We start from the raw sequence: 57,671 nt of genomic DNA, 5'->3' as shown, positions 1-57,671 counted from the left end.
GGCGCCCGCACATACTGCACGCCGAGCAGCCAACCCAACAGCACCAGATTGGCCAGCGCCGCCGGGGCACTCAGCCAGCGGATTTCAAGAAAACGCCGCGCCTGTTCCAGCACCTCGCCATCGCCACCGACGATCCGCAGCGCCAGTTCGATCAGCGGATAGCGCAGCAGGACGATCGCCCCCCCGGCGAGCAGCGCCAGCACCAGCGGTTGCATAAAGGCGCGCGCCAGCGCCTGCGGGTTCTGTGCCCCCAGCGCCTGCGCCGCCAGGCCGGTGGTGCTCATGCGCAGGAACAACAGCAGCATGAACAGGAAGCTGGTCGCCACCGCGCCGATCGCGACGCCCCCCAGGTAGATCGGGCTGTCGAGGTGGCCGATCACCGCGGTGTCCACCAACCCGAGCAGCGGTACGGTGATATTGGAGAAAATCATCGGCAGAGCCAGGCGCCACAGGGCTTTATCGGTGTCGCTGGTGAAGGCGGAAATCAAGCGCATGATGAGACGTTCCCGTAGCAGTGGCGAAGGGCAAAATCAGAAACAAAAACGCCCCAGAACAGGGGCGATTGATACAAGAGGCGGCACTGAGGGGGCGGCGATTAAATCCAGTCGCCGTTGCGGATCACGCCGACCGCCAGCCCTTCGATAGTGAAATTCTGCTGACGCAGATCGACCACGATCGGTTGGAATTCGTTGTTCTCCGGCAGTAGCTCGACCACGTTGCCGTGTTTTTTCAGGCGCTTGACCGTCACTTCGTCTTCGATGCGCGCCACCACGACCTGGCCGTTGCGCACGTCTTGCGTTTTGTGCACCGCCAGCAGATCGCCGTCCAGAATGCCGATGTCGCGCATCGACATGCCGTTCACCCGCAGCAGGAAATCGGCACTCGGTTTAAACAGGGAAGGATCCACCTGGTAGTGCCCTTCGATGTGCTGCTGCGCCAACAACGGCTCGCCGGCGGCGACGCGGCCGATCAGCGGCAGCCCTTCTTCTTCTTCCATCAACAGACGGATACCGCGCGAGGCACCGGAGACGATTTCGATCACGCCTTTGCGTGCCAGCGCCTTCAGGTGTTCTTCGGCGGCGTTAGGCGAGCGGAACCCCAGACGCATCGCGATCTCGGCACGCGTTGGCGGCATGCCCGTTTGCGAAATATGATCGCGAATCAGATCGTAGACCTCTTGCTGTCTGGTAGTTAGTGCTTTCATTCCGCCCCCTGTTTGTTTATACAGTCTTGCTGTGAGTATATACAGGTAAGCGCGGATTGGGAACCGAAGAATAAATAAAAATCAGTCAGTAGGCGCCTTTCGTCAGCCAAAATGCTGCCATAAGACCGTGCCCCAAACGAACAGCGCCAGCACGATCGCCAGCGACACCGCCGCCGATCCCATGTCCTTGGCCCGGCCGGACAGTTCGTGATGTTCGCTGCCGATGCGATCCACCACCGCCTCGATCGCGCTGTTCAGGATCTCGACGATCATCACCAGCGCTACCGATCCGATCAATAAAATGCGCGCTATCGCACCCACATCCAGCCAGACAGCCAGTATGATAGCCAGCAGGGTGACCACCAGTTCCTGGCGGAAAGCCGCTTCGTGCTGCCAGGCGGCGGAAAGCCCTTTATAGGAATAGCCGGCGGCCTTGATGATGCGGGTCAGTCCGGTTGCTTGGTTTGCCATGTTTTCGTGCCTTTCTCAGAGGTCGGTCATAATAAAAAGAGTCTAGAACAGTCCGCGCTGACGGCTCTCGGTTTTCGAACACCACAGATCTGCTACCCGGTTTCTGGTATGCTTGCGGCGCATTGCTAACAAGAGGCTTCACGTTGTTTATGTCAGGTTGGCGTAAAATTTATTATAAAATATTGAATTTACCACTTAAATTGTTGGTAAGAAGTAAGGTCATCCCTTCAGATCCGGTTACCGAGCTAGGGTTGGATCCCTCACGGCCGATTTTGTATGTTTTACCTTACAATTCCAAGGCGGATTTGCTGACGCTGCGCACCCAGTGCCTGGCGCAGGATCTGCCCGATCCGCTCAACTCGCTGGAGATCGACGGCACCGTGCTGCCGAGCTACGTGTTCATTCACGACGGCCCGCGCGTGTTCCGCTACTACACCCCGAAAGAAGAGTCGGTAAAGCTGTTTCACGACTATCTCGATCTGCACCGCAGCAACCCGGATCTCGACATTCAGATGCTGCCGGTTTCGGTGATGTTCGGCCGCTCGCCGGGCCGCGAAGGCCACGGCACGCCGCACCTGCGTCTGTTGAACGGCGTGCAGAAATTCTTCGCCGTACTGTGGCTCGGCCGCGACAGCTTCGTGCGTTTCTCCAACACCGTTTCGCTGCGCCGCATGGCCACCGAGCACGGCACGGATAAAACCATCGCGCAGAAACTGGCGCGCGTGGCGCGCATGCACTTCTCGCGTCAGCGCCTGGCCGCGGTAGGCCCGAGCCTGCCGGCCCGCCAGGATCTGTTCAACAAGCTGTTGGCGTCCAAAGCGATCGAAAAAGCGGTCGAGGACGAAGCGCGCAGCAAGAAGATCTCGCACGAGAAAGCCCAGCAGAACGCCATCGCGCTGATGGAAGAGATCGCCGCCGATTTCTCCTACGAAACCGTGCGCCTGTCCGACCGCGTGCTGAGCTGGACCTGGAACCGGCTGTATCAGGGCATCAACGTCACCAACGCCGAGCGCGTGCGCCAGCTGGCGCAGGACGGCCACGAGATCGTCTACGTGCCCTGCCACCGCAGCCACATGGACTACCTGCTGTTGTCCTACGTGCTGTATCACCAGGGCCTGGTGCCGCCGCACATCGCCGCCGGCATCAACCTCAACTTCTGGCCGGCCGGCCCGATCTTCCGCCGCCTGGGCGCGTTCTTTATCCGCCGCACCTTCAAGGGCAACAAGCTGTACTCGACGGTGTTCCGCGAATACCTCGGCGAGCTGTTCACCCGCGGCTACTCGGTAGAATACTTTGTGGAAGGCGGCCGTTCCCGCACCGGGCGTCTGCTGGAGCCGAAGACCGGCACCCTGTCGATGACCATCCAGGCGATGCTGCGCGGCGGCACCCGTCCGATCACGCTGGTGCCGATTTACATCGGTTACGAGCACGTGATGGAAGTGGGCACCTACGCCAAAGAGCTGCGCGGCGCCACCAAGGAAAAAGAGAGCCTGCCGCAGATGCTGCGCGGCCTGCGCAAGCTGCGCAATCTGGGCCAGGGTTATGTCAACTTCGGCGAGCCGCTGCCGTTGACCGCTTACCTCAACCAGCACGTGCCGCAGTGGCGCGAGTCTATCGATCCGATCGAAGCCCAGCGCCCAAGCTGGCTGACGCCGACGGTCAACGATCTGGCCGGCCAGATCATGGTGCGCATCAACAACGCCGCCGCGGCCAACGCCATGAACCTGTGTTCCACCGCGCTGCTGGCTTCGCGCCAGCGTTCGCTAACCCGCGAACAGCTGGTCGAACAGCTCGAGTGCTACCTGCAGCTGATGCGCAACGCGCCTTACGCGCATGACGTCACCGTGCCGACGCAAACGCCGGACGAGCTGCTGGATCACGCGCTGAACATGAACAAGTTCGAGGTGGAGAAGGACAACATCGGCGACATCATCATCCTGCCGCGCGAGCAGGCGGTGCTGATGACCTATTACCGCAACAACATCCACCACCTGCTGGTGTTGCCGTCGCTGATCGCCAGCATCGTGATGCATCATCGCCGGGTGTCGCGCACCGAGCTGCTGCGTCAAATCGGCATGATCTACCCGATGCTGAAAGCCGAACTGTTCCTGCATAACGACAAGGAACAGCTGCCGGAGGTGCTGCAGCCAGTGATCGACGAGCTGATCCGCCAACAGCTAATCTGCGACAAAGGCGACGAGCTGGTGCTGAACCCGGCGCGCATTCGCCCGCTGCAGCTGCTGGCCGCCGGGGTGCGCGAAACCCTGCAGCGCTACGCCATCACCATGTCGATCCTCAGCGCCAACCCGAGCATCAACCGCGGCGCGCTGGAGAAAGAGAGCCGCATCATGGCGCAGCGTCTGTCGGTACTGCACGGCATCAACGCGCCGGAGTTCTTCGACAAGGCGGTGTTCTCCACCCTGGTGGCGACGCTGCGCGAAGAAGGCTATATCAACGACAGCGGCGATGCGATCCGCGAGCACACCCTCGAGGTGTACAACATGCTGAGCGATCTGATCACGCCGGAAATCAAGCTGACCATCGAAAGCGTCAACATGCCGGAAGAGACCAACGCCCTGCCGCAAGCCGACACGGAAGAAGAGCAGGACGAGTGATTTCGTCCGGCACAGAAACACAAAAGGCACCCCCTGGGGTGCCTTTTTTCTTGCTCTGGAGAACCGTTACGCCGGCAGATAGCTCAGCGCGATGCCGATAAATACCACCAACCCGACATAGTTGTTCTGCAGGAAGGCCTTGAAGCAGGCTTCGCGCTCGCGGCCGGCGATCTGTTTCTGCTGGTGAATGAACAGCGCGCCCGCCAGCAGCAGCGACCAGTAAAACGCCCCGCCGAGCTGCGCCAGATAACCGACCCACACCAGCAGCAGCAGCGTCGCGAACTGCAGCAGCCCGACGATCAGCTTGTCATAACGGCCGAACAGGATAGCGGTGGATTTGATGCCGATCTTCAAGTCATCGTCGCGATCGACCATCGCATACAGCGTGTCGTAGGCCACCGTCCAGCAGATGTTGGCCAGCAGCAGCAGCCAGCAGCTGAGCGGCAGCGATTCGCTGACCGCCGCATACCCCATCGGAATGCCCCAGCCGAACGCGGCGCCCAGCACGAACTGCGGCAGGTTGGTCACCCGCTTCATGAACGGATACACCCAGGCCAGCGTCAGCGCCGCCAGCGACAGCCAGATGGTCATCGCATTGAGCGTCAACACCAGGCAGAACGAGATCAGCACCAGCACCGCAAACAGCACCTTGGCCTCTTTCGCGCTCACCCGACCGCTCGGCATCGGCCGCCCGGCGGTGCGTTTCACGTAGCCGTCCACCGCGCGATCGGCGTAGTCATTCACCACGCAGCCGGCAGCGCGCATCAGGAACACGCCGAGCACGAACACCAGCAAAATCGACAGCGGCGGCACGCCTTTCCCGGCCAGCCACAGCGCCCACAGCGTCGGCCACAGCAGCAACAGCGTGCCGATCGGTTTATCAATGCGCATCAAATGGCTGTAAGCCCGCCATTTACTTTGAGTCACGCTTCCCTCCAAGGTCTTGCTCTCCTCTCTTATGCAGGAACCGCTGAATACAGCGGCGAAGCCGGTAAAAACAATTCGGTCAGCAACAGCGGTTTGCCCGCCAGCCGCAGCCGTGAACGGCGCGCCCACAGCGCATCCTGTCGGCCGATATGAATATAGTCGCGGGTCAGATCGCCGCTGCTGAACAGGTAGCGCCCCAGCGGCAGCGTGCCCAGATCCACCAGCGCCTGGTCGGGGCCGGTCAGCGTATTTTCCGGGATCACCGTGCGCCCCAGCAGCCAGGGCTGGTCGTCGCCCAGCAGCACCACTTCGCGCAGCCAGTAGCGCGGGCTGTCGGGCAGGTGGTTCGCCTCGTCGCCCAGCGCCTCGCGCGTGACGAAGCATTCGCGCTGCGGTTCGACGCGCACCTGGGCGCAATGGCGTTCAAATCGGCGGGTCATGGAGCCTAACTCCATCAGCCAGTCGCTGACGGCGGCGGGCGCCGGAGGATCCTGTTCGGACAACCACTCCAGCGGCGGCAGGATGGAATCCCTGATGCCAGACATTGCTTTACTCCTCGCCTGAACCGCGGCCGGTACGGCGCGCCAGACGATACAAACTGTTAACAGGCCCCCATTGTAGCGCAGAAATACGAAAGCGGCAGGCTGATTCGTGGCGAAAACGGCGGTGGCTTCCGCCGGAAAAACCGGGTTCCTGTCATCTTTTTGCCATCCGCGTTCTCTATCTTCGTTCCCCGGCACGATGACGATTCTGTGATCGCCTGCAAAGTTTCATCTTTGTCGCGTTGTTTTATCTACGCGCGTAGATACTCTGACACCGCAGCGTTGAATCGCCATGCGTCCGACATCATTGGTCGGCACACCTTTGTTGCCGGCACCAGGGAAACCATCTTTAACCGCGCCCCTCCAGGTGCAGAACAAAAGAGGATAGCACTGCCATGAGCGAAACAACGCTTGCCCCTTCACAGACCGCCGACGCCGCGCTGGCGGCCGATGAACGCCTGGCGACCAAAGAGGGGCGCAGCCAATTTTGGCGCGCCACCTTCTCCTGCTGGCTCGGCACCGCCATGGAATACGTCGATTTCGCGCTGTACGGCCTGGCGGCCGGCATGGTGTTCGGCGACGTGTTCTTCCCCGAGGCCACGCCGCTGGTCGCCCTGCTGGCCAGCTTCGCCACCTACTCCGTCGGCTTCGTCGCACGGCCGATCGGTGCGCTGGTGTTCGGCTGGATCGGTGACCGCAAAGGCCGCCGCGTGGTGCTGATCACCACCGTGGCGCTGATGGGCCTCTCCACCACGCTGATCGGCCTGATCCCGTCCTATGCGCAAATCGGCGTTTGGGCGCCCACCTGCCTGGTGATCCTGCGCTTCGCGCAGGGGTTCGGCGGCGGCGCGGTGATGCTGGCGGAATACGCGCCGGCCAAGCGGCGCGGGCTGGTGGCGTCGATCATCGCCATCGGCTCCAACAGCGGCACTCTGCTGGCGTCGCTGGTGTGGCTGCTGGTGTTGCAGCTCGACAAGGAAGACCTGATGAGCTGGGGCTGGCGCATTCCGTTCCTCGCCAGCATTCTGATCGCCGGCGTGGCGCTGTACCTGCGCCGCCACGTGCGGGAAACGCCGGTCTTCGAGCGCGAGCTGCAGCAAAACCACCAGCGCATGCTGGACGCCGCCCAGGCCGCACCGGATACGCGCAGCTACCTGCAGCGCACCAAGGCGTTCTGGGTGATGCTCGGCCTACGCATCGGCGAGAACGGCCCCTCCTACCTGTGCCAGGGCTTTATCGTCGGCTACGTCGCCAAGGTGCTGATGGTCGATAAATCGGTGCCGGCGCTGGCGGTGCTGATCGCCTCGCTGTGCGGTTTTCTGGTGATCCCGTTGGCCGGCTGGCTGTCCGATCGCTTCGGCCGCCGCGTCACCTACCGGTGGTTCTGCCTGCTGCTGGTGCTGTACGCCTTCCCGGCGTTCTGGCTGCTCGACAGCCGTGAACCGGCGATCGTCATCTCGGTGATCGTGGTCGGCATGTGCATCGCGTCGCTGGGGATTTTCGGCGTACAGGCGGCCTACGGCGTCGAACTGTTCGGCGTGAAGAACCGCTACTCCAAAATGGCGTTCGCCAAGGAGCTCGGTTCAATCCTCTCCGGCGGTACTGCGCCGCTGATCGCCACCGCACTGCTGTCCGGTTTCGGTCACTGGTGGCCTGTCGCCGCCTATTTTGTTGTAATGGCGGGCATCGGCTTAATCACCACCTTCTTTGCTCCCGAAACCCGCGGCCGCGATCTCAACCTGCCGCAGGATGCCGCGTAGCGAGAAGGCGAACAGGATCCCAATTTGGATAATCACTCCGCGCGACGCGTTACCCGCGCCGACGTGGCCCGCGTAGCGGGCACCTCCGTCGCCGTGGTCAGCTATGTGATCAACAACGGCCCGCGCCCGGTGGCGGAAGCCACCCGGCTGCGCGTGCTGGCGGCGATCGAGCAGACCGGCTACCGGCCGAATGACATCGCGCGGGCGCTGGCCTCCGGCAGCACGCAAACCTACGGGCTGGTGGTGCCGGATATTTCCAACCCGTTCTTCGCCACCCTGGCGCGAGCGCTGCAGCAGGAAGCCTTCAGCCGCGGCCGTGTGCTGCTGCTGGGCGACGCCGGCGACGATCGTCAGCGCGAGTATGAGCTTATCAACAACCTGCTGCGCCGCCAGGTCGACGGCCTGCTGTACACCAGCGTCGATCGCCACCCGTGGTTTGATCTGATCCGCGCCTCCGGCACGCCCTGCGTAATGATAGACACCATCGACAGCCAGGCCGGCGTCTGCGCCATTCGCGTCGACGAGCGCGACGCCGCCTGCCAGGCAACCCGCCATCTGCTGCAACACGGCTACCGCGACATCGGCATTTTTATCGGCCCGCTGACCATGCTCAACGCGCAGGATCGCCTGAACGGCTGGCGCGATGCGCTGCTGGAGGCGGGTATCGCGCCGCGCGACGAGTGGATTTTCGAGGTGCCCTACACCCGCCAGGGCGGTTACCAGGCCACCCAGCGTCTGGTGCAGGGCCCGCGCCCGCGCGCCGTTTTCACCTCTAACGAGCAGCAGGCGCTCGGCTGCCTGTCGGCGTTGGCGGAGCATGGGCTGCGCGCGCCGGACGATCTGGCGCTGATCTGTTTTAACGGCACGCAGCAATCCGAATTCAGCGTGCCGCCGCTCAGCGCGGTCGAGCAGCCGATCGACGCCATGGCCAAGCGGGCCATCGCCATGCTGGCCACCGGTGCCGCGCCCGCCGAGCTGCATGAATTCGCTTTTCAACTGCGCATCCGCCGTTCGTGCGGCTGTTAGCGGTTTTTCAGGACACCTTAATATATGCGTTTAATCATTGATTGCGATCCCGGCAACGGCGTTCCCGGCGCCAACGTCGACGACGGCCTGGCGCTGGCCCTGGCGCTGGCGGCCAAACCGCAGCTGCAGCTGGAGCTGATCAGCATCGTGGCCGGCAACACCCCGCGAGAAGTGGGCTTCGCCGTCGCCACCGATCTGCTGGCGCAGAGCGGCTATCAGGTTCCTGTCGCCCTTGGCGCGGCGCGCGCCCTGAGCGAGCCGCCGGAGCCGTGGCGCGCACATCTGGACCGCCCGATCGCCGATCCGAAGCTGGCGGCGCTGTGGCGTGACCTGCCCGCGCCCTCGCTGGCCAACGCGCCCGCACCGGACGCCGCCATCGCCATCGGCGAACTGATCTGCCGACATCCCGGCGAGATCACGCTGGCGGCGATCGGCCCGCTGACCAACGTTGCGCACGCCATGCAGCTTTACCCGCAGATGGCGCAGGCGGTGAAAGAGATTGTGATCATGGGCGGCGTGTTCAACGTCGACGGGTACATCAAGGACACCAATTTCGGTTTGGATCCGGAAGCGGCGCGGCTGGTGTTGAACAGCGGCGCCGCCATCACGCTGGCGCCGCTGGATGTCACCACTCAGACCATGCTGACCCAGGCGGATCTGGCCGCATTGACCCAGCCGGATACCCCGCTGTGCCGCTATTTACGCGCCACGACGCGGCCGTGGATCGACTATTCACGCCATACGCGGCACCTGCCGGGCTGCTGGATCCATGATGCGTTAGTGATCGCCTGGCTGCTGGCGCCGCAGCTGGTCACCACCGAGATGTTCCATGTGGATGTGGCGCTGGAAGGGGCGTTGACGCGCGGCAGCTCACGCCGCTGGCGGCCGGACAGCCTGCGCCTGACGGTCGGCATGCCGCCGCCGCAGGGCAGGCCGGTGCGTGTCATGCAGCAGGTAGACAACGCCCGTCTGTTGGCGTTGATCGGCGCAACGCTGGCCCGCGGATGAAAAAAGGTGCGCCAAAGCGCACCAATCATCGAGCCAGCATCGGCAGCGCCGGGTGTTACCCCTTGCCTTTAACGCTGCTGATAAACGTTTTACGCGCGGTGGTCGAGCCCAGTTTCTCGGCCTCATTCATCAGTTTCAGCGCCTTATCGATATCGCCCGCCTTCACCGCCTGTTTGATGCCGTTATTAAAGTAGCTTTCGGTATCGTTGAGCATCGGCTCCGCCGGTTTCTCCGACGCCGGTGCCGGTGCAGCCACGGCGGCAGGGGCGGTCGAGCCCACCACCACCGGCGCCACGGTCGGCGCAGGCTGCAGCATGCCGATCATCACGTTGCCGGTGCCCTGTTCTGCGGTGACCTTAAGCTTCAGCGTGCCGGTCGTCGCGTGGCCGGCGATCGGATCCGGGATATCCGGCACCGCGTTGCCCACGCCCTGCGCATAGGCCTTGGCCGGGTTAGTCAGCTGCGTGGTTTTCGCCAAGTCCTGACGAGTGGTGTACACCAACAGGTAAATCTGTTTTTGACCGAGCGCCGGCGTCAGCTTCAGCGTGCCTTCGAGGCGATCGGAGGACATCGCCCCCGGCGGCTGGTAAGGGAAGTAGCTGCTCGGGTAATACGCCGCCGGGCGCAGATGCTCGTCCAGCACCAGCACGCTCGGCGCATAAAGCGAATTATTTTTCGCAAGGCTGCTCAGCGTCACTTCCAGCGAACCGCGATCGGCCGGCAGCGTATAGGCGGCGATCGCCCCCTGAATCTCGCCCTGATTGAGCTGCGGGCTGACGGCGTCGAGCTTCACCTCTTGCGACACCGGTGGCTGCAGCGGCTGCCACGGCAGGCTTTGCAGCGTGGCGGCGCTGATGGCCGGCGCGACGGAAACGTTGGCCGGCGTCTCGGCGTTGGCCGCCAAAGGCGCGCCGACGGTCAGCGCCAGCGACAGGCAGAGTGACAGCAGATTCTTTTTCATCGTTATATCCTCTTTCAGCGCTGCGGCGGATCAGGCAAGAGATCCGGCCGCGGCGAATGCGGTTGGGGGAGAGCCGCTGGCCCTCCCCGCCCTGTCGTCGTTACCACCAAATTTCCATCTGGGCGCCGAAGGTGACTTCGTCATCCTTGCCGCGGCTGAAGGTATGCATGCTGGTGTCGTTGTAAGCGGTGCCGGCGTTATACCCGGTGTCGTCACCGGTGGCGTAGCCCCATTTCTCATCCCACTTGGCGTAGGTGGCGAACAGGCGGATGGCCGGGCGCGACCAGATGCTGTTGCCCGCCTGCCACTGCTGCGCCAGGGTCACTTTATACTGGCCGTTGCGATCGCCGGTGCGCTGGGATTTGACGTTGTCATAGCCGGCTTCCAGCAGAGTGCTCATGATCGGCGTCCACTTGTACATCGGGCGCACACCCACGGTGTACCAGGTGGTGCCGTTGTTGTTGTCGCGGTCGATGTCCTGGAACATGGCGACATACATCAGCGCCCATTGATCGTTGAAGTCGATGGCGCCGTGATCCAGCACGCGGATCATCTTGCCGTTGTTATCGATGGTGGCGCCTTCGTTGCGGCCGTTGTTCTGCGAGGTCATCGAGTCGGTGGCGTACTGCAGCACGAACTTGTTGTAACCGTTCAGGATGCTCTGCGTGTGTTCCGCGGTGAACATCCAGCCGTCTTTGCTGGCGCCGTCGGCCAGGCGATAGTTATCCTGCGCATTGGCGCGGCCGTAGTCCACGCCCAGCTCCAGGGTGCCGCCCGGGTTCAGCTCCAGGCCGGCCAGACGCAGGTCGAAAGTGTCGTTGACGGTCGGACGCTGTTTCCATTCGTTATCCAGGTAGCCGTAAGAACCACCGGATTCGGAGTTGCGGGTCACGGCGGCGGACAGCTTGCCGAAGCCCAGATCGATGTTTTCCAGACCGGCGCCCGGGCCGGAGATATCCCAGTAGTAGAAGTCGATCATGTGAACGTCATGACGCTGATAGAAGCGCTTACCGGCCCACAGCGTGGAGCCCGGCAGCCAGTCGATCAGGTTTTTACCCTGCACGTTGACTTCGCGGAAGCCCGGGGTCACATCTTCCCAGTCGGAACGTTGCGAGACCGAATAGGCCAGGTTGGTGTCGAAATAGAAGCTCTTGTCGCCTTCTTTCCACACTTCCTGCCCCAGCTTCAGCTCGGCATAGGTTTCGCATTCGTTGCCGAGACGGTATTTGCTCGCGGCGCCGGTGGCCTTGAAGCACTGTTGCTCACCGCCGCTACCGGTCCAGCCGATGCCGGAACGGGCATAACCGTGAAAATCCACGGCCAGCGCCTGAGTAGAGAGAACACCGGCGGCGACAGCCAGTGCCAGAGGAAGTTTGCGCAGAGTAGTCATCATTATTCTCCTGTTATACCGACTTTGATGCTTTAAACGCCCGGCTCCTGGTGCAGCCGTTTACATGCCGTACCGTCTTCACGGAACAGGTGGCAGCGGTGAGGCGGCAGGCCGATGGCGAATGTGGCACCTTCTTCTACCAGCACCACGTCATTCTGGCGGTACACCAGGTTTTGACGGATGGCCGGGATTTGGATGTGGATTTGCGTCTCGTTACCGAGCTGCTCCACCACCTGTACGTCGCCGGTAAGCCGCACTTCTGAGGCTTCGCCGGGCAGCAGATGTTCAGGGCGAATGCCCAGGGACAGATTGGCGCCGGGTTGAACGCCCGCGCCTTCCACCGGCAGCCAGACCAGCTGGCGGTTGGGCAGTTCGACCTGCACCTGTTGCGGCTGCGCTGCGGTCACCTTGACCGGCAGGAAATTCATCTTCGGCGAGCCGATAAACCCGGCGACGAAGCGGTTGGCCGGGTAGTGGTATAATTCCAGCGGCTTGCCGACCTGCGCCACGCGACCGGCGTCGAGCACCACGATCTTGTCGGCCAGCGTCATCGCTTCGACCTGATCGTGGGTGACGTAAATCATGGTGCGCTGCAGGCGCTTGTGCAGACGGGAGATCTCGATGCGCATCTGCACCCGCAGCGCGGCGTCGAGGTTGGACAGCGGTTCGTCGAGCAGGAACACGTCCGGCTCAGCCACCAGCGTGCGGCCGATCGCAACGCGCTGACGCTGCCCGCCGGACAGCGCCTTCGGCCGCCGATCGAGCAGGTGTGCCAGCTGCAGCACCTCGGAGACCTGGTTCACCCGTTGATTGATCTCTGCTTTCCTGGCGCCGGCCAGCTTCAGGCCGAACGACATGTTGTCCGCCACCGACAGGTGCGGATACAGCGCATAGGATTGGAACACCATGCCGATGCCGCGCTCGGAAGGCGGCACCTCATTCATACGTTTCTCGCCGATCAGCAGCTCGCCGGAGGTGATGTCCTCCAGCCCGGCGATCATGCGCAGCAGCGTCGATTTACCGCAGCCCGACGGCCCGACAAACACCACAAATTCGCCGTCTTCGATGGTCAGATTGACGTCTTTGGAAATCACGGCCTCACCGAAGGCCTTATAAACGCTGCGCAGTGTGACGCTAGCCATGCGTTACTCCCCTGCTTTCGCAGTTAACATGTCGTGTGAAAATGGCGGAGGCAAAGCCCGCCAAAACCCATTGATGACCCTCTTGCTGCGCGCCGTGCTGCCATGCCAACGGCAAGGTCGCCTCAGACGGCGCGGCCGCCTGAGTATAAGGCTGCAGGTTTATCAGCGCTTCAAGGCATTGATCCTGATGGGTAATAAGTAAACGCACCACGCCGTCTCGCTGGCTGACCGCGCTCAGCTCGCCGCATTGGATGAGCGGCGAACGGCGCAGGGTCAACAGCGCCTGGCAGTAACGTAAGGTGGAGTGGCTGTCGTGCTGTTGGCGGCTGATGGCCAACGCGCGGTGTTCGATCGCCACCTGCTGATACCAGCTGATTTCGCCGGCGGTGACCTGTTCGGGAGCCTCATGCCACGGCATCGGCGTTTGCGCGCCGCGCGGATCCTGCAGGCCGGCGGCATGCGGCAGCCCCAGCTCTTCGCCCTGATACAGGCAGATCGGCGCCGGCAATATCGCCAGTAGCGTCAGAAAGGCGGCGGCGGAGCGCAAATCGCCCTGCCCCCAGCGGCTGACCACTCGGGGCTGATCCGCGTCGCCGGTGCTCCACAGGCTGTCCGCCAACGAGGCGCGGCGGGCATGCAGCACCGCCACCAGCTTCTCTGCGCTAAACGGCATCACGTCCAGCGCCAATGCGCCGTGGGCGAACCGCTGCGGCGCGGCCGCATTGCGAACGCGGTTGGCTTCATCGGCGTACCACAGCGTCAGCCCTTCGCCCGTCACCGTCGCCTCGGTCTCCGGCGCCAGCGTCTGCGGCAGCAACAGGCCGTCGATCGACAGCGCTTTCAGGTACGGCAGCGCCGCCAGCATGCCGTGCGCGTCGCCCACGCCGTCCCCGTTTCCGTCACGGAAACTGGCCGGATGGATCCGGTACAGGGTGGGCTGAGTGGCGATAGGCATTGACGACATAAATCCGGTATCCCTGCTGCGCGTGGCGTTGAAAATCAATGGGCCGATAGTGCGGGAGTCGCCGGAAAGGGTAATCATCCGTAACAGGATTTTTCATGGGGGAGGAGACGGGAGGATGAGAGAACGACCGCAGCGATGAGAAGTTCCGCGCTTAAGGCAAATCTGTGATCCGACTTGCAAAAATCGCCCCCCTATTTTGTGCCTGACGCCACAGAATAGAGCGCAACGTTAACTGGATCACACTCCTCATCACAGGGGCGTAGAGGGGGGGAGGATGAGAATATGTCGCGTTGTGACCCACTATTACCGCGAAACGTCTCTCCTTGATTTATGTGCCCACAAAAAGAAGGACTGGATTATGACTCGCAGCATTACCCTCGCCCGCACGCTGGCGCTCTCGGCACTGGCCACCCTGGTGCTCTCTTCTTCCGCCTTCGCCAAGATCGAGGAAGGCAAACTGGTTATCTGGATCAACGGCGACAAGGGCTATAACGGCCTGGCCGAAGTCGGCAAGAAATTCGAAAAAGATACCGGCATCAAGGTCACCGTCGAGCACCCGGACAAGCTGGAAGAAAAATACCCGCAGGTGGCCGCCACCGGCGACGGCCCGGACATTATCTTCTGGGCCCACGACCGCTTCGGCGGCTATGCGCAGTCCGGCCTGCTGGCCGAAATCCACCCGTCCAAAGCCTTCCAGGACAAGCTGTTCCCGTTCACCTGGGACGCAGTGCGCTATGACGGCAAGCTGATCGGCTACCCGATCGCCGTCGAGGCACTGTCGCTGATTTACAACAAAGACCTGGTCAAACAGCCGCCGAAGACCTGGGAAGAGATCCCGGCGCTGGACAAACAGCTGCGCGCCAACGGCAAGAGCGCCATCATGTGGAACCTGCAGGAGCCCTACTTCACCTGGCCTATCATCGCCGCCGACGGCGGTTATGCCTTCAAGTATGAAAACGGCAAATACAACATCAAGGATGTCGGCGTCGCCAACGCCGGTTCGCAGGCCGGTCTGCAGTTCATCGTCGATCTGGTGAAAAACAAGCACATCAACGCCGATACCGATTACTCGATCGCCGAAGCCGCGTTCAACAAAGGCCAGACCGCGATGACCATCAACGGGCCGTGGGCCTGGAACAACATCGAGCAGAGCAAAATCAACTACGGCGTGACGCTGCTGCCGACCTTCAAAGGCAAACCGTCCAAGCCGTTCGTCGGCGTGCTGACCGCCGGCATCAACGCCGCCAGCCCGAATAAAGAGCTGGCGACCGAGTTCCTCGAGAACTATCTGCTGACCAACGAAGGGCTGGCGGACGTCAACAAAGACAAACCGCTGGGCGCGGTGGCGCTGAAGTCCTATCAGGAAGCGCTGGCCAAAGATCCGAAGATCGCCGCCACCATGCAGAACTCGCAAAACGGGGAAATCATGCCGAACATCCCGCAGATGAGCGCCTTCTGGTACGCCGAACGCAGCGCGGTGATCAACGCCGTCAGCGGCCGTCAGACGGTGAAAGCCGCGCTGGACGACGTGCAGACCCGTATCACCAAGTAACGACGTCGTGCGGGGTGCCACGGTGCCCCGCCGTTGCTTCACAGAAAGGAACGCCCTATGCAATTCGCTCACGCCGGGACGCCCGCGCGTAAAAAATCGAAGTGGTGGCAAAGCGACGTGCTGAAATGGCTGGTGGTCGGCCTGTTCAGCCTGGTGACCTGCTACCTGATTGTGTTGATGTATGCACAGGGTGAATACCTGTTCGCCATCCTGACGCTGATCCTGGTCAGCGCCGGGCTTTACGTCTTCGCCAACCGCCGCGCCTATGCCTGGCGCTATGTGTATCCCGGCGTCGCCGGCATGGGGCTGTTCGTCCTGTTCCCGCTGATCTGCACCATCGCCATCGCCTTCACCAACTACAGCAGCACCAACCAGCTGACTTTTGAACGCGCGCAATCGGTGCTGATGCAGCGCCAGTTCCAGAGCGGCAAAACCTTTACCTTCGGCCTATACCCGGCGGAAAACCAGCAGTGGCGCCTGCAGCTGACGCCACCGGACAGCGAACAGCCGCTGATCTCCGAACCTTTCCGCCTCGACGCCGCCGCGCCGCAAACCCTGAAGCTGACGACGCAGAGCGCCGCGCCGCAGGGCGAACGCGCCACGCTGCGGGTGATCACCCAGAACCGGCAGGCGCTGAGCCAGCTGGTGGCGCTACTGCCCGACGGCGGGGAATTGCGCATGAGCTCCCTGCGCCAGTTCTCCGGCACCCGCCCGCTGTATGCGCTGGACAAAGACGGCAGCACGCTGACCAATAACCAGACCCAGGTGCGCTACCGGCCGAACGGCGACACCGGCTTCTATCAGGCGATCAACGCCGACGGCGGCTGGGCGCAGGAAACCCTGAGCCCGGGCTATACCGTCACCACCGGCTGGAAAAACTTCCTGCGGGTGCTGCAGGACGAGGGCATCAAGAAACCGTTCGTGTCGATCTTCATCTGGACCATCGTGTTCTCGGTGATGACGGTGATCCTCACCGTGGCGGTCGGCATGGTGTTGGCCTGCGTGGTGCAGTGGGAGGCGCTGAAAGGCAAGGCGATCTACCGCGTGCTGCTGATCCTGCCCTATGCGGTGCCGTCATTCATCTCGATCCTGATCTTCAAAGGTTTGTTCAACCAGAGCTTCGGCGAGATCAACATGATGCTCAGCCATCTGTTCGGCATCAAACCGGCCTGGTTCAGCGATCCGCTCACCGCCAAGAGCATGATCCTGATCGTCAACACTTGGCTCGGTTACCCGTACATGATGATCCTGTGTATGGGGCTGCTGAAGGCCATCCCGGACGATCTGTACGAGGCCTCGGCGATGGACGGCGCCAACCCGTGGCAAAACTTCTTCCGCATCACCTTACCACTGCTGATCAAGCCGCTGACGCCGCTGATGATCGCCAGCTTCGCCTTCAACTTTAACAACTTCGTGCTGATCCAGCTGCTGACCAACGGCGGCCCGGACATGATCGGCACCACCACGCCGGCCGGCTATACCGATCTGCTGGTCAGCTACACCTACCGCATCGCCTTCGAAGGCGGCGGCGGGCAAGACTTCGGGCTGGCGGCCGCCATCGCCACGCTGATCTTCCTGTTGGTGGGCGCGCTGGCGATCCTGAATTTGAAAGCCAGCAAGATGAACTTCGATTAGGGAGAATAACGATGGCCATGGTTCAACCCAAGTCCCAGCGCCTGCGCCTGTGGATCACCCATATTTTGATGCTGTGCTTTATCGCCCTGATCATGTTCCCGCTGCTGATGGTGGTCGCCATCTCGCTGCGCTCCGGCAACTTCGCCACCGGCAGCCTGATACCGGAAACCCTCTCCTGGGATCACTGGCGACTGGCGCTCGGCTTCAGCGTCACCCACGCCGACGGCAGCGTGACGCCGCCGCCGTTCCCGGTCCTGCTGTGGCTGTGGAACTCCATCAAGATCGCGGCGATCACTGCCATCGGCATCGTGACGCTGTCCACCACCTGCGCCTATGCGTTCGCCCGGATGCGTTTTCGCGGCAAGAGTACGCTGCTGAAAAGCATGCTGATCTTCCAGATGTTCCCGGCAGTGCTGTCGCTGGTGGCGCTGTACGCCCTGTTCGATCGCCTGGGCCAGTACATTCCGTTTATCGGCCTGAACACCCACGGCGGCGTGATCTTCGCCTACATGGGCGGCATCGCGCTGCACGTCTGGACCATCAAGGGCTATTTCGAAACCATCGACAATTCGCTGGAAGAGGCGGCCGCGCTGGACGGCGCCACGCCGTGGCAAGCGTTCCGTCTGGTGCTGCTGCCGCTGTCGGTGCCGATTTTGGCGGTGGTGTTCATTCTGTCGTTTATCGCCGCCATCACCGAGGTGCCGGTGGCGTCGCTGCTGCTGCGCGATGTGAACAGCTACACGCTGGCGGTGGGGATGCAGCAATATCTCAATCCGCAGAACTACCTGTGGGGCGACTTCGCCGCTGCTGCGGTGCTGTCGGCGATACCGATTACCGCCGTGTTCCTGCTGGCGCAGCGCTGGCTGGTGGGCGGCCTGACGGCCGGCGGCGTGAAGGGGTAATTTGTGCCACTGCAGTGCGTTTGATGTCTTTCCTTATCTTTTACCCTATGGATTTCAAGTTACAGCGAGTGCAGTCAACAACGCTGTAGCTTGAAAGACGACGGGGAATTATATCCTGTGTCTTTGGCGGCCATTGGCCGCCATTTTTATCTCCGCTATTCCCGTTTCAGCCGATCGGTGTTGGCCAGATAGAGCGTCACCACCAGCACCAATATCGCCGCGGCGTAGATCAGGGTATCGATGGGATTCTTGTGGTCCACGATAATCAAACGAATAATCGCGGTAATGCCGATATAAATAAAATAGCGCAGCGGGAAATGATAACCTGACTCAAAATACTTGACGATCAAGGCGATAAATTCAAAGTACAAGAAATAAATCACGATGCCTTCAATCAACAGGTATGAAGAAGACTCTTCGCTATTGATAAAGAGTACCTTCGCCAGGTGAATGGTCTCCTTGACCAGAAACACCACCAGAATTGCCGCCAGCAGCAGCAAGCCTACGTTCAGCACCCGCTGCAGCCCTTTCGCTATCATGATCGAACGCGACGTTTTTGCCATAAAACCTCTCTCTGAATACCGCCAATATGATTCAACCGTGCCAATATAGGCATTGTCTTAAAAATTATGCCCCGCGCGAAAGCACTTTAAACCCCATTTAATTCATAAAGTTATAATAAGATGTTTCTGGCTTATAGATTTGTAGCAAATCGAAATGTCAACTATCATGGGTCACAGAGATCTTTACATAAAACCAATAACCTCGAATTAACAAGGGAATTCTTTATGCGCGCTAAACTTAACGGACTGGTCGCTGCGGGCCTGTTTACCTGTGCATTGTCCGGCCACGCCGCCGGCCTGGTAACCCCTGACAACGATCTGCGTAACGATCTCGCCTGGCTGTCTGACCGTGGCGTCATCAACGTCAGCCTGTCCACCTGGCCGCTGAGCCAGGAAGAGATCAGTTCCGTTATCGCGCAGGCCAAGCCGGTTACCAATACCGAGAAAAACGTCATCGACCGCGTGCAGCGCCGCGTTGACGCGCTGAAAGCCAACATCCGCGTCAGCGGTTACGCTTCAACCGACAAACCCGGTACCCCGCAAGGCTTCGGCCAAAATGAGTACGCCGACGATCGCCTGACCATCGGCGCCGGCGCCAACGGCGAGTTCTGGGACGTACGTCTGCAGGGTTCCGTGGAAGGCGATCAGCGCGTCAGCGACGGCTCCAAATTCAATATGAACGGCTCCTACGGCGCGGTGAAAATCTGGAACCAGTGGCTCTCCTTCGGCGAGGTTTCCCAGTGGTGGGGCCCTGGCTACGACGGCAGCCTGATCCGCTCCGATGCCGCACGCCCAGTGGCGGGCTTCATGCTGCAGCGCGCCGACCAATCGCCGTTTGAAACCCCGTGGCTGTCGTGGATCGGCCGCTGGCAATACCAGCTGACCGCCGGCCAGCTATCGCAGTACAGTTCCGTCCCGCACACCAAACTGATCGGCGGCCGTTTCACCATGATGCCGACCGACTTCGTTGAGTTGGGTGCTTCACGCATCATGATGTGGGGCGGTGAAGGTCGACCACAGTCGTGGCGCTCCTTCTGGGATGGCGTAACCGGTAACGACAACACCGGCGATCCGAAAAACGATCCAAGCAACCAACTGGGCGGTTTCGACTTTAAGCTGAAACTGCAACCTTTGCTCGGCATACCGGTTAGTTTATACGGCCAGGCCATCGGTGAAGACGAGGCCGGTATGCTGCCTTCGCATAATGCTTATTTGCTGGGGCTGGAAGGCCACCCGGAATGGGGCCCGACCACCATCAACTGGTATATTGAAGGGGCGGATACACGCTCTGAATTCAGTACCAAGAATGTCATCTATCAACACTATGTTTATCGCGGCGGTTACTATCAGCAAGGCTACCCGCTGGGCCATGCGATGGGCGGCGACGGCCAAATGCTGTCTGGCCGCGTAGAGCTGGTGCTGGACGATAGTCAGCGCTGGAGCACACGTCTGGTCTACGCCAAAGTGAACCCAAGCAATCAGAACTATAACAAGGCGTTCCCGAAATCCGATACGCTGAAGGGCATTCAGGTCGGTTGGGGTTACACCTTCCCGTCTCAGGTTAAGTTCGACACCAGCCTGTGGTACACCGACAACGATCACAGCACCGCCGATGACGTGGGCGCGGGCGTCAGCTTCGAAGTGCCGATCAACCTGTAATTTGTTGCCGACGTAAAAAAACCCGCCGTGGCGGGTTTTTTATTGGCTTCAGCTCAGACGATTAGCGCCATTCCTTGAAACGGTTGATCAGCGCATTGGTCGAGCTGTCGTGGCTGCTGATTTTCTCTCTGCCCGCCAGCTCAGGCAGGATGCGGTTAGCCAGCTGTTTGCCCAGCTCCACGCCCCACTGATCGAAGGTGAAGATGTTCAGGATCGCGCCCTGGGTGAAGATCTTGTGCTCGTACAGCGCGATCAGGCTGCCCAGGCTGAACGGAGTGATTTCGCGCAGCAGGATCGAGTTGGTCGGACGGTTGCCTTCAAACACTTTGAAAGGCGCCACGTGCTTGACCTGCTCAGGGGTTTTACCCTGCGCCGCGAACTCGGCCTCCACCACTTCCAGCGACTTGCCGAACGCCAGCGCTTCGGTCTGGGCGAAGAAGTTGGACAGCAGTTTGGCGTGATGATCGCCCAGCGGGTTATGGCTGATAGCCGGCGCGATGAAGTCGCACGGCACCAGCTTGGTGCCCTGATGGATCAGCTGGTAGAACGCATGCTGGCCGTTGGTGCCCGGCTCACCCCAGATGATAGGGCCGGTCTGGTAATCCACCGGATTGCCGTTGCGATCGACGTACTTGCCGTTGGACTCCATGTTGCCCTGCTGGAAGTAAGCGGCAAAACGGTGCATGTACTGATCGTACGGCAGAATGGCTTCGGTTTCAGCGCCGAAGAAGTTGTTGTACCAGATACCGATCAGCGCCAGCAGCACCGGCAGGTTTTTCTCCGCCGGCGTTTCGGCGAAGTGCTTATCCATGGCGTGCGCGCCGCTCAGCAGCTGCTCGAAGTTGTCATAACCGATGGACAGCGCGATCGACAGACCGATCGCCGACCATAGGGAGTAACGGCCCCCTACCCAGTCCCAGAACTCGAACATGTTGTCGGTATCGATGCCGAATTCGGCCACCGCTTTGCCGTTGGTGGACAGCGCGGCGAAGTGCTTGGCTACGTGCTGTTGATCGGCGGCGCTGCTCAGGAACCAGTCGCGCGCGCTGTGAGCGTTGGTCATGGTTTCCTGGGTGGTGAAGGTTTTGGAGGCCACCAGGAACAGCGTGGTTTCCGGGTTCAGCGGCTGCAGCGTTTCGGCGATATGGGTGCCGTCGACGTTGGAGACGAAGTGCATGTTCAGGTGATTTTTATAAGGGCGCAGCGCTTCGGTCACCATGTAAGGGCCGAGGTCCGAACCGCCGATGCCGATGTTCACCACGTCAGTGATCGGCTTGCCGGTGTAGCCTTTCCACTCGCCGCCGATGACGCGCGCGCAGAACTGTTTGATCTTGGCCAATACCGCGTTCACTTCCGGCATCACGTCTTTGCCGTCGACTAGGATCGGGCTGTTGCTGCGGTTGCGCAGGGCAATATGCAGCACCGCGCGATCTTCGGTGCGGTTGATTTTCTCACCGGCGAACATCGATTTGATGGCGCCTTGCAGATCGGTTTCTTTCGCCAGCGCCTGCAGCTTCTCCAGGGTTTCCTGCGTGATACGGTTCTTGGAATAGTCCACCAACATTTGGTCGTTGAAGGTCGCGGAGAACCGGGAGAAACGATCGCTGTCCTGGGCGAACAGGTCGGCGATCCGTACGTCTTTCATCTGTGCATAATGTTGCTGCAGGGCTTGCCAAGCAGCGGTTTGACTAGGATTGATATTTTTCATAGCAACACTCTTAGGCTTGAGAATAAAAATGACGCGTTTGTCCGATTGTAGCCTGTTCGACTGTGATTATGATCTCTTTTCTTGCGATAGGCGCTAACTGTCAACACATTGCCGCCTCGTTTCAGCTTTCACTCTATACTTTGGCTAACGGCCTGTTATCGGGGTTGCCGAATTGTCATCAGGCTGTGTCATCGTTGCTCATTTCGTCATTTGAAAGGGATCTCACTTATGGAATTATCCGCCCCGCTCATGTTGGTGCTTATCGGCCTGGCGTCGCTGCTGGCGCAGTGGCTGGCCTGGCTGCTGCGCCTGCCGGCCATTTTGCCGCTGTTGCTGTTCGGCATCGTGCTCGGCCCGACGGTGCATCTGGTGCAGCCGGATCTGCTGTTCGGCGATCTGCTGTTTCCGCTGGTGTCGCTGTCGGTGGCGATCATCCTGTTCGAGGGGGCGTTGACGCTGCGCTTCGAGGAGATACGCGGCCTCGGCGGCGTGGTGCGCAATCTGGTCACCGTCGGCATGCTGGTTACCTTTCTGGTCATCAGCCTCGCCAGCTGGTGGCTGCTGGATTTCCCGCCGGAGCTGGCGGCGCTGATCGGCGCGGTGACGGTGGTGACCGGGCCGACGGTGATCGCCCCGCTGATGCGCGTGGTGCGGCCGAACGCCAACATTAACCAGGTGCTGCGCTGGGAAGGGATCGTCATCGATCCGGTCGGCGCCATCTTCACCCTACTGGTGTTCGAATTCATCGTGCTGAAACAGAATGCGGAGTCCTATACCCACCTGTTTTGGACGCTGGGCGTGACCGCCGCCGTCGGCCTGATCGCCGGCGCGCTGTTCGGCTACCTGCTCGGCCTGGCGCTTCGCCGCGTCTGGCTGCCGCGCTACCTGCAGAACCTGGCGGTGCTGGCGATCATGCTGACCGCCTTCGGCGTTTCCAACGCCATTGCCGACGAATCCGGCCTGCTGACCGTCACGGTGATGGGCATCTGGCTGGCCAACATGCGTGACGTCGATACCAGCGATATTCTGGCGTTCAAAGAGGAACTGTCGGCGATCCTGATCTCGGCGCTGTTCATCATTCTGGCGGCGCGGCTCGACATCCAGGCGCTGTGGAACATGGGCTGGCCGCTGCTCCTGCTACTGCTGGCGGTGCAGTTCATCGCCCGGCCGCTGTGCATCGCGGTATCGACCTGGCGCTCTTCCCTGCACTGGCGCGATCGGCTGCTGCTGTGCTGGATCGCCCCGCGCGGCATCGTCGCAGCGGCGGTCAGCTCGCTGTTCGCGCTGACGCTGCAGCGCAGCGGCTATCAGGGCGCCGACCGGCTGGTCACCGTGGTGTTCGCCATCATCATCGGCACCGTGGTGCTGCAAAGCCTGACCAGCGGCATGATGGCGCGCTGGCTGCGGGTACAGCAGCAAAAGCCGCGCGGCGTGCTGATCGTCGGTGCCAACAGCGTGGCGCGCATGCTGGCGCAGGCGCTGATCAAGCTGAACGTGCCGGTGATCGTCACCGACAGTAGTTGGGAATACTACCGCCAGGCGCGCATGGACGGCATTCCGGCCTACTATGGCCACGCCTACTCCGAACACGCCGAGAACTATCTCGACCTGAGCAATATCGCCCAGGTGTTGGCGCTGTCGCCCAATCGCCACCAGAACGCGCTGGCGGTCTACCACTTCGGCCATCTCTTCGGCGAGGATCACGTGTTTGCCATCCGTTCGGGGGCGCCGCTGAAAGGGCGCGGCGCCAGCGCGGAAAGTTCGCGTTTCCGCCGGCATGAAATTTTATTTAATCAGGAAGCCACCTACGGCCGCCTGAGCAGCCTGCTCGCCAGGGGGGCCACCATCAAGGCAACCAAATTGAACGAAAATTTCGGTTGGCTGGAGTATTTGGAGAAACATCAGGGCGTTATCCCGTTATTCAGCCAAAAGGAAGACGGTTCTCTGCAACCGATTGGCGCCGGTTCCACGCCCGCGATGCCCTGTACGCTTATCGCGCTGGTACAAGATGAAAATCCCTCACCGTCTGTACGTTGACAGAATGGCGATAACCGGCTATTCCTAACAGCCTACTTGCGCACCCGGTGCGCAAGCCAGAAGAGGCGCGTCGCCCAGGTAGAGTGTCAGAGGAGCCGTTTCTCCGTTGACGGCACCCGAGGGGGAGCGACGCCGAGGTAGGGTAATGGCCGGCCATTATCGTATCGACTACAGGGGCTGAATCCCCTGGGTTGTCACCAGGGGATCGCCCATAGGGCGATCGACAAGGTGGGGCGCTTCTGGGTGTATCGTAGCCTGACCTCTACGCCTGCCCCCTGTTTACCGCTCTCCCCTTGTGCCAAGGCTATGGAATTACAGTGCCCCCAAACGGGCATCCCTGACACGAGGTTTCTAGATGAACCAAGCAGCACCCCAGAATTCCACCGTGGTAGCCAAGTTCGGCGGCACCAGCGTCGCCGACTTTGAAGCCATGAACCGCAGCGCCGACGTCGTGCTGGCCAACCCGCAGGTCCGCCTGGTGGTGTTGTCCGCTTCGGCGGGCGTCACCAACCTGTTGGTCGCCCTGGCCGAGGGTTGCGAGGCCGACAAGCGCAATTACCAGCTTGATGAAATTCGCCGCATCCAGTACGCCATCCTCGATCGCCTCACGGCGCCGGCGGTGATCCGCGAAGAGATCGACCGGCTGCTGGAAAACATCGCCATGCTGTCGGAGGCCGCGTCGCTGGCCACTTCGACGGCGTTGACCGACGAGCTGGTCAGCCATGGGGAGCTGATGTCCACCCTGCTGTTCGTTGAAATCCTGCGCGCCCGCAACGTGCAGGCCGAATGGTTCGACGTGCGCAAAGTGATGCGCACCGACGATCACTTCGGCCGCGCCGTGCCGGACAGCGCCGCGCTCAGCGAACTGGCCCGAGCGCAGTTGCAGCCGCGCCTGCAGGAAGCGCTGGTGGTCACCCAGGGCTTTATCGGCAGCGAGCCGAAGGGCCGTACCACCACGCTCGGCCGCGGCGGCAGCGACTATACCGCCGCGCTGCTCGGCGAGGCGCTCGGCGTTGGCCGGGTGGATATCTGGACCGACGTGCCGGGCATTTACACCACCGATCCGCGCGTGGTGCCGGCGGCCAAACGCATCGACAAAATCGGTTTCGAAGAGGCGGCGGAAATGGCCACCTTCGGCGCCAAAGTCCTGCACCCCGCCACCCTGCTGCCGGCGGTGCGCAGCGACATTCCGGTATTCGTCGGCTCCAGCAAGGATCCGGCGGCCGGCGGCACGCTGGTGTGCAACACCACCGAAAACCCGCCACTGTTCCGCGCGCTGGCGCTGCGCCGCAAGCAAACGCTGCTGACGCTGCACAGCCTGAACATGCTGCACGCGCGCGGTTTCCTGGCCGAGGTGTTCAATATTCTGGCGCGCCACAACATCTCCGTCGATCTGATCACCACCTCGGAGGTCAGCATTGCGCTGACCATGGACACCACCGGTGCCACCTCCGTCGGCGGCAGCCTGCTGACCACCTCGCTGCTGACCGAGCTGTCGTCGCTGTGCCGGGTGGAAGTGGAAGAAGACCTGGCGCTGGTAGCGATCATCGGCAACCAGCTGTCGCGCGCCTGCGGCGTGGGCAAAGAGGTGTTCGGCGTGCTCGATCCGTTCAATATCCGCCTGATCTGCTACGGTGCCAGCAGCTATAACCTGTGTTTCCTGGTGCCGGGCGAAGAAGCCGAACAGGTGGTGCGTACCCTGCACCACAACCTGTTCGAATAAGTCATTATTCCCGATTGCGGGCGCAGCACGCTGCGCCCCTGCGTCTAAAAAATTCGTTCAAAACCTGCAGGGGTTCAGCATGTTGAACCCGCAAAAAACACAACCACACCCACCGTTCTCAATCTGGCTAAGGAAAACCTGCATGTTGGCACTATTCACGCGCTTATTCCCCCTGTGGGCGATACTGCTGTCCGTCACCGCCTATTACACGCCGACCTCCTTTACCGGCATCGGCCCCTACGTCAGCCCGCTGCTGATGCTGATCATGTTCGCCATGGGCGTCACGCTGCGGCTGGACGACTTCAAACGCGTGCTGGCGCGCCCCGGCCCGGTGGCGGCCGGCATCTTCCTGCACTATCTGATCATGCCGCTGGCGGCCTGGATCCTGGCAATGCTGTTTCGCATGCCGCCGGATCTGTCCGCCGGCATGGTGCTGGTGGGCAGCGTGGCCAGCGGCACCGCGTCCAACGTAATGATCTACCTGGCCAAGGGTGACGTGGCGCTGTCGGTGACCATCTCGGCGGTCTCGACGCTGGTCGGGGTGTTCGCCACGCCGCTGCTGACTCGCCTGTATGTCGACGCCAAGATCAGCGTCGATATCATGGGCATGCTGCTGAGCATTCTGCAGATCGTGGTGATCCCGATCGGCCTGGGCCTGATCGTCCACCACACCCTGACCAAGGCGGTGAAACGCATTGAGCCGCTGCTGCCGGCGCTGTCGATGGTGTGTATCCTGGCGATCATCAGCGCGGTGGTAGCGGGCAGCCAAAGCCACATCGCCTCGGTCGGTTTGGTGGTGATCGTCGCGGTGATCCTGCACAACGGCATCGGTTTGCTCAGCGGCTACTGGGGCGGCAAACTGTTCGGCTTCGACGAATCCACCTGCCGCACGCTGGCGATCGAAGTCGGCATGCAGAACTCCGGGCTGGCGGCCACGCTGGGTAAAATCTACTTCTCACCGCTGGCCGCCCTGCCGGGCGCGCTGTTCTCGGTTTGGCACAACCTCTCCGGTTCGCTGCTGGCGGGGTATTGGTCCGGCCGCCCTATCAAGAAAAAATAAACGGCCTGTAGGGACGCAAACAATTGCGTCCCCATTATTCTCTGCGAAATTTCGTATTTCCCACTGGTCGGATTGTCATAATTCCCCTCATCCCCTATCATCCGTGAAAAATAAAAATTCAGATTCTTCCTATCCATGCCGATAATGTTGGCAAGAGGAAGAGACGCTCTACTTTTTTTAATTAATTAAGTCACCAGGGTTGCCCGCCATAAAAGAAGCAGCCTAATTATTATTTAGATCTATACCCACCGTCTTATTTGCCGCGGCAAATCAAGATACCTCGCAATGTGCATGTCGCTCATTATTTCGGGCCGGCCGTCGGCCGCCCGTGGTTAACCTCATGGATTGGGCGGGCTGCCCCGGCGGCCTCTCATAATGGATTACAATGATAAAAAAAATAACCGCCTTGACGCTGCTGGTCAGCACGGCCCTTTCCGCCGAAACCCTGCCGGACGCCCACATGATGCGGGATATGTCGATGGGGGAGTCGCGCCGTGCGTTGCAAGACAGCACGCGTGAAGTCAACCAGTTGATTGAGCAACGCCGCTACCAGCAGCTGAAGCAGCAACGCTTGCTGGCGGAGCCGGAACCGCCCGCGCCCGCCCTGCCGCAGTCCGCGCAGTGCCTGCCAATCGCCGGCGTTTATCTGCAGGGCGTCACCCTGCTCTCGCCGGCCGATTTATCCGCCCTGAGCGCACTGCCGGAAAACTGCATCAGCAGCAATGATATCAATCGCCTGACCCGCGAATTAACGCGCCTTTATGTGCAAAAAGGCTATATCACCGCGCGCGTGCAAATTGTTCGCCCTAATTCACAGGGAGAATTGGGGTTAAGCGTCACCGAAGGATTTATCGAGAAAATAGAAGGCGGCGATCGCTGGGTCAACAGCCGTTTATTATTTCCGGGGCTGGAAGGCAAGCCGTTGAAATTAACCGAGCTCGACCAGGGATTGGATCAGGCCAACCGTTTGCAATCGAATACCACCAAGCTGGATATATTGCCCGGCCACCAGGTTGGCGGTTCGGTCATTCGTTTGCGCAATCAACATGCCAAGCCCTGGCTGATTACCGCCGGCACGGATAATTACGGCCAAAAAAGCACCGGCCAGTGGCTGGCGCGCGCCACCGCCACGCTGGACAGCCCGTTCGGCCTGTCGGACTTCGTCAGCCTGAACGCCAGCAGCACGCTGGAAAACCCGGCTCATCGCTATAACCGCGCCTATACCCTGCTCTATTCGCTGCCGTACGGCGCGTTCACCTTCAGCGGGTTCGCCAGCTTCTCGTCCTATGAGAACCACCAGCAGCTGCCGCACAACGTGGTCAAACTGCACGGCCAGACCCAACAGTACGGGCTGCGCAGCGACTATGTGTTTTACCGCGATCACGATCAGATAGACAGCCTGAGCGGCCAGTTGACCTACAAGCGCATCGACAACTACTTCGAAAGCGTGCGCCTCGAAGTCAGCAGCCCCACGCTGACCCTGGCCGAGCTGAGCGCCAGCCACCTGCAGATTCTGCCCAACGGGGTGTTCAGCGCCAACCTCAGCGTCGAACAGGGTCTGCCGTGGTTGGGGGCCGATCGCCACCCGAGCTCGGTGCACCTCGACAGCCAGTTCACCAAGGGCAAGCTGTTCGCCAACCTCAGCCAGCGCCTTCACCTGGGCGAGGCGACCTATCAGCTCAACAACCTGTTCTATGGCCAGTACAGCCGTGACCCGCTGCCCGGCGTGGAATGGCTGAGCCTTACCGATCGCAGCGCCGTGCGCGGCTTTAGCCGCAGTACCCAGTCCGGCGACAACGGCTGGTATCTGCAGAACACGCTGTCGCGCAGCTTCAATCTGGGCGCCACCACGCTGACGCCGCGCCTCGGCGCCGACGTCGGCCGCATTTTGCCGCGCCAGGACAACTCGGGGTGGCGCAGCAGCGCCGGCCTGAGCAGCGGCGCCACGTTGCGCTACCGGCAGGCGCTGGTCGATCTCGAGGTCAGCCGCGGCTGGATCTTGTCGAATCACGCCACGCCGGAAGATCCCGTTCAGGTACTGGCGCGCTTTTCTTACACCTTTTAATCAGCAGTTTTGCAGGACCCCACGGCAATATACGGAGAGACATGGATGAAAAATAATAACTTCAGGCTTTCAGCAGCGGGCAAACTGGCCGCCGCGCTGGCGATTATTCTCGCCGCTTCCGCCGGCGCCTATGCCGCGGAGATCGTGGCGGCCAACGGCGCCAACGGCCCCGGCGTTTCCACCGCCGCGACCGGCGCGCAGGTGGTCGACATCGTCGCGCCGAACGGCAACGGGCTGTCGCACAACCAGTATCAGGACTTCAACGTCAACCAGCCCGGCGCGGTGCTGAACAACTCCCGCGAGGCGGGGCTGTCGCAGCTGGCCGGCCAACTGGGCGCCAACCCCAATCTGGGCGGGCGCGAAGCCAGCGTGATCCTCAACGAAGTGATCGGCCGTAACCCTTCTCTGCTGCACGGCCAGCAAGAGATCTTCGGCATGGCGGCCGACTACGTGCTGGCCAACCCGAACGGCATAAGCTGCCAGGGCTGCGGGTTCATCAATACCAGCCGCTCCTCGCTGGTGGTCGGCAACCCGCTGGTGGAGAACGGCCTGCTGCAGGGCTACAGCACCCTGGACAACCGCAATACCCTGAGCCTCAACGGTACCCTGAACGCCGGCGGCGTGCTGGATCTGATCGCACCGAAGATAGACAGCCGCGGTGACGTGATCGTACAAGACTTCACCCACCGCAACGGCAGCGTAACGCCGGCGGCGATCAACGCCATCAGCGGCCATAACCGCGTGGCGCGCGATGGCAAGGTGCTGGCCAGCGTACAGCCGACCACCGCGCTGGACAGCTACTACCTCGGCAGCATGCAGGCCGGGCGCATCAACATCATCAACACCGCGCAAGGCAGCGGCGTGAAGCTGGCGGGCACGCTGGCCGCCCGCGACGATCTCAAGGTGAAGGCCTACGATATTCGCAGCGAAAGCCGCGTTGACGACGCCAGCAGCAACCGCAACGGCGGCGACAACTACCAGAACTACCGCGGCGGCATTTACGTCAACGACCGCAGCAACAGCCAGAAGCTGACCCGCACCGAGCTGAAAGGCAAGAACATCAGCCTGGTGGCGGATAACCACGCGCACCTCACCGCTACCGATATTCGCGGCGAAGACATCACGCTGCAGGGCGGCAAGCTGACGCTCGACGGCCAGCAGCTGAAACAGACCCAGGGCCACACCGACGACCGCTGGTTCTACTCCTGGCAATACGACGTCACCCGTGAGCGCGAGCAGCAGCAGCAGGCAGGCAGCACCGTCGCCGCCAGCGGCAGCGTCAAACTCGTCAGTACCCGGGAAGACGTGAACCTGTTGGGCGCCAACGTCAGCGCCGCTCGGGCACTGAACGTCAAGGCGGCGCGCGACGTGCACCTCGCCGGGCTGGTGGAGAAGGATAAGTCCACCGAACGCGGCTATCAGCGCAACCACACTTCCAGCCTGCGCACCGGCAGCTGGAGCAGCAGCGACGAAAGCGAAAGCCTGAAGGCCAGCGAACTGCGCAGCCAGGGGGCGCTGACGCTGGAGGCCGGCAACAACGTCGCGACCCAGGGCGCCAAGCTGCACGCCGGCCGCGATTTGACGGTCAATGCCGGCAACCAAATCCAGATCGGGGTGCAGAAAACCGCCAACGCCAAAGCGGTGCGCGATGACAAAACCTCCTGGGGCGGCATCGGCGGCGGCGACAACAAGAACAACAGCAATCGCCGCGAGGTCAGCCACGCCTCCGAACTGACCAGCGACGGCACCCTGCGCCTGAACGGCCAGCAGGGCGTCACCATCACCGGCAGCAAGGCGCGCGGCAAGGAAGGCGGCCTGGTCAACGCCACGCAAGGTGGCCTGCGCATCGACAACGCGCTGAGCACCACCGTGGACAAAATCGATGCGCGCACCGGCACCGCCTTCAACATCACCAGCAGTTCACACAAGGCCGACAACAGCTACCAGAGCAGCACCGCCAGCGAGCTGAAGTCTGATACCAACCTGAAGCTGGTCAGCCGTAAGGATACCGACGTCATCGGCAGTCAGGTCACCAGCGGCGGCGAGCTGAGCGTGACGTCGCAGACCGGCAACATCAACGTCAAGGCCGCCGAACAGCAGCAAAAAATCGATGAGCAGAAGACCGCGCTGACCGTCAACGGCTACGCCAAAGAAGCCGGCGACAAGCAATACCGTGCCGGTTTGCGCATCGAACACACCCGCGACAGCGAAAAAACCACCCGCACCGAAAACCGCGCCTCGACCCTCAGCGGCGGTAGCGTGAAGCTCGAGGCGCAGAAAGACGTGACCTTCAGCGGCTCCAAACTGGTCGCCGACAAAGGCGACGCCAGCGTCAGCGGCAACAAGGTCTCGTTCCTGGCGGCCGACGATAAAACCACCTCGAACACCGAGCAGACCAAGATCGGCGGCGGTTTCTACTACACCGGCGGCATCGACAAGCTCGGCAGCGGCGTGGAAGCCGGCTACGAGAACAGCAAAACGCAGGCGCAGAGCAGCAAGGCGGTCACCTCCGGCAGCGACGTCAAAGGCAACCTGACTGTCAACGCCCGCGACAAGCTGACCCAGCAAGGCGCGCAGCACAGCGTCGGCGGCACCTACCAAGAGAACGCCGCCGGCGTCGATCATTTGGCCGCCGCCGACACCGCCAGCAGCACCACCACCAAAACCGACGTCGGCGTGAACATCGGTGCCAACGTCGATTACAGCGCCGTGACCCGCCCGGTCGAGCGCGCAGTCGGCAAGGCGGCCAAGCTGGACGCCACCGGCGTCATCAACGACATCGGCGGCATCGGCGCGCCTAACGTCGGCCTGGATATCGGCGCACAGGGCGGCAGCAGCGAAAAACGCAGCAGCAGCTCGCAGGCGGTGGTCAGCTCGGTGAAAGCCGGCAGCATCGACATCAACGCCAAAGGCGAAGTGCGCGATCAGGGCACGCAATATCAGGCAAGCAAAGGCGCGGTCACGCTGACGGCGGACAGCCACCGCAGCGAAGCTGCAACGAACCGCCAGGAAGAGCAGAACCGCGATACCCGCGGCAGCGCCGGCGTGCGCGTCTACACCTCCATCGGCAGCGATCTGACCGTGGACGCCAAGGGCGAAGGCGGCACCCAGCGCAGCAACAGCAGCGCCAGCCAAGCGGTGACCGGCTCGATCGACGCGGCCAACGGCATCAACGTCAACGTGAAAAAAGACGCGGTCTATCAGGGTACCGCGCTGAACGGCGGCAGCGGTAAAACCACCGTCGACGCCGGCGGCGATATCCGCTTTGATCAGGCCAGCGACAAACAGAGTGAGAACCACAGCGGCTTTAACGTCAAGGCCTCTGCGAAGGGCGGCTTCACCGCCGACAGTAAAAACTTCGGCGCCGGCTTCGGCGGCGGTACCAACAAAGGCGAAAGCAGCGGCAGTACCGCACAGGTCGGCAACGTCAGCGGCCAACAGGGCGTTGAACTGAAGGCGGGCCGCGATCTGACGCTTAAAGGCACTGACGTCAAGAGCCAGGGCGACGTCACCCTGAGCGCGGGCAATAAGGTTGCGCTGCAGGCGGCGGAATCGACCCAAACGCGTAAGGAGAGCAAGCTGTCCGGCAATCTCGATCTGGGCGCCGGCAGCAGCGACAGCAAGGAAAAAACCGGCGGCAGCCTCTCCGCCGGCGGCGCCTTCGACATCGCCAAGGTGAATGAGTCCGCGACCGAACGCCAGGGCGCTACGCTCGCCTCAGACGGCAAGGTCACCCTGTCCGCCGGCGGTAAAGGCGACGACGCGCTGCATCTGCAGGGCGCCAAGGTCAGCGGCGGCAGCGCCGCGCTCGAGGCGAAAAACGGCGGCATCCTGCTGGAGTCCGCCAAGAACGAGCAGCATAAGGACAACTGGAGCCTGGGCATTAAAGCCAACGCCAAAGGCGGCCAAACGTTCAACAAGGACGCCGGCGGCAAGGTCGATCCGAACACCGGCAAAGACACCCATACGCTGGGCGCCGGTCTGAAGGTCGGCGTGGAACAGCAGGATAAAACCACCCACGCCAACACCGGCATCACCGCGGGCGACGTGGCGCTCAACAGCGGCAAGGACACCCGCCTCGCCGGGGCGCGCGTCGAGGCCGACAGCGTACAGGGCAAGGTGGGCGGCGATCTGCACGTTGAAAGCCGTAAAGACGTCGAGAAAGGCGTGAAGGTGGATGTGGATGCCGGGCTGAGCCACAGCAACGATCCGGGCAGCAGCATCACCTCCAAGCTGTCGAAGGTCGGCACGCCGCGCTACGCCGGGAAAGTGAAAGAGAAACTGGACGCCGGGGTGAACAAAGTGGCCGACGCCACCACCGACAAGTACAACAGCGTGGCGCGTCGCCTCGATCCGCAACAGGACAACACCGGCGCGGTCAGCTTCAGCAAAGCCGACGGTAAAGTGACGCTGCCGACAACGCCGGCCGGCGAAAAACCGCAGGGCCCGCTGTGGGATCGCGGCGCACGCACCGTCGGCGGCGCGGTGAAAGACAGCATCACCGGGCCGGCGGGCCGCCAGGGGCAGCTCAAGGTCAATGCCGAGGTGGTGAACAACAACGCAGTCGGCGAGCAATCGGCGATTACCGGTAAGCACGGCGTGGCGCTGCAGGTCGGCGGCCAAACCCAACTCACCGGCGGCGAGATCCGCAGCCAGCAGGGCAAGGTGGAACTGGGCGGCAGCAAGGTCAGTCAACAGGACGTCAGCGGCCAACGCTATCAGGGCGGCGGCCGCGTCGATGTGGCGGCTACGGTAGGCGGCCTGGCCGCCGGTGCGGCGAAACAGGGCGTTGACGGCAACGTGCCGTTCGCCAGCGGCCATGCCTCAACGAAACAGGCGGACGCCAAAGCCGGCGTGTTCAGCGGCAAATAACGCGCCTCTCCTAGGCAATGCCCCCGGTGAAAACCGGGGGCATTTTTTTACAGCGTGCTTGGGGTGTCTTCCCAGTCGCGATCGTCGTCCTTCGCATCCTGATCCAACACGTTGTAAGCCACGGCGCAGAACAGCGAATTCAGGCGCTTCATGTCCCCCAATAACCCCAAATGCAGCGAGCTGGTCTCGATGCTCTGCACGTTTTGCTGGTGCAGGCGATCGACGTGCGCGTGCGCGTAGCGGCGATCCAGAATGCGGAAGCGGTGCTTGGAACGGCGCAGGCGCTTGGCGCTGGTAACGTCGCCGGACAGGAACACCGACAGCCCCAGACGCAGGTTGCCGATCAGCCGCTCGTGCAGCCCGTCAAGCTCCGCCAGCCCTTCCGTCGAGAAGGCGCGGCGCGCGGCGTGCGACTTGGCGCCCACGTCGCCGGCCATGCGTTCGATGATGTCGCCCGCCTGTTCCAGGTTGAGCGCCATTTCGATGATCTCCGCCCAGCGGCGCGAATCTTCCTCTCCCAGATCCTCCTTCTGGATCTGCGCCAGATACAGCTTGATGGCGGTGTACAGCACGTCGACGTCGTCGTCCAGACGCCGCACCTCTTTATCCACCCCTTGCTTGCCGTGCAGCACTTCGCGCTGCAGGATCATCATGTGTTCCACCACGTCGCCCATCCGCAGCGTTTCGCGCGCCGCGTTGGCCAACGCCAGCGTCGGCGTATCCAGCGCGCTGGCGTCCAGATGGCGCGGCCGCATGCGCGGATCGTCGGCCGCCACGTCGACGATCAGTCGCTCGCACAGCGTCGCCATCGGCCCGGCCAGCGGGATCATCACCAGGCAGCGGATCAGGTTGTAGAACACATGGAAATAGATCACCAGTTCTTCGCTGCCGCCAGGCAACTGAGCCATCACATCCGCCAGATAGGCGACGAACGGCAGCACCAGGATGCAGCCCACCAGTTTGAACAGCAGGCTGCCGAGCGCCACGCGCCGCCCGGCGGCGTTCTGGCCGCTGGCGTTGATCATCGCCAGCAGGCCGCTGCCGAGGTTGGCGCCGATCACCAGGCAGAGCGCCACCTTCAGCGAAATCACGCCGGACGCGGTCAGGGTGGCGGTCAGCAGCACCGCCGCCAGGCTGGAATAACTGACGATGGCGAACAGCGCGCCAGTCAGGGCGTCCAGCATCACGTCGCCGGTCAGCGACGAGAACAGCACTTTGACCCCGGCCGCCTGGGTGATCGGCGTGGCGGCGGCCACGATCAGCTCCAGCGCCAACACGATCAGCCCAAGGCCGATCAGGACGCGCCCGATCTGGCCGATCCGCATCTGTTTGCGGCTGAGGAACAGGAAGACGCCGACCAGGATCAGCAGCGGCGACAGCCAGGAAAGATCGAAGGTCAGCACGCGCGCCATCAGCGCGGTGCCGACGTCGGCACCGAGCATGATCACCAGCGCAGGCGCCAGCCCCACCAGCCCCTGAGCGACGAAAGAGGTCACCAGCAGCGCCGTGGCGTTGCTGCTTTGCACCAGCGCGGTCACGCCGATGCCGGAAACGAACGCCAGCGGCTTTTTCTCAACGCTGTCGCTCAACACGCGCCGCAGATTGGCGCCGTAAACCCGCATGATCCCGGTGCGCACAATGTGGGTACCCCACACCAACAGCGCCACGGAGGAAAGCAGGTGAAGAAGGGTCAGCACGGAAGATACGCTCCATTAACGCCCGGCCAAAGGAGGCTGATACCCGATGCCAGTCAGGCGGTGCGGACGGACGGAACGGTTCTGTTCGCCTTAGCCGCAGCCGGTAGGCCAAAAGATGACGGGTACAGCGCGCGGTCCCGCCTGCCGGGCGTAGGTCTGGCAGGACAGCGAGCGGGCGGCAGACCGCAGAAGAGAAGGGTTAATGCGGCGGCGGAAAGGCCCCGGCGCCGCGCTGCGAAATCATGCAACTTCCCGCAATACAACAGGTTCCAAGTGTAGCCCAATTTCCGCGCCGTCGGGCCGCAGGTCGGCCACCGACCGGTTGAGCACGTCAACCAGCAATTCTACACCGCGAACCTGAATCCGATAGCGTACCACATTCCCGAGCAAACTGTGGCCCAGGATCACCCCGCCGATCCCCTGCCCGGCCGGCAACAGGCCGATAGACTCGGGCCGGATCGCCACCTTGCCGGCATAGCTGCGCCCGGTCAGTTGGGCGGCCTGTTCGGCGGTCAGCAGGTTATAGTTGCCGATAAACCCGGCGGCGAAGGCGTCCGCAGGCTGGGTATACAGGGTTTCCGCATCGCCGCTCTGCACGATCTGCCCCTTGTTCATCAGCACGATGCGATCCGACAGGGTCAATGCCTCTTCCTGATCGTGGGTGACGAAGATCGCCGTCAGGTTCAGCTCGCGTTGAATGCGCCGGATCTGCTCGCGCAGGTGTTTGCGGATACGCGCGTCCAGCGCCGACAGCGGTTCGTCGAGCAGCAGCAGCCGCGGGCGGGTGACCAGCGATCGCGCCAGCGCCACGCGCTGACACTGGCCGCCCGACAGCTGATGCGGATAGCGCTTCGCCAGATCGCTCAGCTCCACCAGCGCCAGCACCTCCTGCACCCGCTGGCCGATCTGCCCGGCCGCCAGCTTCTGCATTTTCAGCCCGAAGGCCACGTTGCCTTCCACCGTCATATTGGGAAACAGCGCATAACTTTGGAACACCATGCCGATGCCGCGCTTTTGCGGCGCCAGCGGCACCAGATCCTGGCCCTGCAGCAAAATGTGCCCGCTGTCGACCGGGGTCAGGCCGGCCAGGCAGCGCAGCAGCGTCGATTTGCCGCAGCCGCTCGGCCCCAGCAGGGTGACGAACTCCCCCTCTTCGGCGGTGAAATCGATATCCTGAAACACCTGAGTCTGGCCATAGTATTTGTTCAAGCGGGTGACATTGAGATAAGCCATCGGGTTAACCCTTGTTTTTATTCAGCAGGTTCGCCAGCCAGGTGACGAGCAGCACCACGGCGAAATAGGAGATGACCAGCGCGCTGGTGAAATGCCCGCTGCCGTTGCGCATGTTGAACAGGTAGACCTGCAGCGTTTCATACTGGCTGCCCACCAGCAGGTTGGCGAACACGAACTCGCCGATCAGGAACGAGAACGACAACAGCACGGCGATCGTTCCGCCCTTGCGCAGGTTCGGCAACACCACCAGCAGCGCCGCCTGCCAAGTGCTGGCGCCGAGCAGGTGCGCGGCGTCCATCAGATCGCGCAGGTTGATCGCCTGCATGTTATTGCTGATGGCGCGGTAGATAAACGGCAGCGCGATGGTGAAATAGCAGCCCACCAAAATCCACGGAGTGCCGAGCAGCGGCAGCGGATCGGCGGCGAACAGCTGCATCAGCCCCACCGCCGACACCACCGGCGGCACGGCGAACGGCAGCAGAATCAGCACGTTCATCACCGCGTCCAGCCTGGGAAAGTAGTAAGCGATCACAAACATCGCCGGCAGGATCACCACCACCGACAGCAGCAACGTGCCGAAGCAGATCAACAGCGAGTGCCACAGCGCCTGCAAAAAGCGCGGGTCGCTCCACAGCGCCGTCAGCCACTTCAGGGTAAAACCGTCCGGCAAAATGGTGGCGCCCCACTGGGTGGCCAGCGCATAAATCAGCGTCGCCGCCAGCGGCAACAGCAGGATCAGCAGCAGCAGGCCAGTCACCGTGCGATGGTACAAGCGTTCAGCACGCGACATGAGCATTCTCCATCCGATTATGAGCGCGCATTGAGGTAGCTCCTGCGCAGCATCCATTGGTGGATCACCGTGATAAACGCCATCATCACCACCAGTAGCATCGCCAGCGCGCTGGCCAGGTTCGGATCGAGGGAGATGTCCCCCGCCACCAGCGCCGAAATGCGGATCGGGATCACGTTGAAGTTGCCGGTGGTCAGCGCGTAGACCGTAGCGTAGGCGCCCAGCGCGTTGGCCAGCAGAATGACGAAGGTGCCCATCAGCGCCGGCGCCAGCACCGGCAGGCCGATATGCCGCCAGTAGCGCCAGGGGCCGGCGCCGAGCAGCGCCGCCGACTCGCGCCAGTCGGCGCGCAGCGCATCGAACGCCGGATAGAGCAACAATACGCCCAGCGGGATCTGGAAGTAGGTATACAGCACGATCAGGCCGCTCTTCGAATAGAGGTTGAAACTCTCCATCAGACCGTATTTGCGCAGCAGCAGCGTCAGGCAACCGTTCAGCCCCAGCAGGATGACGAAGGCAAACGCCAGCGGCACCCCGGCGAAGTTGCTGGTCATGTTGGTGAACGACATCACGAAGTCATGAAATCGGGTCTGGCCGAGCTGGCGCAGCGAGTAACTGCCCACTAACGCAATCAGCAAGCCGTAGACGCTCGACCACAACGAGATCTCCAGCGAGAACTGAAAGGCCTGCAGGTAGAACGGCGAGGTGAGGATATCGACATAGTTGCCCCATCCCCAGCCGCTGCTCTCGCTGAAAAAGCTGTGAACGGCGATCCACACCAGCGGGGCGATCTGAAACGCGCCGAACAGCACGATAAACGGCAGCAGGCACAGCGCGGCGATCCATTTGGTTTTGCCGTTCATCGCATATCCTGCGCCAGCAGCGCCCGGCAGCGCGGCTTGTCGTGCGGCGCCTGCAGCAGATCGCAAATCGTGCCGCACAGCTCGGTTTGCTGCGGATCGACGTCGTCCAGGCTGAAGCCCGTGCCGAACACGAACAGCGGCACCTGGCGCTCTTCCGGCAACACGCCGCCGTGGCTGCGATCGTCGTTCATGCCGTGGTCGGCAGTGACCAGCACCTGGTAACCGGCGGCCAGCCACTCGGGCAGATAGCGCGACAGCGAACCGTCGGCGCGCCGCGCCGCGTTGCGGTACTGCGGCGAAGAGAGGCCGAAGCGGTGCCCGGCATCGTCGATGTTCATCGGGTGGATCAGCAGGAAGTCCGGCTGATGACGCTGGCGCAGGCTTTCGGCGTCGTCGAACAGATGGCTGTCGGGATAGCCGTCGTCGTAATAGAAATGCCCGTGCTGGATCGGCAGCTCAGGCGCGTCGGTATGGCGGTCGCGCGCGGCGTCGAACGGCGTGCGGTTATACAATTCGCTGAACCAATGATACGCGGCGGCGGCGGTGGTCAGCCCGGCAGCGCGCGCGTAATGAAACACGCTTTGTTGATGAGAAAGGCGCGAGACGTGGTTGTGCACCACGCCGCTCTCCACCGGCGTGACGCCGGTGAGGATGCATTCATACAGCGGCCGGGAGAGCGAGGGCAGCTCGCTCTCCAGCAGGTACAACCGTCCGCGTCCCGCCGCGCATTCGGCCTGCAGATAGCCCATGGCGTCGTGCGCCACCCGGTAGTTGAGGCCGTCCAGCAGCACGAGGATCGTTTTCATGGTGCGTTAACTCACTGCTGCATAAACATAATGACGTTTTCCTGCCACAGGCGCGGCAGCGCTTTGGCGCTCTGTTCCCAGGCCGCCGGATCGGCGATCGGGTGCGCGTTCTTGTACTGCTCGGCCGGCAGCAGCTTGGCCTTGACGTCGTCCGGCAGCGTCAGATGTTCGGCGCGGATCGGGCGGGCATAGCCGCGCGCCAGGTTGATCTGGCCGGCGTCGGAGAAGATGTATTCGCGCGCCAGCTTGGCGGCGTTCGGGTGCTTGGCGTATTTGTTGATGATGGTGGTGTAGCCGGAGGTGATCGAGCCGTCCGACGGGATCAGCACTTCAAAGCGGGTTTTGTCGATCTGGTCGCGGTAGTTCAGGCCGTTGAAGTCCCATACCACGCCGACCTGCACTTCCCCTTTCTCCAGCGATGCGATCACCGGGTTACTCAGGCTCAGGCGGCCGGCCTTGGCCAGCTTGCCGAAGAATTCCAGGCCCGGCTTGAGGTTCTTCTCGTTGCCGCCCATGGCGTAGGTGGCCGCCAGCACGCCGCTGGCCGCCTGCGACGCAGTGCCGACGTCGCCGATGGTGACCTGATAGCTGCCCTTCAGCAGATCGGCCCAGCTGTGCGGGATATCTTTCACCTGCTGTTTATTGATGATGAAGGCGATGGTGCCGGTGTAAGCCAGCGCCCAGTGGCCGTCTTTGTCTTTCGCCCAGTCCGGCACCTGATCCCAGGTAGAGGGTTTGTACGGCTGCGTTACGCCCTTCTGCACCGCCACCGGGCCGAAGGCCGCGCCGACGTCACCGATGTCCGCCGTGGCGTTGTTCTTTTCCGCATCGAATTTGGCGATCTCCTGTGCGGAGCTCATGTCGGTATCGACATGCTTCAGGCCGTATTTGCTCAACAGATCTTGCCAGGTGCCTTTCCAGTTGGCCCAGCTGTCCGGCATGCCGACGCTGTTGACTTCGCCTTCTTTTTTAGCGGCCTGCTCCAGCGCCGCCAGATCGGTATCCGCGGCCCAGCTCATCTGGCTGGATAACACGATGGCACTGGTTAACACAGAAGCGCACAAACGTTTCATAACTGATGCTCCAGGTGGTAGTGTGGGGATGGCTGGACTAGTCCAGCAAGGACCAAACCAATCTAACGGACGAATGTGATAATTATATGTCAGCTTAAAAAAGCGACAGTTTTATCACCCATTGCAACGGCGAAAACGCGACGCTGGTCTACCTTAAGGGAGGCCAAACGCACTGAAACGGGACACCCGCTGTATGAGTGAAGCACCGACGACCGTAGCGACCATCTGCCAAACGCTGAACGCCCGCATCACCGCAGGCGAGTTTGCCGTGGGCGGCAAGCTGCCCTCCGAACGCGCCCTGAGCGAACAGTTCGCCACCACCCGCATTACCTTGCAGGAGGCGCTCGGTCAGCTGGAGGCGCAGGGTGTCATCTACCGCCAGGTGCGGCGCGGCTGGTTCATCTCGCCCCCGCGTCTTATCTACAACCCGCTGCAGCGCAGCCATTTTCACGCCATGGCGCAGCAGCAGGGGCGCGCCGCCCATACCGAGGCGATCGACAGCGCGGTAGTTACGCTCGACGCGCCGCTGGCCGCCCGCCTGGCGCTGCCCCCCGGCGCCGAGGCCTATCGCATTCGCCGGCTGCGCTACATCGACGGACGCGCGGTGCTGTACTGCGAGCACTACCTCAACCCGGCCTACTTCCCCGGCATTCTGGACGAAGACCTGACCCAGTCGCTGACCGCGCTGTACGCCGCGCGCTACGGCATCCACTACGGGCGGGTGCGTTTCGACATGCTGCCCACCCTGCTGCCGCAGCAGGCCGCCGCGATGCTGAAGGTGACCTACGGCAGCCCGGCGCTGTTCATTACGCGGGTGAACCGCGATCAGCACGACCGGGTGATCGATTGCGACCTGGAGTATTGGCGCTACGATGCGCTGCACATCGACGTGGAAGCGCAGTAAATGACAAGGGCGCATCGCTGCGCCCTTAAAGAGGAAATCAGTCGGCGTCGTAGCCGAGGTTAGGCGCCAGCCAGCGCTCGACCTCGCTCACGCTCATCCCTTTACGCACCGCGTAGTCTTCCACCTGATCGCGCTGGATCTGCGCCACCGCGAAGTACTTGCTTTCAGGATGGCTGAAGTACCACCCGGACACCGCCGCCCCCGGCCACATGGCGAAGGACTCCGTCAGCTCCATGCCGGTGTGGCGGTTGACGTCCAGCAGCTGCCAGATGGTCGCTTTTTCGGTGTGCTCCGGGCAGGCCGGGTAACCCGGCGCCGGCCGGATGCCCTGATAGTTTTCGCGGATCAGCTCTTCGTTGCTCAGGCTCTCGTCGGCGGCATAGCCCCAGTGCAGCTTGCGCACCTGCTCATGCAGGTATTCGGCGAAGGCCTCCGCCAAGCGGTCCGCCAGCGCTTTGACCATGATTTTGTTGTAATCGTCGTGCTGCGCGTCGTAGGCCGCCGCCAACGCGTCCTCCTCCAACCCGCCGGTCACCGCGAAGGCGCCGAAGTAGTCGGCCTTGCCGCTGCTTTTCGGCGCCACGAAGTCCGCCAGGCAGTAGTTCGGGAAGTCGGTTTTTTCCGTCTGCTGGCGCAGATGGCGGCTCACCGCCAGCACCTCGTCACGCCGTTCGTCGCGGTATACTTCCACGTCGTCGCCGACGCGGTTGGCAGGGAACAGGCCGTAAACGCCGCGCGGGTTGAGGCTGCGCTCGGCGGCCAGCCGATCCAGCATCTGATTGGCGTCGTGGAACAGGCGCTTGGCCTCTTCCCCCACCACCTCGTCTTCCAGGATGCGTGGGTATTTGCCCGCCAGCGACCAGGTCATGAAGAACGGCGTCCAGTCGATGTAGTGGCGCAGCGTCTCGATGCCGGCCTCCACCGGGAACACGCCGAGCTGCCGCGGCACCGGCGGCTGATAATCGGCCCAGTCCAGCGCGATGGCGTTGGCGCGCGCCTTCTGCAAATCGACCGGCGGCGTGCGTGGCTTTTTACGCGCATGCTGAATGCGCACCGTTTCATACTCTTTGCGGGTGCGCGCCACAAACTCGTCGCGCTGGGTGGCGGACAGCAGCGCCGACACCACGCCCACGGTGCGTGAGGCGTTCTGCACGTAGGTGGTCGGGCCGCTGTAGTTCTGTTCGATTTTCACCGCGGTGTGCGCCTTGGAGGTGGTGGCGCCGCCGATCAGCAGCGGCAACGTAAAGCCCTGGCGCTCCATCTCTTTGGCCACGTTGACCATCTCGTCGAGCGACGGCGTGATCAGGCCCGACAGGCCGATGATGTCCACGTTCTCCTCGCGCGCGGTGCGCAGGATTTTCTCCGTCGGCACCATCACGCCCAGATCGACGATTTCATAGTTGTTGCACTGCAGCACCACGCCGACGATGTTCTTGCCGATGTCATGCACGTCGCCCTTCACCGTCGCCAACAGGATTTTCCCCGCAGAGGTGCCCTGCTGCTTGCTGGCCTCGATGTACGGTTCCAGGTAGGCCACCGCCTGCTTCATCACGCGGGCGGATTTCACCACCTGCGGCAGGAACATCTTGCCCTCGCCGAACAGATCGCCGACCACGTTCATCCCCGCCATCAGCGGCCCTTCGATCACTTCGATCGGGCGTTCGGCCTGCTGCCGCGCTTCTTCGGTGTCCAGCTCGATAAACTCGGTGATGCCCTTCACCAGCGAATACTCCAGCCGTTTCTCCACCGGCCAGCCGCGCCATTCGGCCTGCTGCACCGCCACGTCATTATCTTTGCTGCCACGGTACTTTTCCGCCAGCTCCAGCAGGCGTTCGGTGCCGTCCTCGCGACGGTTGAGGATCACGTCCTCCACCGCGTCGCGCAGCTCGGCGCTTAAATCGTCATAAATCGCCAGCTGTCCGGCGTTGACGATGCCCATGTCCATGCCGTTGCGAATGGCGTGATACAGGAACACCGCGTGGATCGCTTCACGCACCGGATCGTTGCCGCGGAACGAGAACGACACGTTAGACACGCCGCCGGAGATCATCGCGTGCGGCAGGTGGGTTTTGATGTCGGCGCAGGCTTCGATAAAGTCGACGGCGTAGTTGTTGTGCTCTTCGATGCCGGTAGCGACGGCGAAAATGTTCGGGTCGAAAATGATGTCTTCCGGCGGGAAGCCGACGCGCTCGGTCAAAATTTTATAGGCGCGGCGGCAGATCTCGAACTTGCGCTCGCGGGTGTCCGCCTGCCCCACTTCGTCGAACGCCATCACCACCATCGCGGCACCGTAGCGGCGCACCAGTTTGGCGTGATGGATAAAAGCTTCCTCACCCTCCTTCATCGAGATCGAGTTGACGATGCCCTTGCCCTGAATGCACTTCAGGCCTTTTTCGATAACGGACCACTTGGAGGAGTCGATCATGATCGGCACCCGGGCGATGTCCGGCTCGCCGGCGATCAGGTTGAGAAAGCGCACCATCGCTGCTTCAGCGTCGAGCATCCCCTCGTCCATGTTGATGTCGATGATCTGCGCGCCGCTCTCAACCTGCTGACGCGCCACGTCGAGCGCCTCGTTGTATTTCTCTTCTTTTATCAGCCGCTTGAATCGCGCCGAACCGGTGACGTTGGTGCGCTCGCCGACGTTGACGAACAGGGTGTTGGCATCGATGGTCAGCGGCTCCAGGCCCGCCAGGCGGCAGGCGACCGGGATCTCCGGCAGCCGGCGCGGCGGCACGCCCTCGACCGCGTTGGCCATCGCGGCGATATGTTCCGGCGTGGTGCCGCAGCAGCCGCCGATGATATTGAGGAAGCCGGCCTGCGCCCACTCCCCAACCTGGCGCGCCATCTCGGCCGCATCCAGATCGTACTCGCCGAAGGCGTTCGGCAAACCGGCGTTCGGGTGCGCGGTGACGTAGGTCTCCGAGATGCGCGCCAGCTCGGCGACGTACTGACGCAGTTCGTCCGGGCCCAGGGCGCAGTTCAGGCCGAAGGTCAGCGGCTTAACGTGGCGCAGCGAATTGTAAAACGCTTCGGTGGTCTGGCCGGACAAGGTGCGACCGGAGGCGTCGGTGATGGTGCCGGAAATCATGATCGGCAGTTCCACCCCCAGCGCTTCGAATTCGGTTTCCACTGCAAAAGCGGCGGCCTTGGCATTCAGGGTGTCGAAGATGGTTTCGATCATGATCAGATCGACGCCGCCCTCCACCAGCGCGCGGGTCGATTCGCGGTAAGCCGCCACCAGCTCATCGAACGAGATGTTGCGGAACGCCGGATCGTTGACGTTCGGCGAGATGGACGCAGTGCGGTTGGTCGGCCCCAGTACCCCGGCGACGTATCGCGGTTTTTCCGGCGTGCGCGCCGTCCATTCGTCGGCGCAGGCGCGCGCCAGACAGGCGGCCTGATAGTTAATCTCGGCGGACAGCGACTCCATGTGGTAGTCGGCCATGGCGATGGAGGTCGAGTTGAAAGTATTGGTCTCAAGGATATCGGCGCCCGCCTCGAGATAGGCGTAATGAATGGCGGTGATCACTTCCGGCTTGGTCAGCACCAGCAGATCGTTATTGCCTTTCAGATCGCTGTGCCAGTCGGCAAAACGCTCGCCGCGGAAATCGCGCTCGTCCAGACGGTAGCTCTGGATCATGGTGCCCATGCCGCCGTCCAACACCAAAATGCGCTGCGCTAACTGGCGGCGCAGTTGTTCTACTCGATTCGTCACTGTAACCCCTTCCATTACCATCCAGCCCATCGCTCAACTGCCGCAAAAACCAACGAGTCATCCTAGCACAGCTTGTAGGGACAAAGGGCCAGGCGACAATTGAGAGTTTTTCAGGTTGTGCGCCAACACCTCCGATGAGCTGGCGGCGACTTGCAATTCATCGACAAAAAACGAAAATGAATTCCATCATACGGAAAAAGGAATCTCACCCATGGCCACCCCTGCTCCCGCCAAACGCGGCAAGAAGCCCCGCGCAGCAGCCCCGGCCGCCAGTGCGGCGACCGGCCAGGTACAATCGTTGACCCGTGGCCTGAAGCTGTTGGAATACATTTCGGAAGCCCAGGGCAACGTGGCGCTGACCGATCTGGCGCAGCAGGCCGGCCTGCCGAATTCCACCACCCACCGCCTGCTCACCACCATGCAGCAGCAGGGATTCGTGCGCCAGGTCGGCGATCTCGGCCTGTGGACCATCGGCTCGCACGCCTTTGTGGTCGGCAGCAGCTTCCTGCAAAGCCGCAACCTGCTGGCGATGGTGCATCCGACGCTGCGGCGCCTGATGGAAGAGTCCGGCGAAACCGTCAACCTGGCGGTGCTGGATACCAGCGAGTACCAGGCAATCATCATCGATCAGGTGCAGTGTACGGCGCTGATGCGCATGTCGGCGCCGATCGGCGGTAAACTGCCGATGCACGCCTCCGGCGCCGGCAAGGCGTTCCTCGCCACCCTGCCGGACGATCAGGTGACCAAACTGCTGCACAAGAAAGGCATGCATACCTACACGCCGCACACCCTGACGCCGCACAACCTGAAAGAGGGGCTGGCGCAGATCCGCAAACAGGGCTTCTCCTTTGACGACGAAGAGCACGCGCTCGGCCTGCGCTGCGTGGCGGCCTGTATCTTCGACGAGCACCGCGAAGCCTTCGCCGCCATCTCCATCTCCGGCCCGGTGTCGCGCATCACCGACGATCGCGTGATCGAACTGGGGGCGCTGGTGATCCACGCGGCGAAAGAGATTAGCCTGGCCTACGGCGGCGTGCGCTGATCCTACCCCTCCGAGGGCGCCCCTGCGCGCCCTCTCTCCCGATTCCTTGCTCTGTTGTCAGCATGTAACAGGCTATCGGCATCCTGTTTAGCACACGGGAAAAAAGCTTGAAGCCGATCACAGTTAACGATCCTCACGGCGAAAGCCCATTGCAACCGCTCACACTTCCTTCGACAATGTTACCGATAACATGTTACCGGTAACAATAAAGCTGAACGAAGGTAACGTCACCCGGTGTTTTGGAGCCAAGCCATGACCAACAATCAAAATCGCATTTACGTCGTTATGGGCGTTTCCGGCAGCGGTAAGTCCGCCGTCGCCGCCGCCGCGGCCCGCCAACTCTCCGCCGGCTTCCTCGACGGCGACTTCCTGCATCCGCGCAGCAACATCCTGAAAATGGCCGCCGGCGACGCGTTGAACGACGACGATCGCGCCCCATGGCTGGCCGCGCTCAACGATGCCGCCTTCGCCATGCAGCGCACCAACAACGTGTCGATCATCGTCTGCTCGGCGCTGAAAAAGCAGTATCGCGACCGCCTGCGCGCCGGCAACGGCAACCTGTCGTTTATCTACCTGCACGGCGAGTTCCCGGTGATCGAATCCCGCCTGGCGGCGCGTAACGGCCACTTCTTCAAACCGCAGATGCTGGTCACCCAGTTCGCCGCGCTGGAGCAACCGGGCGCCGACGAAAGCGACGTGATGGCGATCGACATCAACCAGCCGCTGGACGCGGTGATCGCCGATACCGTGCGCCATATCCAGAGCTTCCTGCCGCAGGACGTGTGCGCGTGAGTACCGTTACGCTGGTCGGTACCGCAGTCGGCTCGGTTTTACTGCTGTTATTCCTGGTGATGAAGGCGCGCATGCACGCCTTCGTCGCGCTGATGCTGGTGTCCATCGCCGCCGGCATTTTCTCCGGCATGCCGCTGGACCATATCGCCGACACCATGCAAAAAGGCATGGGCGACACGCTGGGCTTTCTGGCGATCGTGGTGGCGCTGGGGGCGATGTTCGGCAAGATCCTGCATGAGGTCGGCGCGCTCGATCAAATTGCGGCGCAATTGCTGAAACGATTCGGACAAAGCAAGGCGCACTATGCGCTCGGCATCGCTGGCCTGATCTGCGCGCTGCCGCTGTTCTTCGACGTGGCGGTGGTGCTACTGATCGGCATCGTGTTCGCCGTGGCGCGCCGCACCGACGGCAATATCGTCAAGCTGGCGATCCCGCTGTTCGCCGGCGTGGCCGCCGCCGCCTCCTTCCTGCTGCCGGGGCCGGTACCGATGCTGCTGGCTTCGCAGATGAAGGCTGACTTCGGCTGGATGATCGCCATCGGCCTGGTGGCGGCGGTGATCGGCATGCTGATCGCCGGCCCGCTGTACGGCAGCTTTATCAGCCGCTTCGTCAACTGGCCAATGCCGCCGGAAGAGAACGAGCCGACGCTGACCAAGGGCAATCTGCCGTCGTTCGGCTTCAGCCTGGCGCTGGTGCTGTGCCCGCTGGTGCTGGTCGGCATGAAAACCATCGGCGCGCGGCTGGTCACTCCGGGTTCGCAGCTGCAGCAGTGGCTGGAGTTTATCGGCCACCCGTTCACTGCCATCCTGCTGGCCTGCCTGATCGTGATTTACGGCCTGGCGAAACCGCGCGGCATGAGCAACGAACAGACGTTGGCCATCTGCTCCGCCGCGGTGCAACCGGCCGGGATCATCCTGCTGATGACCGGCGCCGGCGGGGTGTTCAAACAGATCCTGGTGGATTCCGGCGTAGGGCCGGCGCTGGGTGACGCCATGATCGGCGCCGGCCTGCCGATCGCCGTGGCCGCCTTTGCGCTCTCCGCCATGGTGCGAGTGATTCAGGGTTCGGCCACCGTCGCCTGCCTGACCACCGTCGGCCTGGTGCTGCCGGTCACCAGCCAGCTCGGATTGAACGGCGGGCAGCTGGCCGCGCTGGCTATCTGCATCGCCGGCGGCTCCATCGTGCTGAGCCACGTCAACGACGCCGGTTTCTGGCTGTTCGGCAAATTCACCGGCGCCAACGAACTGCAAACGCTGAAAACCTGGACGGTGATGGAAACGATTCTGGGCAGCGTCGGCGGCGCTATCGGCATGATTGCATTCACGATGTTTTAAATCCTAAATCGCCCCCGGCCTTGCACACCAGGGCTGCAAATCACCACCGGGGGCACCGCCACAGGCGGCGACTATAACAACAGCAATGTGAGGAAGGCATGATTAACCCAACCTTGTCCCGTGTCACACAGCGCATCACCCACCGCTCCCAGGCCAGCCGCGCCGCCTATCTGGCGCGTATCGAAGCGGCACGTTCCCAAACCGTCCACCGTGCACAGCTGGCCTGCGGCAACCTGGCCCACGGCTTCGCCGCCTGTCAGCCCGATGACAAGACGGCGCTGAAAAACATGGTGCGCAGCGATATCGCCATCATCACCGCCTACAACGACATGCTGTCGGCCCACCAGCCGTACGAACACTACCCGCAGCGGCTGAAACAGGCGCTGCAGACGGTGGGCGCCGTCGGCCAGGTGGCCGGCGGCGTGCCGGCGATGTGCGACGGCGTGACGCAGGGACAGGACGGCATGGAGCTGTCGTTGATGAGCCGTGACGTGATCGCCATGTCGGCCGCCGTCGGCCTGTCGCACAACATGTTCGACGGCGCGCTGTTCCTCGGCATCTGCGACAAGATCGTGCCTGGGCTGGTGATGGCCGCCCTCTCCTTCGGCCACCTGCCCGCGCTGTTCGTGCCGGCCGGCCCGATGAGCAGCGGTTTACCCAACAAGGAAAAGGTGCGCGTGCGCCAGCTGTACGCCGAGGGCAAGGCCGATCGCCTGGCGCTGCTGGAAGCCGAGGCCGCCTCCTATCATGGCATCGGTACCTGCACCTTCTACGGCACCGCCAACACCAACCAGATGGTGATGGAAGTGATGGGCCTGCACCTGCCGGGCGCCTCTTTCGTGCATCCGGACACGCCGCTGCGCGACGCGCTGAACGACGCCGCCGCGCGCCAGGTGACGCGACTGACCGACACCGCCGGCAACTACCTGCCGATCGGCCGCCTGGTGGACGAGAAAGTGGTGGTAAACGGCATCGTCTCGCTGCTGGCCACCGGCGGCTCCACCAACCTGACCATGCATCTGGTGGCGATGGCACGGGCGGCGGGCATCATCATCACCTGGGACGACTTCTCGGAGCTGTCGGAGGCGGTGCCGCTGCTGTGCCGTATCTATCCGAACGGCCCGGCCGACATCAACCAGTTCCAGGCCGCCGGCGGCGTGCCGCTGGTGGTGCGCGAGCTGCTGCAACACAGGCTGCTGCACGAAGACGTGCATACCGTGGCTGGTTTCGGCCTGCACCGCTACACCCAGGAACCCTGGCTGGATAATGGCCAGCTGGTGTGGCGCGAAGGCGTGGCCGGCTCGCTTGACGCCAGCGTGATCGCCAGCGTCGCTCAGCCGTTTGAGCATCACGGCGGCACCAAAGTGATGGCCGGCAATCTGGGCCGTGCGGTGATGAAAACCTCGGCGGTGCCCGCCGACAACCAGATTATCGAAGCGCCGGCGGTGGTGTTCGACAGCCAGCACGACATCGTGCCGGCGTTCGAAGCCGGCAAGCTGGATCGCGATTGCGTGGTGGTGGTGCGCTTCCAGGGGCCACAAGCCAACGGCATGCCGGAGCTGCACAAGCTGATGCCGCCGCTGGGCGTGCTGATGGATCGCGGCTTCAAAGTGGCGCTGGTGACCGACGGCCGCCTGTCAGGCGCCTCCGGCAAGGTGCCTTCCGCCATCCACGTCACCCCGGAAGCCTATACCGGCGGCCTGCTGGCGAAAGTGCGCGACGGCGATCCGATCCGCGTCAACGGCCGCAGTGGCGAGCTGCAGGTGCTGGTCGACGCCGACGAACTGGCCCAGCGCGCGCCATGCCAGCCCGATCTGAGCGCAGAACACATCGGCTGCGGCCGCGAGCTGTTCGGCGCGCTGCGCAGCCAGCTGTCCGGCGCCGAGCAGGGCGCCTGCTGCATCAAATTTTAATCGATAGCCTGGCCGCATCGCCGCCTGGCGGCGGCCACAGAGGAGAACGTCATCATGAACCAATGGAAAACAAGCGCCGAGCAGATCCTGACGGCGGGGCCGGTGGTGCCGGTCATCGTGATCAACAAGCTGGAACATGCGGTACCGCTGGCGAAAGCGCTGGTCGCCGGCGGCGTGCGGGTGCTGGAAGTGACGCTGCGCACCGCCTGCGCCATGGACGCCATTCGCGCCATCGCCCAAGAAGTGCCGGAAGCGATCATCGGCGCCGGTACCGTGATCAATCCCCAGCAGCTGCGTGAAGTGACCGAGGCCGGTGCGCAGTTCGCCATCAGCCCAGGATTGACCGACGAGCTGCTCAAGGCAGCCATCGCCGGTTCCATTCCCTTAATCCCAGGCATCAGCACCGTTTCCGAGCTGATGCTGGGCATGGATTACGGCCTGCGTGAGTTTAAATTCTTCCCGGCGGAAGCCAATGGCGGCGTAAAAGCGCTGCAGGCGATCGGCGGCCCGTTCCCGCAGGTGCGCTTCTGCCCGACCGGCGGTATCTCGCCGGACAACTACCGCAGCTACCTGGCGCTGAAAAGCGTGCTGTGCATCGGCGGCTCCTGGCTGGTGCCGGCGGACGCGCTGGAAAGCGGCGACTACGCCCGCATCACCGAACTGGCGCGCGCCGCCGTCGCGGGTGCCCAGGCCTGATTTACATCGCAGCGGTGGCGGCCGGCAGCGCCGCCCCGCTGCGCTGGCTGAACCGCTGCTTCTTGCGGTAAGCGAACACGTCTTCCACGTGCCCCCCGCGGATGCGCTGCTGCAACCCGCGCCAATACTCAGCGGTAAACAGATCGCTGTGCAACTCCTCAAACACCTGCCGAATGCGCCGATCGCCGCACAGGAAGTGGCGGAACTCCTCCGGGAACACGTCATTGGGCGCGATGCTGTACCACGGCTCGCTGGCCAGCTCGTCCTCCGGATAACGCGGCGGCGGAATGTCGCGGAAGTTAACCTCGGTCATGTAGCAAATTTCGTCGTAGTCGTAGAACACCACCCGCCCGTGGCGCGTCACGCCAAAGTTCTTGAACAGCATGTCGCCGGGGAAGATATTGGCGGCGGCCAGCTGCTTGATGGCATTGCCGTACTCTTCGATCGCATCGCGCATCTGCTGGTCGTTGGCCTGCTCCAGATACAGGTTCAGCGGCGTCATGCGCCGTTCCATATACAGGTGCTTGATCACGATGCGATCGCCGAGATCTTCCAGTTTGCCCGGCACTTCGCGCTGCAGTTCCACCAACAGCGCCGGGCTGAGGCGCGCCTTGTCGACGACGAAATTCTCGTACTCCTGGGTATCCGCCATGCGCCCGACGCGATCGTGCTCTTTCACCAGCTGATAGCAGGCCATCACCTGCGCCTGCGTCACCTCTTTTTGCGGGGCGAACTCGTCCTTGATCACTTTGAATACCCGGTCGAAAGACGGCAAGGTGAACACCAGCATCACCATGCCCTTCACCCCCGGCGCGATGATAAATTGCTCCTGCGACTGCGCCATAAAGGTCAGGTATTCGCGATAGCATTCGGTTTTGCCATGCTTCTGGCAGCCGATCGCCATGTACAGCTCGGCGGTGGTTTTGCCCGGCAGGATCTCACGCAGCCACTCCACCATCGCCGCCGGCAGCGGCGCGTAGACCATGAAATAAGAACGGGCGAAGCCGAAGACGATGCTGGCCTCAGCCTTACCGGTCAGGCAGGCGTCGATAAACAGCGCGCCCGATTCGCTGTGGTGGATAGGCAGCAAGAACGGATAAACGCCGTCGGCCAGGCGCAGCTTGCCGACCAGCCAGGCGGCCTTGTTGCGGTAGAACAGTTCGTTGGCGATCTGGAAGGTTGCCCCCGCCAGCTGCTGTGCGCTGAAGGCGCGTTGCAGCGCCTGAGTGATGTAGCGAATATCGCGCGTCAAATCCTCCCACGGCAGACGCAGCGGCAGATCGCTCAGTACGCTGCGCAACATCGCCGGCAGATCGCCATTGGGCGTGAAATCGCGCGCCAGCGGACGCGGAATATCGCGAAAGCGCCGCTCCGGCTGCGAACTGAAGACGAACAGCTTGTCCGGCGTCAGATCGCGGTGCTTGAACAGCCGGCAGTAGACCGAGTTAAAAAAGCTTTCGGCGATCTCGAAACGCGGATAGTCCGGCAGCAGGTCGATATAGACCGCTTTGACCCGGCTGGGGAAGTCGGCGTCGAAGTATTTCTGCCCGGTGATGCATTTGAGTTGCTCCACTACCAGGCCGACGTGATGGTCGTACAGATGGATGCGCTTTTTCATCGCCTGCTGCACCGCCGGCCAGTCCGCCTGCTCGAAGCGCTGCTGCGCGCCGGCGGTCACTTCCAGAAAGCGGCCGTACTGCGCATCGAAGCCCTGCAGGATCGTCTGTGCGATCAACAACTCCAGTTTTGCCGCCATCCTTACCCCCGCCAGAAAAAGAAGCCTGCGCATGCAGGCTCCGGGTGAAACGTCTTCAAGCTTGCCGCATCAGAACTGCTGTTCTTCCGTCGAACCGGTCAGCGCGGTGACCGAAGAGGCGCCGCCCTGAATGATGGTGGTGACCTTGTCGAAGTAGCCGGTGCCCACCTCTTGCTGGTGCGACGCGAAGGTGTAGCCGCGATCCACCGCGGCGAACTCCGCCTGCTGCACCTTCTCGACGTAGTGTTTCATGCCCTCGCCCTGCGCATAGGCGTGCGCCAGGTCGAACATGTTGAACCACATGCTGTGGATGCCCGCCAGCGTAATGAACTGATACTTGTAGCCCATGTCCGACAGCGCCTGCTGGAAGCGGGCGATGGTCTGGTCGTCGAGGTTCTTCTTCCAGTTGAACGACGGCGAGCAGTTGTAGGCCAGCAGCTTGCCCGGGTATTTGGCGTGGATGGCGTCGGCGAAGCGCTGAGCGGCATCCAGATCCGGCGTTGAGGTTTCGCACCACACCATATCCGCGTAAGGGGCGTAAGCCAGGCCGCGGCTGATCGCCTGCTCGACGCCGGCATGGGTACGGAAGAAGCCTTCCGCCGTGCGCTCGCCGGTGACGAAGGCGCTGTCATACGGATCGCAATCGGAGGTCAGCAGGTCGGCCGCATCGGCGTCGGTGCGGGCGATCACCAGCGTCGGCACGCCGAGCACGTCGGCCGCCAGGCGCGCGGCGACCAGTTTCTGGATCGCTTCTTGCGTGGGCACCAGCACTTTGCCGCCCATATGGCCGCATTTCTTCACCGCCGCCAGCTGGTCTTCAAAGTGCACCCCGGCGGCGCCGGCGGTGATCATCGCTTTCATCAGCTCGAAGGCGTTCAGCACGCCGCCGAAGCCGGCTTCCGCATCGGCGACGATCGGCAGGAAATAGTCGGTGTAGCCTTTGCTGCCCGGCTCAATCTGGTTAGCCCATTGGATCTGATCGGCGCGGCGGAAGGTATTGTTGATGCGCTCGACAACCTTCGGCACCGAGTCCACCGGATACAGCGACTGGTCAGGGTACATGGCCGCCGCGCTGTTGGCGTCCGCCGCCACCTGCCAACCGGACAGGTAGATAGCCTCGACGCCGGCTTTGGCCTGCTGCAGCGCCTGGCCGCCGGTCAGCGCGCCCAGGCAGTTCACGTAGCCTTTGCGCGCCTTGCCGTTCAACAATGCCCACAGTTTGGCGGCGCCGTTTTGCGCCAGGGTGCATTCCGGGTTGACCGAACCGCGCAGGTTGATCACGTCTTCGGCGCTGTAAGGGCGGGTAATGCCTTCCCAACGGGCCGATTTCCATTCCTGTTCCAGCTGCTGGATCTGTTGAGAGCGAGAGGTAGACATAATTTTTATCCTTTCAGTCGTGTAGGGTTAATTGGGAAAACTCAGGCCAGCAGCTCATAGCCGGGCAGCGTCAGGAAATCGATTAATTCATCTTGCGTGGTGATGCGCTCCATCAGGCGCGCCGCCTCTTCGAACCGGCCGGCGTTAAAGCGCGCTTCCCCCACTTCTTCACGCACCACCAACATCTCTTCTTGCAGCATCTGGCGGAACAGCGCCTTGGTGACCGGACGCCCGTCGCTCAGGCTCTTCTCGTGGTGGATCCACTGCCAGATTGACGTACGGGAGATTTCCGCCGTCGCCGCATCTTCCATCAAACCGTAAATCGGTACGCAACCGTTGCCGGAGATCCAGGCTTCGATGTACTGCACCGCCACGCGGATATTGGCGCGCATCCCCGCCTCGGTGCGTTCGCCGTCGCACGGTGCCAGCAGCTGTGCGGCGCTGATCGGCGCGTCTTGCTCACGCAGCACCTCCAGCTGGTTTTGGCGATCGCCCAATGCTTTGCCAAATACCTCCATCACCGTATCCGCCAGCCCCGGGTGCGCCACCCAGGTGCCGTCGTGGCCGTTGCTGGCCTCCAGCTCTTTGTCCGCCCGTACCTTATTCAACACCCAGTCATTTTTCTCGGCGTCTTTGCTCGGGATAAACGCCGCCATACCGCCCATGGCGAACGCGCCGCGCTTGTGACAGGTTTTGATCAACAGACGCGAATAGGCGCTGAGGAAAGGTTTCTCCATGGTCACCGACTGACGATCCGGCAGCACGCGATCGCCATGATTCTTCAGCGTTTTGATGTAGCTGAAGATGTAATCCCAGCGGCCGCAGTTCAGGCCGACGATGTGGTCGCGCAGGTGGTAGAGAATTTCGTCCATCTGGAACACCGCCGGCAGGGTTTCGATCAGCACGGTCGCTTTGATGGTGCCGCGCGGCAGATCGAAACGATCCTCGGTAAAGCTGAAGACATCACTCCACCAGGCCGCCTCTTCCCAGGACTGGGTTTTCGGCAGATAGAAATACGGCCCGCTGCCCTTGGCCAGCAGCTGGCGATAGTTGTGGTAGAAGTACAGCGCGAAATCGAACAGGCCGCCGGGAATGGCTTCATCACGCCACAGCACGTGTTTTTCCGGCAAATGCAGGCCGCGCACGCGAGCGATCAATACCGCCGGGTTCGGTTTCAGCTGGTAGATTTTGCCGGCTTCATTGGTGTAGGAAATGGTGCCGTTAACCGCATCGTGCAGGTTAATTTGGCCGTCGATGACTTTGTCCCAGCTTGGCGCCAGCGAGTCTTCGAAGTCCGCCATGAATACTTTTACGTTGGCATTAAGCGCATTGATCACCATCTTGCGCTCAACCGGCCCGGTGATCTCGACCCGGCGGTCACGCAAATCTTGTGGAATGCCGCGGATCTGCCAGTCACCTTCACGAATGGAAGTGGTTTCCGAAATAAATCCCGGCAGTTCGCCGCGATCGATATTTTGCTGCCAGCGGACACGCGCCGCCAGCAGCTCGTTGCGCCGCGGCGTGAATTTCCCCACCAGTTCCGCCAGGAATTCAACCGCTTCATCGGTCAACACCTGGCGCTCCGCTGCGGCGAACCCCTGCGTAAACCTTAACTCCGTGCCTGCTATCTGTTGTGTCATGACCTTGCTCCTTCCCATCGTTGCGCTCGCGCGACCGGCGCATTTTCATCAGAAATCACTGTGGATCAGGGTGGATGAAACGATCCTCAACTGGTCAGATCTCATCCCGATAGCTCTAAGAATACTCAACAAAAAATAAAAATCAAAAACCATTTCCATTTTATTATTAAATATTTTATTAACACTTTATTATCAATTGGTTAGACAAAATAACAACAATAGCGGGTAAGGAAACTGGTTCCAATAATTTAATAAAGACGTGCTAACGCCTTGTCAGGAAATGGTTTTTTGGATAAAAGGACGGATAAAAAGAGGATCGTGCAGAGGATCAACGGCGCGGCGGCCTCGATTCAGCCGCCGGCAAGCAGAAAAGATCAGTCGAGCGTCGGATTCATATGGCGCAGATCGTACGGCGTGATCTGGTAGACGTAATAATTGAGCCAGTTGGAAAACAGCAGATGGCCATGGCTGCGCCAGGTGGCTTTCGGTGTCAGTGCGGGGTTGTCATCGGGGAAGTAGTTGAGTGGAACGGCGGGATCGAGGCCGGCTTCGTTGTCGCGACAATACTCTCCTGCCAGGGTCAGCGTATCATATTCCGGATGGCCGGTGACAAACGCCAGGCGCTTGTCCCTGCTGGCAAACAGGTAGGCGCCGGCCTGCTCGGATTCGGCCAGAACATCCAGGTCGGTATATTGACGGATCACCTCGGTCGGGAAATCGGCATAGCGTGAATGCGGCGCCAGGAAGCTTTCGTCGAAGCCGCGCGTCAGCAACGCATGCTGCTGCAGCGTTTGATGCGGATAAACGCCGGAGAGCTTCACCTCGCGCGTCATCTTGGGAATGCCATACAGAATATTCAACGCCGCCTGTACCGCCCAGCACACAAACAGCGTGGAGGTAACGTGGTTCTTGGCCCAGTCGATCACGCGCTCGATCTGCGGCCAGTAGGCAACATCGCAGAAATCGACCAGCCCCAGCGGCGCGCCGGTGACGATCAAACCATCGAAGTTCTCGTTCTGGATATCCTCGAAGTCACAGTAGAAGTTATTCAGATGCTCGGCCGGCGTGTTCTTCGATTCGCGGCTATCGATACGCAGCAGCTGGATATCAATCTGCAGCGGCGAGTTGGACAGCAGGCGCAAAAACTGGTTTTCCGTTTCGATCTTCTTTGGCATCAGGTTGAGGATCAGCACTTTCAGTGGCCTGATTTCCTGTGTTTTTGCCCGCGAGGATGTCATCACGAAGACATTCTCACCGCGCAAGAAATTGACCGCAGGTAACTCATCAGGAACACGAATCGGCATTGCTTAACCCTCACACATCCATTTATACGTTTAGACTTCTAGATGCCCGAAGATAGCGTTTTTTTCCGTCGATGTCGAGCATTCGGCGGAAAGGTGAAAATGTTTCATTGCGCGCTCTGCGCCAGGATATGAGAAGGGGGAGCAAAGGGACTGAAAAGCAAAAAGGCCATCCTTTCGGATGGCCTCTTGGCTTATTTGATGCTTGGCAGTGTCCTACAGTATTCGTCTCATCCTGAGACTCTCCCCTGCGGGGCCGCCGCAAGCGGCGTTAAGGCCCGTTCCCGACGGGCCTTTCGCATGCCCATGCTCGAGCAGAACACCAAATAACAGACAAAACAAAAAGCCCCATGCTTTCGCATGAGGCTTGTTGTTTTATTTGATGCTTGGCAGTGTCCTACTCTCGCATGGGGAGACCCCACACTACCATCGGCGCTACGGCGTTTCACTTCTGAGTTCGGCATGGGGTCAGGTGGGACCACCGCGCTATTGCCGCCAAGCAAATTCTTTTTTCTGCCGAACTTCTCAACCCACTTTAAATAAAGTGGTGCTGATACCCAGAGTCGAACTGGGGACCTCACCCTTACCAAGGGTGCGCTCTACCAACTGAGCCATATCAGCACGCTTAATTTGATGCCTGGCAGTGTCCTACTCTCGCATGGGGAGACCCCACACTACCATCGGCGCTACGGCGTTTCACTTCTGAGTTCGGCATGGGGTCAGGTGGGACCACCGCGCTATTGCCGCCAGGCAAATTCTGTTTCATTCCAACCGCGCCACTCCCGTGTCGCCATCAGAACCAATCTCGGAACTTCGCTGAAAAATCTCTCTAAAACACCTTCGGTGTTGTAAGGTTAAGCCTCACGGATCATTAGTACTGGTTAGCTCAATGCATCGCTGCACTTACACACCCAGCCTATCAACGTCTTAGTCTTAAACGTTCCTTCAGG

The 57,671-nt window shown here is 61.9% G+C and carries 41 protein-coding genes, 1 tRNA gene, 3 rRNA genes and 1 riboswitch (1 of these 46 running past the window's edge); of the genes, 19 read left to right on the top strand and 26 right to left on the bottom strand.

The genetic code is table 11. The annotated features are described in order from the left end of the window. From dinF to ACJ8HT_RS14430, 3 genes are all read right to left on the bottom strand, one after another. Positions 1–494, bottom strand: the start of a protein-coding gene (gene dinF, locus ACJ8HT_RS14440; protein WP_194572949.1) for an MATE family efflux transporter DinF. It extends 844 nt beyond the left edge of the window; the window shows 494 of its 1,338 coding nt (coding positions 1–494); the start codon lies at positions 492–494; its stop codon lies beyond the left edge, outside the window. 101 nt (positions 495–595) lie between these two features. Beyond that, a complete protein-coding gene (lexA, locus tag ACJ8HT_RS14435; protein WP_025160136.1) occupies positions 596–1,204 on the bottom strand; it encodes a transcriptional repressor LexA in 609 nt (202 codons plus the stop codon). Positions 1,205–1,306: 102 nt separating this feature from the next. After that, positions 1,307–1,675, bottom strand: a complete 369-nt coding sequence (locus tag ACJ8HT_RS14430; RefSeq protein ID WP_015379225.1) for a diacylglycerol kinase — start codon at positions 1,673–1,675, stop codon at positions 1,307–1,309. Between the two features lie 149 nt (positions 1,676–1,824). Between ACJ8HT_RS14430 and plsB the strand changes: the two genes are divergently transcribed. After that, positions 1,825–4,290 carry a glycerol-3-phosphate 1-O-acyltransferase PlsB gene (gene plsB / locus ACJ8HT_RS14425; RefSeq protein ID WP_194572948.1) on the top strand — a complete coding sequence of 822 codons (2,466 nt, stop codon included), beginning with the start codon at positions 1,825–1,827 and terminating at the stop codon, positions 4,288–4,290. Positions 4,291–4,356: 66 nt separating this feature from the next. Here plsB and ubiA read toward each other — a convergent pair whose 3' ends face one another. Both ubiA and ubiC read right to left on the bottom strand, forming a co-directional pair. Next, the gene (ubiA, locus tag ACJ8HT_RS14420) at positions 4,357–5,229 is read right to left on the bottom strand and encodes a 4-hydroxybenzoate octaprenyltransferase (RefSeq protein WP_197653073.1); all 873 of its coding nucleotides are present in this window, start codon (positions 5,227–5,229) and stop codon (positions 4,357–4,359) included. Between the two features lie 17 nt (positions 5,230–5,246). Further along, on the bottom strand, positions 5,247–5,762 hold the full coding sequence (ubiC, locus tag ACJ8HT_RS14415; RefSeq protein WP_038874327.1) for a chorismate lyase: 516 nt from the start codon (positions 5,760–5,762) through the stop codon (positions 5,247–5,249). 392 nt (positions 5,763–6,154) lie between these two features. On the opposite strand from ubiC, the gene ACJ8HT_RS14410 reads away from it, so the two are divergent. Genes ACJ8HT_RS14410 through ACJ8HT_RS14400 form a run of 3 tightly spaced genes read left to right on the top strand, consistent with a single transcriptional unit; the run spans position 6,155 to position 9,553 of the window. Continuing rightward, entirely contained in the window at positions 6,155–7,519 is a 1,365-nt protein-coding gene (locus ACJ8HT_RS14410; protein ID WP_197653074.1) for an MFS transporter, read from the top strand. Positions 7,520–7,543: 24 nt separating this feature from the next. Continuing rightward, positions 7,544–8,545 carry a LacI family DNA-binding transcriptional regulator gene (locus ACJ8HT_RS14405; RefSeq protein WP_197653075.1) on the top strand — a complete coding sequence of 334 codons (1,002 nt, stop codon included), beginning with the start codon at positions 7,544–7,546 and terminating at the stop codon, positions 8,543–8,545. Between the two features lie 24 nt (positions 8,546–8,569). Further along, entirely contained in the window at positions 8,570–9,553 is a 984-nt protein-coding gene (locus ACJ8HT_RS14400) for a nucleoside hydrolase (RefSeq protein ID WP_197653076.1), read from the top strand. 55 nt (positions 9,554–9,608) lie between these two features. On the opposite strand, the gene malM is transcribed toward ACJ8HT_RS14400, so the two are convergent. The 4 genes from malM to ACJ8HT_RS14380 all read right to left on the bottom strand — a co-directional run bounded on the left by malM (position 9,609) and on the right by ACJ8HT_RS14380 (position 14,010). Next, positions 9,609–10,514, bottom strand: coding sequence for a maltose operon protein MalM (malM, locus tag ACJ8HT_RS14395; protein WP_197653077.1), 906 nt, complete (start codon positions 10,512–10,514; stop codon positions 9,609–9,611). A gap of 100 nt (positions 10,515–10,614) precedes the next feature. Then, positions 10,615–11,904 carry a maltoporin gene (locus tag ACJ8HT_RS14390; protein WP_015379233.1) on the bottom strand — a complete coding sequence of 430 codons (1,290 nt, stop codon included), beginning with the start codon at positions 11,902–11,904 and terminating at the stop codon, positions 10,615–10,617. Positions 11,905–11,936: 32 nt separating this feature from the next. Further along, positions 11,937–13,046, bottom strand: coding sequence for a maltose/maltodextrin ABC transporter ATP-binding protein MalK (gene malK / locus ACJ8HT_RS14385; protein WP_038874339.1), 1,110 nt, complete (start codon positions 13,044–13,046; stop codon positions 11,937–11,939). Further along, on the bottom strand, positions 13,039–14,010 hold the full coding sequence (locus ACJ8HT_RS14380; protein WP_197653078.1) for an alpha-amylase family glycosyl hydrolase: 972 nt from the start codon (positions 14,008–14,010) through the stop codon (positions 13,039–13,041). Before ACJ8HT_RS14380 ends, malK begins: the two co-directional genes overlap by 8 nt. Positions 14,011–14,368: 358 nt before the next feature. Between ACJ8HT_RS14380 and malE the strand changes: the two genes are divergently transcribed. Genes malE through malG form a run of 3 tightly spaced genes read left to right on the top strand, consistent with a single transcriptional unit; the run spans position 14,369 to position 18,099 of the window. After that, positions 14,369–15,562, top strand: a complete 1,194-nt coding sequence (gene malE, locus ACJ8HT_RS14375) for a maltose/maltodextrin ABC transporter substrate-binding protein MalE (RefSeq protein WP_025304464.1) — start codon at positions 14,369–14,371, stop codon at positions 15,560–15,562. Between the two features lie 57 nt (positions 15,563–15,619). Continuing rightward, the gene (gene malF, locus ACJ8HT_RS14370; protein ID WP_197653079.1) at positions 15,620–17,197 is read left to right on the top strand and encodes a maltose ABC transporter permease MalF; all 1,578 of its coding nucleotides are present in this window, start codon (positions 15,620–15,622) and stop codon (positions 17,195–17,197) included. A gap of 11 nt (positions 17,198–17,208) precedes the next feature. Next, positions 17,209–18,099: a maltose ABC transporter permease MalG gene (gene malG, locus ACJ8HT_RS14365; protein ID WP_004936696.1), complete on the top strand. Its 891-nt coding sequence runs from the start codon at positions 17,209–17,211 to the stop codon at positions 18,097–18,099. 155 nt (positions 18,100–18,254) lie between these two features. Here the strand turns inward: malG and psiE are convergent, their stop codons facing one another. Next, complete coding sequence (gene psiE / locus ACJ8HT_RS14360; RefSeq protein ID WP_015379238.1) at positions 18,255–18,662, bottom strand: phosphate-starvation-inducible protein PsiE; 408 nt, start codon at positions 18,660–18,662, stop codon at positions 18,255–18,257. Between the two features lie 225 nt (positions 18,663–18,887). Between psiE and ACJ8HT_RS14355 the strand changes: the two genes are divergently transcribed. After that, complete coding sequence (locus ACJ8HT_RS14355; RefSeq protein ID WP_099816668.1) at positions 18,888–20,321, top strand: capsule assembly Wzi family protein; 1,434 nt, start codon at positions 18,888–18,890, stop codon at positions 20,319–20,321. A 61-nt stretch (positions 20,322–20,382) separates the two neighbouring features. On the opposite strand, the gene pgi is transcribed toward ACJ8HT_RS14355, so the two are convergent. Next, a complete protein-coding gene (gene pgi, locus ACJ8HT_RS14350; RefSeq protein ID WP_197653080.1) occupies positions 20,383–22,029 on the bottom strand; it encodes a glucose-6-phosphate isomerase in 1,647 nt (548 codons plus the stop codon). A gap of 228 nt (positions 22,030–22,257) precedes the next feature. Here pgi and ACJ8HT_RS14345 point away from each other — a divergent pair, with 228 nt between their 5' ends. The 5 genes from ACJ8HT_RS14345 to ACJ8HT_RS14325 all read left to right on the top strand — a co-directional run bounded on the left by ACJ8HT_RS14345 (position 22,258) and on the right by ACJ8HT_RS14325 (position 33,786). Further along, on the top strand, positions 22,258–24,066 hold the full coding sequence (locus ACJ8HT_RS14345; protein WP_004936687.1) for a cation:proton antiporter: 1,809 nt from the start codon (positions 22,258–22,260) through the stop codon (positions 24,064–24,066). A 52-nt stretch (positions 24,067–24,118) separates the two neighbouring features. Beyond that, positions 24,119–24,313, top strand: a riboswitch (Lysine riboswitch). A gap of 108 nt (positions 24,314–24,421) precedes the next feature. Continuing rightward, positions 24,422–25,789 (top strand): lysine-sensitive aspartokinase 3, encoded by a 1,368-nt coding sequence (gene lysC / locus ACJ8HT_RS14340; protein WP_194572191.1) that lies wholly within the window; start codon positions 24,422–24,424, stop codon positions 25,787–25,789. Positions 25,790–25,931: 142 nt separating this feature from the next. Further along, positions 25,932–26,849: a ketopantoate/pantoate/pantothenate transporter PanS gene (panS, locus tag ACJ8HT_RS14335; protein WP_049201525.1), complete on the top strand. Its 918-nt coding sequence runs from the start codon at positions 25,932–25,934 to the stop codon at positions 26,847–26,849. A gap of 385 nt (positions 26,850–27,234) precedes the next feature. Next, positions 27,235–28,914 (top strand): ShlB/FhaC/HecB family hemolysin secretion/activation protein, encoded by a 1,680-nt coding sequence (locus tag ACJ8HT_RS14330; protein ID WP_197653081.1) that lies wholly within the window; start codon positions 27,235–27,237, stop codon positions 28,912–28,914. Between the two features lie 45 nt (positions 28,915–28,959). After that, positions 28,960–33,786 carry a hemagglutinin repeat-containing protein gene (locus ACJ8HT_RS14325; RefSeq protein WP_197653082.1) on the top strand — a complete coding sequence of 1,609 codons (4,827 nt, stop codon included), beginning with the start codon at positions 28,960–28,962 and terminating at the stop codon, positions 33,784–33,786. Between the two features lie 47 nt (positions 33,787–33,833). On the opposite strand, the gene ACJ8HT_RS14320 is transcribed toward ACJ8HT_RS14325, so the two are convergent. From ACJ8HT_RS14320 to ACJ8HT_RS14295, 6 genes are all read right to left on the bottom strand, one after another. Beyond that, complete coding sequence (locus ACJ8HT_RS14320; protein ID WP_141972260.1) at positions 33,834–35,483, bottom strand: Na/Pi cotransporter family protein; 1,650 nt, start codon at positions 35,481–35,483, stop codon at positions 33,834–33,836. Between the two features lie 240 nt (positions 35,484–35,723). Next, positions 35,724–36,716, bottom strand: a complete 993-nt coding sequence (locus ACJ8HT_RS14315; protein ID WP_197653083.1) for an ABC transporter ATP-binding protein — start codon at positions 36,714–36,716, stop codon at positions 35,724–35,726. Positions 36,717–36,720: 4 nt separating this feature from the next. After that, entirely contained in the window at positions 36,721–37,506 is a 786-nt protein-coding gene (locus ACJ8HT_RS14310; RefSeq protein WP_197653084.1) for an ABC transporter permease, read from the bottom strand. Between the two features lie 17 nt (positions 37,507–37,523). Then, a complete protein-coding gene (locus ACJ8HT_RS14305) occupies positions 37,524–38,369 on the bottom strand; it encodes an ABC transporter permease (RefSeq protein ID WP_039569690.1) in 846 nt (281 codons plus the stop codon). After that, positions 38,366–39,175 carry an alkaline phosphatase family protein gene (locus ACJ8HT_RS14300; protein WP_197653085.1) on the bottom strand — a complete coding sequence of 270 codons (810 nt, stop codon included), beginning with the start codon at positions 39,173–39,175 and terminating at the stop codon, positions 38,366–38,368. The genes ACJ8HT_RS14305 and ACJ8HT_RS14300 overlap by 4 nt, the downstream gene beginning before the upstream one ends. An 11-nt stretch (positions 39,176–39,186) precedes the next feature. Further along, the gene (locus ACJ8HT_RS14295) at positions 39,187–40,248 is read right to left on the bottom strand and encodes an ABC transporter substrate-binding protein (protein WP_004936660.1); all 1,062 of its coding nucleotides are present in this window, start codon (positions 40,246–40,248) and stop codon (positions 39,187–39,189) included. A gap of 193 nt (positions 40,249–40,441) precedes the next feature. On the opposite strand from ACJ8HT_RS14295, the gene ACJ8HT_RS14290 reads away from it, so the two are divergent. Beyond that, positions 40,442–41,152 carry a UTRA domain-containing protein gene (locus ACJ8HT_RS14290; protein WP_197653086.1) on the top strand — a complete coding sequence of 237 codons (711 nt, stop codon included), beginning with the start codon at positions 40,442–40,444 and terminating at the stop codon, positions 41,150–41,152. 37 nt (positions 41,153–41,189) lie between these two features. On the opposite strand, the gene metH is transcribed toward ACJ8HT_RS14290, so the two are convergent. After that, complete coding sequence (metH, locus tag ACJ8HT_RS14285; protein WP_197653087.1) at positions 41,190–44,885, bottom strand: methionine synthase; 3,696 nt, start codon at positions 44,883–44,885, stop codon at positions 41,190–41,192. A 196-nt stretch (positions 44,886–45,081) separates the two neighbouring features. On the opposite strand from metH, the gene iclR reads away from it, so the two are divergent. From iclR to ACJ8HT_RS14260, 5 genes are all read left to right on the top strand, one after another. After that, complete coding sequence (gene iclR / locus ACJ8HT_RS14280; protein ID WP_004936648.1) at positions 45,082–45,912, top strand: glyoxylate bypass operon transcriptional repressor IclR; 831 nt, start codon at positions 45,082–45,084, stop codon at positions 45,910–45,912. A 252-nt stretch (positions 45,913–46,164) separates the two neighbouring features. After that, the gene (gene gntK / locus ACJ8HT_RS14275) at positions 46,165–46,704 is read left to right on the top strand and encodes a gluconokinase (protein WP_038874371.1); all 540 of its coding nucleotides are present in this window, start codon (positions 46,165–46,167) and stop codon (positions 46,702–46,704) included. Beyond that, complete coding sequence (gene gntU, locus ACJ8HT_RS14270) at positions 46,701–48,038, top strand: gluconate transporter (protein ID WP_033649721.1); 1,338 nt, start codon at positions 46,701–46,703, stop codon at positions 48,036–48,038. The genes gntK and gntU overlap by 4 nt, the downstream gene beginning before the upstream one ends. Positions 48,039–48,136: 98 nt before the next feature. After that, the gene (edd, locus tag ACJ8HT_RS14265; protein ID WP_197653088.1) at positions 48,137–49,951 is read left to right on the top strand and encodes a phosphogluconate dehydratase; all 1,815 of its coding nucleotides are present in this window, start codon (positions 48,137–48,139) and stop codon (positions 49,949–49,951) included. A gap of 54 nt (positions 49,952–50,005) precedes the next feature. Further along, complete coding sequence (locus ACJ8HT_RS14260; RefSeq protein WP_060440936.1) at positions 50,006–50,647, top strand: bifunctional 4-hydroxy-2-oxoglutarate aldolase/2-dehydro-3-deoxy-phosphogluconate aldolase; 642 nt, start codon at positions 50,006–50,008, stop codon at positions 50,645–50,647. Position 50,648: 1 nt separating this feature from the next. Here the strand turns inward: ACJ8HT_RS14260 and aceK are convergent, their stop codons facing one another. From aceK to ACJ8HT_RS14220, 8 genes are all read right to left on the bottom strand, one after another. Continuing rightward, entirely contained in the window at positions 50,649–52,403 is a 1,755-nt protein-coding gene (gene aceK / locus ACJ8HT_RS14255; protein ID WP_197653089.1) for a bifunctional isocitrate dehydrogenase kinase/phosphatase, read from the bottom strand. A 69-nt stretch (positions 52,404–52,472) separates the two neighbouring features. Further along, the gene (gene aceA / locus ACJ8HT_RS14250) at positions 52,473–53,780 is read right to left on the bottom strand and encodes an isocitrate lyase (protein WP_004936630.1); all 1,308 of its coding nucleotides are present in this window, start codon (positions 53,778–53,780) and stop codon (positions 52,473–52,475) included. Between the two features lie 41 nt (positions 53,781–53,821). Next, positions 53,822–55,420 (bottom strand): malate synthase A, encoded by a 1,599-nt coding sequence (aceB, locus tag ACJ8HT_RS14245; RefSeq protein WP_049201549.1) that lies wholly within the window; start codon positions 55,418–55,420, stop codon positions 53,822–53,824. A 374-nt stretch (positions 55,421–55,794) separates the two neighbouring features. Further along, positions 55,795–56,724, bottom strand: a complete 930-nt coding sequence (gene metA, locus ACJ8HT_RS14240; RefSeq protein ID WP_197653090.1) for a homoserine O-acetyltransferase MetA — start codon at positions 56,722–56,724, stop codon at positions 55,795–55,797. Positions 56,725–57,105: 381 nt separating this feature from the next. Continuing rightward, positions 57,106–57,221: ribosomal RNA gene (gene rrf, locus ACJ8HT_RS14235) — 5S ribosomal RNA — on the bottom strand. 45 nt (positions 57,222–57,266) lie between these two features. Beyond that, positions 57,267–57,342 (bottom strand) — tRNA-Thr (locus tag ACJ8HT_RS14230). Between the two features lie 14 nt (positions 57,343–57,356). Beyond that, positions 57,357–57,472 (bottom strand): 5S ribosomal RNA (gene rrf, locus ACJ8HT_RS14225). A 99-nt stretch (positions 57,473–57,571) separates the two neighbouring features. Next, positions 57,572–57,671: ribosomal RNA gene (locus tag ACJ8HT_RS14220) — 23S ribosomal RNA — on the bottom strand; the annotation flags it as partial.

It is taken from the genome of Serratia sp. CY44782 (genome assembly GCF_052168715.1).
GTDB lineage: Bacteria > Pseudomonadota > Gammaproteobacteria > Enterobacterales > Enterobacteriaceae > Serratia > Serratia nevei.
This window is presented reverse-complemented; position numbering and strand designations above follow the sequence as displayed.

Coding starts and splice junctions, on each gene's coding strand:
- lexA (WP_025160136.1), bottom strand. CDS start 1,204: ATGAAAGCACTAACTACCAGACAGCAAGAGGTCTACGATCTGATTCGC.
- ACJ8HT_RS14430 (WP_015379225.1), bottom strand. CDS start 1,675: ATGGCAAACCAAGCAACCGGACTGACCCGCATCATCAAGGCCGCCGGC.
- plsB (WP_194572948.1), top strand. CDS start 1,825: ATGTCAGGTTGGCGTAAAATTTATTATAAAATATTGAATTTACCACTT.
- ubiC (WP_038874327.1), bottom strand. CDS start 5,762: ATGTCTGGCATCAGGGATTCCATCCTGCCGCCGCTGGAGTGGTTGTCC.
- ACJ8HT_RS14410 (WP_197653074.1), top strand. CDS start 6,155: ATGAGCGAAACAACGCTTGCCCCTTCACAGACCGCCGACGCCGCGCTG.
- ACJ8HT_RS14400 (WP_197653076.1), top strand. CDS start 8,570: ATGCGTTTAATCATTGATTGCGATCCCGGCAACGGCGTTCCCGGCGCC.
- malM (WP_197653077.1), bottom strand. CDS start 10,514: ATGAAAAAGAATCTGCTGTCACTCTGCCTGTCGCTGGCGCTGACCGTC.
- ACJ8HT_RS14390 (WP_015379233.1), bottom strand. CDS start 11,904: ATGACTACTCTGCGCAAACTTCCTCTGGCACTGGCTGTCGCCGCCGGT.
- malK (WP_038874339.1), bottom strand. CDS start 13,046: ATGGCTAGCGTCACACTGCGCAGCGTTTATAAGGCCTTCGGTGAGGCC.
- ACJ8HT_RS14380 (WP_197653078.1), bottom strand. CDS start 14,010: ATGTCGTCAATGCCTATCGCCACTCAGCCCACCCTGTACCGGATCCAT.
- malE (WP_025304464.1), top strand. CDS start 14,369: ATGACTCGCAGCATTACCCTCGCCCGCACGCTGGCGCTCTCGGCACTG.
- malF (WP_197653079.1), top strand. CDS start 15,620: ATGCAATTCGCTCACGCCGGGACGCCCGCGCGTAAAAAATCGAAGTGG.
- malG (WP_004936696.1), top strand. CDS start 17,209: ATGGCCATGGTTCAACCCAAGTCCCAGCGCCTGCGCCTGTGGATCACC.
- psiE (WP_015379238.1), bottom strand. CDS start 18,662: ATGGCAAAAACGTCGCGTTCGATCATGATAGCGAAAGGGCTGCAGCGG.
- ACJ8HT_RS14355 (WP_099816668.1), top strand. CDS start 18,888: ATGCGCGCTAAACTTAACGGACTGGTCGCTGCGGGCCTGTTTACCTGT.
- pgi (WP_197653080.1), bottom strand. CDS start 22,029: ATGAAAAATATCAATCCTAGTCAAACCGCTGCTTGGCAAGCCCTGCAG.
- ACJ8HT_RS14345 (WP_004936687.1), top strand. CDS start 22,258: ATGGAATTATCCGCCCCGCTCATGTTGGTGCTTATCGGCCTGGCGTCG.
- lysC (WP_194572191.1), top strand. CDS start 24,422: ATGAACCAAGCAGCACCCCAGAATTCCACCGTGGTAGCCAAGTTCGGC.
- panS (WP_049201525.1), top strand. CDS start 25,932: ATGTTGGCACTATTCACGCGCTTATTCCCCCTGTGGGCGATACTGCTG.
- ACJ8HT_RS14330 (WP_197653081.1), top strand. CDS start 27,235: ATGATAAAAAAAATAACCGCCTTGACGCTGCTGGTCAGCACGGCCCTT.
- ACJ8HT_RS14325 (WP_197653082.1), top strand. CDS start 28,960: ATGAAAAATAATAACTTCAGGCTTTCAGCAGCGGGCAAACTGGCCGCC.
- ACJ8HT_RS14315 (WP_197653083.1), bottom strand. CDS start 36,716: ATGGCTTATCTCAATGTCACCCGCTTGAACAAATACTATGGCCAGACT.
- ACJ8HT_RS14310 (WP_197653084.1), bottom strand. CDS start 37,506: ATGTCGCGTGCTGAACGCTTGTACCATCGCACGGTGACTGGCCTGCTG.
- ACJ8HT_RS14305 (WP_039569690.1), bottom strand. CDS start 38,369: ATGAACGGCAAAACCAAATGGATCGCCGCGCTGTGCCTGCTGCCGTTT.
- ACJ8HT_RS14300 (WP_197653085.1), bottom strand. CDS start 39,175: ATGAAAACGATCCTCGTGCTGCTGGACGGCCTCAACTACCGGGTGGCG.
- ACJ8HT_RS14295 (WP_004936660.1), bottom strand. CDS start 40,248: ATGAAACGTTTGTGCGCTTCTGTGTTAACCAGTGCCATCGTGTTATCC.
- ACJ8HT_RS14290 (WP_197653086.1), top strand. CDS start 40,442: ATGAGTGAAGCACCGACGACCGTAGCGACCATCTGCCAAACGCTGAAC.
- metH (WP_197653087.1), bottom strand. CDS start 44,885: ATGGAAGGGGTTACAGTGACGAATCGAGTAGAACAACTGCGCCGCCAG.
- iclR (WP_004936648.1), top strand. CDS start 45,082: ATGGCCACCCCTGCTCCCGCCAAACGCGGCAAGAAGCCCCGCGCAGCA.
- gntK (WP_038874371.1), top strand. CDS start 46,165: ATGACCAACAATCAAAATCGCATTTACGTCGTTATGGGCGTTTCCGGC.
- edd (WP_197653088.1), top strand. CDS start 48,137: ATGATTAACCCAACCTTGTCCCGTGTCACACAGCGCATCACCCACCGC.
- ACJ8HT_RS14260 (WP_060440936.1), top strand. CDS start 50,006: ATGAACCAATGGAAAACAAGCGCCGAGCAGATCCTGACGGCGGGGCCG.
- aceK (WP_197653089.1), bottom strand. CDS start 52,403: ATGGCGGCAAAACTGGAGTTGTTGATCGCACAGACGATCCTGCAGGGC.
- aceA (WP_004936630.1), bottom strand. CDS start 53,780: ATGTCTACCTCTCGCTCTCAACAGATCCAGCAGCTGGAACAGGAATGG.
- aceB (WP_049201549.1), bottom strand. CDS start 55,420: ATGACACAACAGATAGCAGGCACGGAGTTAAGGTTTACGCAGGGGTTC.
- metA (WP_197653090.1), bottom strand. CDS start 56,724: ATGCCGATTCGTGTTCCTGATGAGTTACCTGCGGTCAATTTCTTGCGC.